Raw genomic sequence first — 54,919 nt, 5'->3', positions numbered from 1 at the left:
AGCGGCTCGTCGGCCAGGGCGTCGTGGTCCGCGATGCCCTGGTCGCCGACACGCTGCGTGGCCTGACGCCCGCGATCACCGAGCGCACGCTCGAGCGTCGCTTCCGGGCGGCGACGGGCCTCACCCAGGGCGCAGTCCGGCAGATCGAGCGTGCGCGCACCGCGGCGCTGCTGCTGAGCGCGGGCGAGACGCCGAACGATGTGATCGACAAGCTCGGCTATTACGACGAGCCCCACCTCGCCCGCGCGCTGCGCCGCTTCGTCGGGCGGACGGCGGGGCAGCTGCGCGAGGGCGGCAGCGGTGCGATCGCGCTGGACCTCACTCAGCGCACCACGTCGTAGACCATCTTGGCGACGCCGTTGGAGTAGGTCGCCGAGTCACGCAGGCGCAGTTGCTGTTTGGGTCGGTCGGCCCGGCCGAACAGGCTCTTGCCCGCGCCGAGCAGCACCGGGAACACCAGCAGGTTGTACCGATCGATCAGGTCGGCGTCCGAAAGTCGCTGTGCCAGTTCGGCACTACCGTGGATGTAGATCGGGCCGCCGTCGGTCTGCTTCAGCTTTTCGATGTCCTCGGTCGAGCGCAAGATGGTGATCTCGCCCCAGCCGTCGATCAGCGCGTCGTCGGTAAGCGACGAGGAGACAACATATTTGGGCAGCTCCTTGTAGGCGGCGTGGTCCTCGGAATCGCGCCAGATCGGGGCGAACGCCTCATAGCTGCGGCGGCCGAACATCAGCGCGGTGGTGTCGGCGAGTTCCTCGCCCTTGAGCGAATACGCCTCCGGCACGAACTCGGTCTCCATCACCCACCCGCCGCTGCGATGCCCCTCGACCTTCCCGCCGGGCGAGTCCACCACGCCGTCGAGCGACATGAATCCCGTGTAAACCAGTTCGCGTGCCATCACAATCCTCCTGAGTACGAGCGTCGGAAACTGCCTGCGGTCAGCCTAGGGAACGCTCCCCCGCACTGTCTTGGACGAAACCGACACGGGCCGTTCGGGGCGGCTGTCACATCAGTAGACCTGTCCAGTCCGGCCCTGACGGGAGTAGTCGACAGCGGCGGCGCGAGCTGAACACGATTTCGTCAACCACGGTTGAGGTAAAGCCAGGCCGGTGATTGGCTGGGCGCATGCAAGATTCATGGGGTCGTGCGCAGCAGCCCGGTCAGGTCGTTCTTCTCAACGGGGTATCGAGTTCGGGCAAGTCGAGCATCGCGCGGCAGTTGCTGATCGACCTCGAACGCCCGTTCTTTCACATGGGCGTCGACATGATCGGCGCGATGCGGTCGGAATCTCGGACCTATGAACTCGATCCCGCCGAACTCGTCGACGTTCTCCGCCGGACCCGAGCGGGGTTCCACCGAGCCGTCGCCGCGATGGCCTCGGCGGGCAACGACATCATCATGGACCATGTCCTCAGCGAGTCGTGGCGCCTGCGCGACTGCCTGACGGTGATGGACGGCATCGACGTCGTCTTCGTCGGCGTGCACTGTTCACTCGACAAACTACAACGCCGAGAACAGCGACGCGGCGACCGCCCCCTCGGCACCGCGGCCGGTCAGATCCACTCGGTCCACGCCCACAGGACCTACGACCTGGAACTCGACACCAGCACCGACACCATCGAGAACTGCTCGGCCCAGATCACCGCATTCCTCGACCGGACCCCTACACACCGAGCATTCGATCGCCTTCGCGCCGAACGGACGAGTTGATGTGCGTTGCGACCCGACGCCGGCTGCACCTAGGCCTCGACCTGCGCGCGCTGTGCGTGGATAGCGTTGCGGCGGGCAGCGCCCGGATCAGCGTTGACGCCAGCTCAGGGGGCCGGGGAGGTCGACGCTGTTCTTGCGGGTGCGGGAGTTCCAGGACCAGGGGCCGATCTTGATGCCCCAGGACGACAGGCCCGATTGGGTGAAATTGAACTTCAGCGGGCCGAAGGATTTGCGCTGACGGAACTTGATGGGCATGAGCAGCCTCCCTGATCACCACCCAGGATAGCCGATCCGATTACGCCCCACCGGTTTCCGCAGGGCCGCTAGGACGAACCAGCCTGACCCGAACGCCGGCGACGACGAGCGATGGCGAACATGGTGAGGGCGGCGGTGATCGCGAGGGCTAGGGCGAGGGTCAGCAGGAGCAGGGGGGCGGTGGGGTCGGTTCGGCCCGCGCCGCTGCGGCGGATCAGTAGGGCGGCGATCAGGGGGCCGACCATTGCCAGCGCCGCGGCTGTCGACAGCAATCCGCCGGTGATCAATTCGACGGGTCCGAGCCTGGCTTTGGATAACGAACGCACAGGCCTGGAATGTACTGACATGACCTCCCCTTTCGTTGATACCTGAAAGGTACCGCGCCGGAGGGCGTAAACCGCGACCATGCGACCCGTCCGTCACAGGACAGTAATCAGCAAATAGATAGCGACCCTCCGGCGGGAGTCGGGGCTATTCGGCCGAGCGTCGCTCGGATCGGGTGCGTGCCCGGTCGTGGGCCTCGCGCAACAACTCGCGGACCGTCGCTTCGGTGGCAGTCCCCGGATTCACCACCGCGAGCCAGTTCGCGGCAGCGTAGAGGGGGTGGGCGACGACGGTGTCCTCGATGCTCGCGTCGGTCGGGGCGGCCGCTTCGGTGAAGGTCGTCTTGCTCACGGCGATGTTGACGCGGAAGCTGCCGGGGCGGTTCAGGTCGGATGTCTCGTCGCCCGGGTAGTCCTTGGTCACGATGGTGGCGAAGGGCTGACCGGCGGGGACGACGCCGTCGGGGGCGTAGTAGAAGAAGGTGTCGCCCCAGCTGATCTCGGGAGCTTCACTCCCTTCGGTCGGCCGCAGCACCAACACTCCGCCGAGGCCGGTCACGTAGTCGGTGATTTCCTCGATCGTCATGCTTCGAGCGTCTCATCCGGGGGCTAACGGCTCCAACCCCGGTGAGCCGTCTCGTCAGCGAACGCCGACCAGTTCCCGCGCACCCAACGCGGCGACGGCGTCGCAGGCCGCCGACTCCGGGATCACCGTGTACACCACCAGCAGCTGATCCTGGTCGCCCGGCAAAGCCAATGTCTCGTAACCGAATTCGATCCGGCCGACCACCGGATGCTGGATCAGCCTGCGGCCGTGCGGATTGCCCGCGGAGGTGTGGATCGACCAGATGCGGTGGAACACCGGGTTGTCGGCGGTGAGTTCGTCGATGAGCGAGGTCAGCCTGCGATCGCGCGGGCAGCGGTCCACCTGGCGACGGAGATAGGCGGCGGTCTCCGCGGCAACCGGTTCCCAGTCGGGATAGAAGACGCCGGCCGCGGGGTTCAGCACCGTGAAGCGGGCCAGATTGCGTTCGGAGTCGGTGACCGCGTCGAAACCGAAGACCTTGTCGCCCATGTCGTTCCAGGCCAGCACTTCCATGTGGCGCCCGAGCACGAACGCGGGCGTCGTGATCGAGCCGAGGAGCAGCCGGGTGCCGGGGCGAACGGTCGGGGCGTAGTTGTAGTCGGGGTCGGCGGGACGGACCAGGATGTAGAAGTGGTCGCGCTCGGCGGCGTCGAGACGCAGGGCGCGGGCAACGGAGTCGAGCACCGAATCGGGGAAATCCTCGTCGCGCCCCCGCTCCAACCGGGTGTAGTAGTCCACGCTCATTCCGGCCAGTTGCGCCACTTCCTCGCGACGCAATCCGACCATCCTGCGGCGACCGTATTCGCTCAGTCCGACGGCGGCGGGTTGGATGCGGGCGCGCCGGGTGCGAAGGAACTCGCCGAGAGCGGGTGACGACATGGCAGCCAGCGTAGAAGGTAGCGGCCGGTACGCGTGCATCGCATCATGCGAAGGGAATTTGTTCGGTCGGTTAACGAGGTGCGTCGGGGCGGCGAAATACCAGGGACAACAAGTCGAGGGAGGACGTCCATGTTGATCCGATCCGCACTCACCGTTCTGTCCGGAGCCGCGCTGGCCGCCGGTTTCCTGGCCGCGGGGCCGGCCGCGGCGCAGTCGGGACTCGGTGATCACACACCGGTCGACCCCGTCGAGTACCAGGTTCCCGAACCCGAATACGCGGGCAGCGTCTTCTTCACCACCCCCGACGGACGGCACTGCGCCATCTACTGGAACAACGGCCCGGCCGGGTGTGACGCGGTCCCGATCGACGCGCCCGCGGGCACCGACCAGCTCCGGGCCGGGATCCTCGAACCGGCGCATTTCGTCGACGCCGACAGCCCGATCTTCACCCACCCGGCCGCGAAGGTGCTCCCCGAAGGCCACCGGATCACGCGGGAGAACACCACCTGCGGCGTCGGCTACCAGGGGACGGTGAGCTGCGAGGTCGGCGAGCACGGCTTCACCCTGTCGGCCACCTACAGCGTGCTGCGCTGACGCGCCTTCAGCAGCTCGATCACCGCGGTGATGCTGTGCGGCCGTGCCCCGCGGTGACCGCACGCTCCAACAGCTCGTGCATCGGGGCGTGCCAGGACAGGTGCGCGAAGCGCGCGAATTCCCGTGCTCGGTAGGGTGTTCCGCTGTTCAGGGTGATGAGGTCGCGACCCGCCGGCGCGTCGACGCCGAGCAGGCTCTCGCGCGTGGCGGCGAAGGTGGTGAGGCCGCGAAGTCGATCGGCCGACCCACTGAACCGAGTCTCGATTCGGGTCCGCACGCGGACAAGTACGCACTTGCGCCATCCGTTGCGCACCGGTAGGTAAGCGACCAGGTCACGGGTTACCAGGCATGACGGCGCTGTGCCAGGTGTCACCGGAGGGGAACCGGGGCCCGGATTTATGAACGTTGCCAATGCGAAGACGAGGATGCCTGTCGCTCGCGCGGCGCAGTCGTAGAGTCTGGGTATGCCGGAGGCCGAGATGACCGAATTGGTGCAGCGCAGTGTCGAGGAAGCGCTGCTCGGTGGGCAGCGCCGATATACGCGCACGCAGGTGGCCGAGCAGTCGGGAGTGCCGGAGTCGGAGTCGCGGCGGCTGTGGACGGCGCTGGGGTTTCCGGCCAATGAGGACGACCAGGTCGACTTCACGCAGATCGACATCACGGCGGTCACCAACTTCCGGAGCATGAAAGTTGTTGCTGCGTCCGATATCCGGCAGCAGGCCGCGGCTGCGCGGACGATCGGCCAGGGTATGGCGCGGCTGGCGGAGTGGCAGGCCGACCTGGTGCTGGCCGAGATCAAGGCGCGCGCCGCCGCGGCCGATCCCGCGATCCCGCTGGCGGAACGGGTGAGTGCCGCAACGGAATCCACCATGGCGAGCATCGACCAGTTGCAGTCGTATGTGTGGCGCAGGCACCTGGCGGCCGCGGTCGCCAGGTCGAGCGAGGCGCAGGGCGAAGGTTCGATGCGGACGCTGGCGGTGGGATTCGCCGACATGGTCGGCTTCACCCGGCTCACCAGGCACCTACATCCCGACGAATTGTCCACGCTCCTCGAAGCTTTCGAGTCGACCACCACCTCGGCGATCACCGACAACGGCGGCTGGGTGATCAAGAACGTCGGCGACGAGGTGATGTTCGCCGCCGAGACCGCGGCCGCCGCCGCCCGCATCGCGCTGGCCATCCAGGAGTCGACCATGCTCGTCGGCGGCACCCCGGAACTGCGCGTGGCCTTCGCTTACGGCGAGGTATTGCAACGCTTCGGCGACCTCTACGGCTCGGTGGTCAATATCGCCGCCCGCCTCACCGGCGTCGCCCGACCGGGCAACATCCTCATCGACGACGCAGCGGCCTCGGCACTCGACGACAACCCCGAGTTCGCCATCCGCCACCTGCGCAGCGTCCGCGTTCGCGGTTTCAACCGCCTGCGCCCCCACCGCCTGCGGCAGGCATGATCGCGACGTGCGGAATTCCGGCGTGGCGGCCCGCTGACCAGCCGTCGAGCGGAGCCGGCACACCGTTGCCTAGGGTGTTGTAGTGGACTTGGATTGGCGCAGCGTGCGCGAGGACTACACGGTGTTCGCCGATGACGCGGTGCTCGCGCTGAACAAGCCGTCGGGGATCTCGGTGACCGGGGAGCGACACGACACCGATCTGGTGGAGTTGGCGCAGGCGGCGGGGACGCAGCTGTATCCGGTGCATCGGATCGACAAGGTGACCTCCGGACTGGTGCTGCTGGCTACCGACCTGGCCGCGCACGGACCGTTGACCAGGCAGTTCAACAATCAGACCGCGCGCAAGGCATACCTGGCGATCGTGTCGGGCGCCGATCTGCCCGATCGCGGCGAGATCGATCTGCCGTTGAGTGTGGGGCGCAAGAACCGGGTGCGGATCGCGGCGCCACGAGAGGCGATCCAGCGCGAGGGCGACCGGTGGTTCGTCGACGAGGCGGACCTGCTGCCCGCGAAGAACTATCCGTCGCGCACCTTGTTCAGCACCGTCGCCCGGCACGGCGATCGCGCACTGCTCGCCTTACAGCCGGTGACCGGGCGTCGCCATCAGATTCGCGTGCAGCTGGCCTGGATCGGCCACCCGATCCTGGGCGACCCGCTGTTCGACCGCACGGCTGCCCTCCCCCGGACCCACCTGCACTCCTGGAAACTCGGCCTCGCCGCCGACTGGCTGACCCCACCGATCCTCGACCTCGAGGCCACTCCCGGCCCCGACTTCTGGGAGCCGGTGACGCGCGACCCCGACGAGGCCGCGCGACTTCTCGACACCGCGCGGCAGCTCACCGCCGGCTGACCTCGAACCGGCGGCCACCGGGTGCTATTCCACGAGTCGCCAGTCGCTGTCACCCGCGTTGCGGGCGGTCACCTCGATCGTGGCCGAGTCGCCCTGCGCGTCGACCGCCGTACAGGTGAAGGTGCTGCCGACCTCGACGATCTTCAGTCCCTGCCCGCAGTCCACCGTCACCGGAAAGCCCACCTGGCTCGCGACATCGGTGGCGAGTCCGTTCGCGGTCGCGGCGAGGTCGAACACGACGTCACGGGTCGTGAACTTCACCGCGCCCTCGTCGTCTTCGACCTTCACATCGACGCGCACATCGTTGCCGCCCAGGTCGGCGACACAGACGAAGGTGTCGCCTGCCTTCGGATCGTCGGCCAGTCGTGGACATTTGACCGAGGAGACCTTGCGCGACATCGACGCGTAGGCGTTGTCCAGCTCCGTGGTGATGTTCTTCTCCAGCGCCTCGTAATCCGGGCCGCCGATCGAGATCGATGCGTTGCACCCGAATAGCGCGAGCGTGAACGGAATCGACAAGGCACTCAGTACAACCCGCGTACGGGAACGACGCACAGCATCAGCGTTGGACACGTAGACAAAGTTACGCAACATCGAGCCGCGAACCTACAGGAATGCTCGCCAGGGTTTTCCGCTAGTACATCGGCACGCGACGCACGCCGGAACCGCCGGATCCATGGGCGTGAAAGGTGACACAGACCACCGAACAGGTTTTCGCCCGTGGTACGGCTCATGAAGACGAATAAACGCAGGTCATCTAGCCTGGAGAGGTGCCGATGAGTCATACCGGCGCACTCTGACGCAACGGAGCGATCCCAGAGAAGAAAGCGACTGCCGATGATCCTGGCGGCTCAGCTCAGCGATACCCACTTCGACCTCAGCGCGCGCAACACCGAACGGGTGGAAGCGGTGATGGGCTACCTGGCGGACCTGCCACGCAGGCCCGACGTCATCCTCGTGACCGGTGACATCACCGATTCCGGCACGCCGGAGCAGTACGCGCAAGCACGCCTTGCCCTGCAAGCGGACATCCCCGTGTACCTGCTGCCCGGTAACCACGACGACCGCGCGAACTTTCGCACCGCGCTGCTGGGCGAGCCCGCCTCGACCACTCCCGTCAACAGCGTCCACCGCGTCGGGGCGCTCACCGTCATCATGCTCGACTCCAGCATCCCCGGTGAATCCGCGGGGCTGCTGGGCGAGGACACCTTCGACTGGCTGCGCGCGACGCTCGCCGAGGCGCCGGACGGACCGATCCTGGTGGCCCTGCACCATCCGCCCAAGCGCGTGTTCAGTCCCGTGGTCGATGTCATCGCGCTCGCCGATCCCGGCCGACTGGCCGCCGTGGTGGCGGGCGATCCACGCATCGTCGGCATTCTCACCGGCCACGCCCACTCCCCCATCGCGACGATCTTCGCGGGCAAACCCATGATCACCTGTCCCAGTACCGCTTCCGTTCTCGGCGGTGAATGGGAAGTGACGCCACCTCACCGCGTCATGGACTACGCACCCGATCCGGCTATCGCTCTCCACGTCATCGACGAGAACTTCGGCCTGACAACACATTTCCGCACCGTCGCGATGGGCGGCTGGCTGTCGCAGCCCCCATCCGACTAGCCCGCGGCCGCCCGCAGCAACTCCATCGTCCGGGTGACGACCGGGTTGTACGACTCGGAGTCCTTGATGTGCGCGCAGATCGTGCGACGCGGAGTCGGGTTGGTCAGCTCCAGCGCGTGAGAACCGGGCGGCAGGTCCGTGGCGCCGAGGCGGGGGACGACGGTGATGCCGACACCGCGCGCCACGAATCGAAGGGCGGACGGGTAGTCGGTGGTCTCCACCACGAATCGGGGGGTGAAACCCGCTGCGGCGCAAGCGTTCAGCATTGCCTGCCGACAGGGGCCGTGGCTGGTGTCGTTGTCGATCCAGCGGTATTGCTCGAGTTCGGCGACGTCGACGGTGGTGCGTGTCGCGAGTTCGTGGTCGGCCGGGACCACGGCCACGTAGGGCTCGGTCATCAGGTCGCGGTGGGTGTAGCCGGAGATCTGGGCCGGTTTGCCCAAGCGCACCGTGAGCGCGATGTCGGGACGGTTGCCCGACACCGCGGCCAGTTCGTCGACGATGCGCAGGCGAACCCTGGTGTCGGGGAATTCGTGGGTGAGGGTGGCGACCACGTCGGGCATCCAGTTGGTGCCCGCCGAGCTGAACGAGTTGATCGTGATCCGGGTGGCCTTGCCCGCGCGCAGGTCCGACACCGTCGACCCGAGCGCGGTCAACTCGTCGAGCACCTTGGCGGCCTCCCCGGCGATCACCCGCCCCGCCGGGGTCGGCACCACGCCGCGACCGACCCGTTCCAGCAGCTGCAAGCCGGTCTCGCGCTGGAGCGCGGTCAGGTGCTGGGAGATCGCCGACGGCGAGTAACCCAGCGTCGAGGCCGCCGCGGCCACCGAGCCGGTCGCGACCACGGATCGGAAGATCATCAAGCGGTGCGTGTCGATCATGGGCAATTCCTCGATTCAGTTCTACTGAATATTAGATGGCGAATACCCGCTTGTGCTTACCTCTCCACGGGTCCACCGTAGAGGCATGAAGTCACGCCTGCCCGCTCTCGCCCTGGTCGCCGTGATGCTCGCCTGGGCATCGTCGTTCGTGATCATCCGCGGCATCGCGCCCTACGTCTCGCCCGCGGCGATGGCCTCCGGGCGGCTGCTCGTCGGCGCTGTCGTGCTGGTGCTGGTGCTGGCGTTTCGCGGCGGCCGGATGCCGCGCGGCACGGCGCTGTGGCTCACGATGGCTTACGGCGCACTGTGGTTCGGGCTCTACACGGTGCTGGTGAACGCCGCCGAACAGCATCTCGACGCGGGCACCACCGCCCTGCTGGTGAATATCGCGCCCATCGTGGTCGCCGTGCTGGCCGGGTTGTTCCTGAACGAGGGCTTCCCGCCGCTGCTGGTCGTCGGCATCGCGGTCAGCTTCACCGGCGCCGCGATCATCGCGTTCACCGGACCGGGACAGCGCGACCGGATCGGCGTGCTGCTCGCGGTGGCGGCCGCCCTGCTCTACGGCATCAGCGTGGTGGCGCAAAAGCTGGTGCTGCGGTCCACCGACCCGCTGACCGCGACCGCCCTCGGCGCGGTCGCCGGAGCCGTGGTCCTTCTGCCATGGGCACCGAAAATGGCACACGAACTGGTCGAAGCCCCGCTCTCCGCCACCATCGGCGTCGTATACCTGGGCGTGGTCTCGACCGCCCTCGCCTTCCTGCTCTGGGCCTACGCCCTCGCCCACACCCCGGCGGGAGTCACCGCGTCCTCCAGCTACGCCGTTCCCGCCCTCGCCATCGTCATGTCCTGGATCTTCCTCGCCGAGGTCCCGACTCCCACCGCGCTCCTCGGCGGCACGCTGTGTCTGACCGGCGTCGCGATCGCACGCCTGCGGCCGAGCATGTTCCGTCGACGCCCACAGTCCGCCCCCGCGCACCAGGACGCCGCCGCCCCGGTGCTGCGGTAGCCGACACGCCTGCCGGCAACCCCACACAATCTCCACATCAGCCCCACACCCGCAGACACAACCCCCTGGCAGACTGGACACGTGAGAGACAAGCCCGTGGGTCTGCCCAGCGGTCCCCTGCGCCCGATCGAACTGGCGAGCGGCGCGGTGATGGCCGGACTCACCGTCGGCCTCATCACCGTCGGCTCACTCGTTCCCATGGCTGCCGCGTTGCAGCTCGTCGCGGCAGTGCCGTTGGGCCTGCTTTCCCAGCGATATCGGTTACGAGCACTGGTCACGGCGACTATCGCGGCAACGCTGGTCACCTTCGTGGCCGCCGGCGTGATGCCCGCGCTCGGCGTGATGGGCGCGGCCACCTTGGCGGGAATCATCGGAACGGTGAAGCGCCGAGGTGGCGGATTCCCCGCGGTGTTCGCGCTCGGAGTCGTCGCCAGCGTGGGCTGGGGTCTGTTCTCCGTCGGCAGTCTGCTGCTCTTCGCACGAACACGCGACCTGTTCTTCGACGCGATCCGCAACACCGCGAAGGGCATCGAGAATCTGGCGGGCCGGTCGCCCGCGCTGGAACCGCTCGGCCGGATGGCCGCCGAGGCCGTCGACGTGGTGCTGCGCTGGTGGTGGATCTATGTCGGCGCCACGGTGGCGCTCGGCGTGCTGGTCAGCACGGTGATCTCCTGGTTCGTGCTCGGGGCGGTACTCGATCGCCTCGCGTGGCTGCCGGGCAGCGATCGCCTCGACGCGCCGCTCGACGATCGGCCGGTCGGCCCGCTGCCGGTATCCCTGCACGGGGTCGGCTATCGGTACGAGGGCACCGACGTCGACGCGCTGGCCGACATCGACCTGACCATTCGTCCGGGCGAGTTCGTCGCCGTCGTCGGCCACAACGGCTCCGGCAAGTCGACCCTGACCCGGGTCCTGGCGGGCAGGCCGCCGACAACGGGTGCGGTGGATCGTCCTGGTTCGGCGGGCTTGGGCGCGATCGGCGGGACAGCGCTGGTCCTCCAGCGACCCGAGAGCCAAACCCTCGGCGTCTCGGTCGCCGACGATGTGGTGTGGGGGCTGTCGGCGGAGTCGGCCGCCCAGGTCGATGTCGACGCGCTCCTCGCCGAGGTCGGCCTCGCCGACATGGGCGCTCGTGAGACCGCCACCCTGTCCGGCGGCCAGCAACAGCGCCTCGCCGTGGCGGCCGCGCTCGCCCGCCGCCCGGCGCTGCTCATCGCCGACGAAGCCACCTCGATGATCGATCCCGACGGCCGTCGCGAGCTCGTCGCCCTCCTGGCCGAACTCCCGCGCCGACACGGCACCGCCGTGGTCCTGGTGACCCACCACGAAGCCGACGCGACCGCCGCCGACCGGGTGATCCACCTCGCGGACGGCCGCATGGTCGACCACCTCGCGAGCTGGCCTCACCCGGCTCGAGACCAGCGCCGCAGACCGATGGGCGCCCCCGTCCTCGAACTCGCCGACGTGCGCCACACCTACAACCGCGGCACGCCGTGGGAAGCGCCCGCCCTGCACGGGGTCGACCTGTCGGTCCACAAGGGCGAGGCGCTCCTGATCGTCGGCGGCAACGGGTCGGGCAAATCGACGCTCGCCTGGATCATCGCGGGACTGATCGCGCCCACCTCGGGACGCTGCGAACTGCGCGGCACCGCCGTCGGCAAGCAGGTCGGCGGGGTGGCGCTGGCCTTCCAGCATTCCCGGTTGCAACTCCAGAAGCAGACGGTCGGCGCGGAGATCGCCGACTGGGGCGGGCGGGCGACCGGATCCGGCGCGGTCGGGCAAGCGCTGGACGCGGTGGGTCTCGACCGCCGCCTCGCCGCCCGTTCGGTGGAAGAACTCAGTGGCGGGCAGGCCAAGCGGGTGGTCCTCGCCGCCATGGTGGCGAGCCGGCCGCAGGTTGTCGTCCTCGACGAACCGTTGGCGGGCCTGGATCCACAGGGTCGCGCCGAGATCGTGGAACTGCTTGCCCGGCTACGAGATTCGGGACTGACGTTGATCATCATCTCCCACGATGTCGCCGAGATGGCGATGGTGTGCGACCGCACGGTGCACCTGGACGGCGGCGTGGTGGTCTCGGCCGACGGCCACGCGATCCCGCGAACCGAACGCGCACTCGACAAGCCTGCCTTCGTGGCCGGTCTGCCCCTCGGCCGTCGCGGCGACGAGGGCGCGACGGCACACACCAGCGCACCGAAAGGCACGACCCCATGAGCACAGTGCTGCTGCGTGAAGTCCCGGTCGACAGCGTCGTGCACCGCCTGTGGGCAGGCACGAAGATGATCGCCGCGTTCCTGATCAGCCTGCTGCTGATGTTCCTGCCGTCCTGGCCGGTGCTCGGCGTGATCACGGCTTTCCTGGTGCTGATCTGGGTACTCGCGCGGCTGCCACTCGGCGCGATCCCCCGGCTGCCGTGGTGGTTCTGGGGACTGGTCGTGCTCGGCGCACTGATCAACGCACCGATCGGGATGAAGGCGGTGCTCGGCTACGCGCAGATCTTCGTCTTCGGACTGGTCCTGGTGGCCGCCTCGTTCCTGATCGCCTTCACCACGCCGATGGGCGAGATCGCCCCCGCCCTCGCGAAACTCGGTGCACCGCTGCGTAAGTTGCGACTGCCGGTCGACGAATGGGCCGTGGTCGTGGCACTCACCCTGCGCGGACTGCCGCTGCTGTTCGACGAGATCAGGGTGCTGCGCGCCGCACGCAGACTGCGCCCCAAGGACAACCTGATGCACCGCGCCGCCGACAACCCGCTCATCGACATCCTCACCGCGTGCATGGCGGTCTCGTCGCGGCGCGCGGGCGAACTCGGCGAGGCGATCACCGCCCGAGGCGGCACCGGCATGCTCACAGCGCATCCGAGCGCACCGCACCGCCGCGACGCCATCGCCCTCGCGGTCGTGGTCGTGGTCTGCGCGGGCGCCGTGGTGCTGAGCAACATCATCGGCTGAGCGCAATACCCCGAATTCACTGCCCCGAAACCCTGGTGCAGGCTATGGTTCGTCCAGAAATCGAGCTAGGCAGCTTCACGCGCCGGTCACGAAACTTTCTCGGGGGAAGTCACCACCATGGCGCTTGTTCGAGCACTCACACCTGATGAAATCCAGATGGGAAATGTTCACATGATCATCCGCAAAATCGCCGCGGCCGCTATTCCGGTGCTCGCAGCCGCGCTGGTGGGAACCGGGATCGCCGGGGCCGACCCGGTGACGCCGAACGTCGATTACCGCACCGAGGTTGTCGGCAACACCCTCATCACCACCCTCACCCACGGCACCTTCGTCGTCACCGGCGGTACGGTCGACATCCGCGACGAAGCAGGCGCCACCCTCGTGTCGATGCCGCTCTCGGTCCGCGACGGCAAGTTCGAGTACCCGCTGCCGCACGCGGTCCGCGACGACGGCCACGTACTCGAGCTGACCGCGGTGAAGGATGTCGCCGCGGCCAAGCCCAACCTCACGCCGGTCGCCTCGCCCGCCGAAAACTATGCGGCACAGGCAAACTTCGCGTCGACCTTCGGCCTGGCCACCGCCGTCGGCAGCTTCGTCGGCATGGGTCTGGGCGCGGTGATCGGCCTGATCGTCGGCGGTGTCCTCATCCCCGGCGTCGGGGCGATCCCGGGCTTCGTCACCGGCGCCAGCGTCGGCGGCATCATCGGCACGATCATTGTCGGTGGACCCGCGCTGGTCATCGCGGGCATGGATCTGATCAACACCCTCCAGGCACCGGCAGGTACCACGCAGTGGGCGCAGCAGACCAAATAGTCTGCGCCACAGTTCGATTCCTCCCTCGCACCGACGCCTACACTGGCGTCGGTGCGACAAGGAAACGGACTCGACATTCCCGATAGCCTCGGCGATCTGTGCGCGCCCGACCGGATGGCGCTGATCGTCTACGACATGCAGGTCGGGGTTCTCGGCCAGCTGCCCGACGGCCAGGAGATCACCGAACGCGTCGTGCGGGTGGTCGAAGCCGCGCGGCGCGGCGGCTATCCGGTGATCTTCCTCCGGCACTTCTTCCCGCCGCGGCGACTGACCGGCGTGTACGGAATGCGGCTGCTGATGAGCTGGCAGAATGCCGAATCCGTCGACGACGTGGCCTTCATTCTGCAACGCGATACGCCCTCGTTCGAGCTGGTGCCCGAACTGGTGCCGCGCGAAGACGAGTTGGTCTTCGACAAGATGTCGATGTCGGCCTTCGAGGGCACACCCCTCGCGACCCTGCTGCGTGATCTGCGGATCGGCTCCTACGCCATCGCCGGTGTCGCACTCGAAATCGGGATCGCGCCCACCGTGACCCACTCCACCGATCTGGGTTTCGTACCCGTGGTGATCGGTGACGCCTGCGGCGGCCGCGACAAGGAAGCGATGGCGCGCGCCTACGACGACTTCGCCTTCCAGGGCAATGCGCTGGTCACCGATGTCGACACGATCTCCGCCCTGATGACCGGAAACTGACGACCCGGCAATCTCTCAGCACTGGATTTTCGGCCGCCGCGGATCCGAGGGACGAGACGGAACGCCGAAGGCGCAGTATCGTCCCTCGGATTCGAGGCCCACAGGGCCGAAAATCCCGCGGCGCCAGCCGCCGAAAACTCAGTCGCGGATGGCGTTCTTGGCGGCATCCTGGGCGGAGTCGACCTGGCCGCTGAACTTGCCGCCGGTCTTCTCGTCGACCACGTCACCCGCCTTGTCGATGACGCCGTCGACCTTGTCCGCATGCTGGGCAGCCAGGTCCATCGCCTTGCCCGCCAGGTTCTTGAAATCCACCGCGCACTCCTCGTTGATTCGACACCGGGTACAACGCGATTACCGTAGCAACATCGCAGCTTTCGCGGGTGGGCATCATCGTGGCGAGCTCGTCACACCGTCCCATACGGGATGCCAGAGCCGTCCCGTGTCGGTCCACGCCTGGAAGCGGACAGTGCCGGTGAGCTCGGGGGTGACCCATTGCGCGTCGTGGCGTTCGTCGGCGGTCATCTCGTTGATGAACGGGGAACTCTCGCACCGCAGTCCGTCGAGCTCGGCGGCGATCCGACGCGACTGTTCGTCCCCGAAACCGGTACCCACCCGGCCGACGTAGACGAGGCCGTCTTCGTGCGGCATGCCGAGCAGCAGCGACTTGAACGGCCGTTTGTCGCTGCGCCGCCACCCGCCGACCACCACTTCGCGCGAGCGCCAGTTGCGCTGCTTGAGCCAGGTCTGGCTGCGTTTGCCCGGCTGGTACACCGATTCCAGCCGCTTGGCCACCACCCCTTCCTGCCCCTGCTCGCGACTGGCCTTCATCGCCTCGGCGCCCGAACCGTCCAGCAGCGCATCGACATTCATCGACGGCGACAATCTGCCCAGCGCCTCGAGCACCGCACGGCGGTCGGTGTACCTCTTGCGCAGCAGCGAGGTGCCGTCGAGGTAGAGCAGGTCGAAGGCGATGAACACCGCGCGGGCTGAATCAGCTTGCAACGCCGAGATGTCCGAGAGCCCGGCATCGTCGAGAACCACCGCTTCGCCGTCCAGGACCACCCGATGCCCGGCCAGTTCCTCGCCGAGGGCGGCCAGGCGCGGATATCGGGCGGTCACCGTGTTGCCCGCGCGGCTGCGGACGGTGACGGCGCCGTCGTGGATCTCGACGATCACCCGGAAGCCGTCCCACTTGGTTTCGAAGGCCCAGTCCGCGGCGGGCAGCGATTCGACATCGCCCGCGGTGGCCAGCATGGGCGACAATCCGCGCGGGAAACCGCTGTCCACCACGGGTTCTCGGCGGGTCTGGTCGCGCATGTAGTGCATCAGCCACTGGTCACCCTTGGTCTGGATGAGGGCGTAGCGGCCGGACACCCGCTCGCCGGCGAGTTCGACGATCACCTCGTCGGAGCGCCATTTCTCGGTGACATAGGTGCCCGAATCCCAGATCGTCATCTCCCCCGCACCGTATTCGCCCTGGGGGATGGTGCCGTGGAAGTGCAGGTATTCGAGGGGATGATCCTCGGTGCGCACCGCAAGGCGATTGTGTTTCGGCTCGGTCGGCGGACCTTTGGGCACCGCCCAGGAGGCGAGGACGCCGTCGTGCTCGAGCCGCACGTCCCAGTGCAGGCGGCGGGCGTGATGTTCCTGGATGACGAAGCGGTTGCCGGGGCCGGGCTCTGGTGTCGCCTCGGGGACGGGCTCGGGCGTCCGCTGCGGGTCGCGCATGCTGCGGTACTTGGTGAGCGAATCGTGGCGGGCAGTCGGCCGACCGGCCTCGGAGTCGGCGGGAAGCGGCGGATCGAGTTCGGCCAGCAGGTCGCCGTCGGCTTTCCAGCGGGCGAGCACCTCGTCGAAACGTAACTGGCGCAGCGTGTCCGGGTCTTCGATCTCGGACCAGGCGCGCGGGGCGGCGGCATTGGGTTCGGCGCGACCGCGCAGCGAATAGGGAGCGATGGTGGTCTTGGCTGCGTTGTTCTGGCTCCAGTCCAGAAACACCTTGCCCTTGCGGGCCACCTTCGCCATGGTCGCCGTCACCAGATCCGGGTGCAGCGCTTCGAGATTGGTGGCTACCTGCTTGGCGACAGTGGACGCGCCACGCGAACTCACCGGCCGATCCAGCGGCACATAGACGTGAATTCCCTTGCTACCACTGGTCACCGGGAATGCCCGCATGCCGATATCGGCGACCATGTCGCGCACGGCGAGCGCCACTCGCGCGCAGTCCGCCAGACCCGCGCCGGGGCCGGGGTCGAGATCGAACACGATCCTGGTGGCCGGGCCGCGCTCGTCCGCGTCGAAACGCCATTGCGGCACATGGATTTCCAGCGCCGCCTGCTGCGCGAGCCAGGCCATCCCGGCCTCGGAATCGATCAGCGGGTACACCACCCGGCGGCTGGAATGCTCGATCGCGGACCGCTGGATCCACGCGGGCGCGTGCTCGGGCAGATTCTTCTCGAAGAAATCGGCATGGTCGACCCCGTTCGGCCACCGCTTCCTGGTGACCGGACGGCCGACGAGATGGGGCAACGCCGCCTCGGTGATCGCCGAATAGTAGGCGATCACCTCGCCTTTCGTCGTGCCGGTCGCCGGGTACAGCACCTTGTCGAGGTTGCTGAGCTCAACCTCGATGTCCGGTTCTCCCGGAGCGCCCCGAAATTCCCGGCGGACCATCGACGCGATCGGACGGCGGGGACCGTCTACCGGTCCCCGCGCACCGAATCAGGCCTTGGGTCCCGGATCTGTCGGAGTGGGGCCGCCGGGGGCAGTGCCGGGACCTGCCTGCGGGGGCACGACCTTCTTGGCCGCGTCCTTGCCCTTCTCGATCTTGTCGCTGTACTTGCCCTTGGTTTTGTCATCGATGAAGGTGCCGGCCTTGTCGACCGCCTCATTGATCTTGTCGGCGTTCTGTTCGACCGCTACCTTGCCCTTACCGAGCAAGCCCTTCAAGGTATCCACGAGACTCATCTGTCGATGTTCCTTTCGCGAGGAGGGTCACTCCACATCTTCCCACCACGAATCCCGTGGTGGGAGGTCATTCGGAACCACCCTCTGGCCCGGCTTGGGCACTACCACCGGAGTACCCGCATCCGCGGCGGCCGACACCAGGCGCCGGACGGGTTCGGACCAACCGTGGAAGGCCAGGTTGAACGTTGCCCAGTGAATCGGGACCAGCAGGCCGTAGCCCGCGTCGCCGAGGCACAGGTCGGCGTGGGCACGCACCGCCTCTTCGGGATTCATGTGCACATCGGTCCAGCGCTCGTCGTAGGCGCCGATGGGCAGCAGCGTGAGATCGAAGGGGCCGAGCACCGCGCCCGCCTGGGCAAACGCCTTGGTGTAGCCGGTGTCGCCGCCGAAATAGACCCGCTTGGTGGGGCCGGACAGCGCCCATGAAGCCCACAGCGTGGTGTTGCGGACGAGCCCGCGGCCGGAGAAATGTCTGGCCTCGGCGCAGGTGATGGTGAGGCCGCGGTCGTCGGCGTCGCGACCGAGCGAGACCGAGCCGCCCCAGTCGAGCTCGATGATCCGGTATTCGGGCACGCCCCACTGCCGCAGGTGCGCACCGATGCCGGTGGGCACGACGAACGGGGCGAGCTGAGTGCGGACGAGTTCGTCGACGGTGGCCTTGTCGAGGTGGTCGTAGTGATCGTGGGAGATGATCACGGCGTCGACTTGCGGCACCTGCGCCAGCTCACCGGGGACCGGGTGCAGCCGGGCCGGGCCGACCACCGGGGACGGGGAGACCCGTTCGCTCCACACCGGGTCGGCCAGCACTCGGTAGCCGTCGAGCTCCACCAGGGCGCTGGCATGCCCGTACCAGGTCACCGCGAGCTCGGCGGCCTGCTCGGGAACCGCGGGGGTGACCAGCGGGACGGGATTGGCAGGGCGGCCGATGCGTCCCTTGGTGAGCCCCGACCAGATCAGCGACGGCGCGGCACCGGCGGCGAGCATCGAACTCGGCTCGGTGTTGTGGAAACGGCCGTCGCGATAGGAGGACTTGCCGATCGCGGTCGGCGCGATCGCCGACGGGCCCGCACCGATCGAGGTGGGCAGGCCCCACACCGCGCGGGCCATCCAGGCGAGACCGAAGGTGCTCGCCACCGAACCTGCCAGCCGTGTGATCCGCATCAGCGCCCCACGAACTTCGCCGGGCGCTTCTCCTGCCGGGCCAGGCGGCCCTCTTTCGCGTCGTCGCTGCTCCACGCGGCCGCCAGCGCGGCCTGCTGCTGCGCGCTCGCCGGATCGCCGGTGCCGTCGTCGTTGAGCATCAGTTTCATGGCTTGCAGCGACAGCGGCGCCAGCGCGGCGATGGACTTGGCCCAGTCCTTGGCGTCGGCGAGGGTGCCGAGCTTGTTGGCGAAGCCGTAGGCGTACGCGTCTGCGGCGGAGACGGATTCGGCGCCGAGCAGGATCGTTCGGGCCGGGCCGCCACCGATCAGGGCCGCCAGCCGCGACACCGTCCAGCGATCGACCGAGATGCCGAGCTTGGCCGCGGGCACCGCGATGTAGGCGTCGGGCTCGATCACCCGCAGGTCCGAGGCCAGTGCCAACTGCACCCCCGCACCGAGCGCACCACCGTTGATCGCCGAGATCACCGGAACCGGAACGGATTCGATGGTGTGCAACATGTCGAGCAGACCGCTCAGGAACGACTCGGAGTACACCCCCGACAGATCGGCGCCCGCACTGAAGATCGGCCCGCGGCCGGTGAGCACGATGGCGCGCGCACCCTGTGCCACCGCGTCGAGCATCGCGGCGCGCAGTTGCCCGACCAGGTCCTCGTTGAGCGCGTTACGCCGTTCCTCGCGCTGCAGTTCGATGGTGATCACATCACCATCGCGGGTCACGCCGAGCATGCATCCTCCCCAGAATCTCCGAGATTTCGTGGATGTTCACACTCTGCCACAGCCCGCCGACAACGCCCGGCAAGGCGATAGCATCGACGGCTGTGGCGAGGACGGATTTCGACATCCTGGTGATCGGCGCGGGTCAGGCAGGGCTTTCCGCCGGTTATCACCTGCGCAAGCTCGGGCTGGTGCCCGAACGCGATTTCCGCATCGTCGACCACGCACCCGGCCCCGGCGGCGCCTGGCAGTTCCGGTGGCCGTCGCTGACCCTGACGACAGTGAATCGGGTGCACGACCTGCCCGGGATGTCCTTCGCCGAGACGCTGCCGGCGGGATCGGAGTCGGCGCGAGCCGCCAGCGCGGTGCCGCACTACTACGAGCTCTACGAAAAGCGCTTCGACCTGCGAGTTCAACGGCAGGTGACAGTGCAGGTCGTCTGCGATCGAACCGCCGACGGGCAGAGCTGCGCGGGCCGAGGCGAGGTCTTACAGGTCGAAACCGAGGGCGCGGGCACTCTTCGCACGCGCGGTCTGATCAATGGCACCGGCACCTGGGAGCACCCGTTCATCCCTCGATATCCGGGCGCCGACACCTTCGCGGGCCGCCAGTTGCACACGCGCGACTACCGCACGGCCGACGAGTTCGCGGGCAAACATGTCGTCATCGTCGGCGGGGGCATCTCGGCGGTGCAGTTACTCGACGAAATCTCGCTCGTGACCTCCACCACATGGGTCACCAGGTCGGAGCCGCGCTGGCGGGAAACGCCGTTCGCCGAGCAGGACGGGCGCGACGCGGTGGCGCTGGTGGAGGACCGCGTCCGGGCGGGCCTGCCGCCGGGGTCGGTCGTCTCGGTGACGGGACTGCCGCTCGACGACCGCTTGCGAGCCGCCCGCGCGCGCGGCGTGCTGCGACGGCTGCCGATGTTCGAGCGGATCGAGCCCACCGGCGTGCGCTGGGCCGACGGCAGTTTCCAGGCCGCCGACGTCATCCTGTGGGCAACCGGTTTCCGCAGCTCACTGGACCATTTGGCACCCTTGCGGCTGCGCGGACCCGGCGGCGGGATCACCATGACCGGACGGTTGGCGACGCAGGTGGCCGTCGACCCGCGCATCCATCTGATCGGCTACGGACCCTCGGCCAGCACGATCGGCGCCAACCGGGCGGGTCGGGCGGCAGCCCGCGAGCTGACCGGCTTCCTCGCGCTCAGTCCAGACCGGCGCTGAACGTCGACGGATCGGCGCCGACCCGCTTGCCCGAGTCGAGGCGGCTGATCGACTCCATCGCCTCGGCGTCGAGTTCGAAGGTGAACACGTCGAAGTTCTCGGCGATCCGCGACGGCGTGACCGACTTCGGAATGACGATGTTGCCCAGCTGCAGGTGCCATCGGATGATGACCTGCGCGGGGGTGCGGTCGAGTTGTTTCGCGATGTCGACGATGGTGGGGTTGTCGAGCAGCGTGCCCTGCCCCAACGGGCTCCACGCCTCGGTGGCGATCGCGTGATTGGCGTCGTATTGACGCAGGTCACGCTGGGACAGCGTGGGATGCAATTCGATCTGGTTCACCGTCGGGATCTCGCCCGCGTCGGCGATCAGGGTCTCCAGATCGATCACCCGGAAGTTGGAGACACCGATCGAGCCGATCCGGCCCTGCGACTTCAGCGCCTGGAACGCGCGGAAGGTGTCGACGTAACGGCCCGCCGACGGAACCGGCCAGTGGATCAGATACAGGTCCAGATAGTCCAGGCCGAGCCGCCGCATGCTGGTTTCGAACGCGCGCAAGGTGCTGTCGTAGCCCTGGTCGGCGTTCCACAGCTTGGTGGTGATGAAGAGTTCGTCGCGGGGGATCCCCGATTCACGGATGGCGCGGCCTACGCCTTCCTCGTTTCCGTAGACCGCGGCCGTGTCGATACTGCGGTAGCCGACCTTCAACGCCTCGGCCACCACCCCGGTGACGTCTTCCGCGGGCACCTGGAACACACCGAAGCCGAGCTGTGGGATCACGTTCCCGTCATTGAGCACGATGGTGGGGACAGGGCTGCTCTCGCTGCGGAAGGTCACCCTCTCGAAGGTAGAAGTGGTTCGGTGTGGCGTCAACGACGGCGCGTCGCGTGTTTCCCCGTACCGAGAAGCGGGGCGCTGGTCAGGGGATCGCCCGCGATTCAGGACACAGCTCCGGCCAGTCCGATTCGCCGGTATCGGCGCTGCCTCAGCGTTCGTAGTTCAGCGGGCTCGTAGGTGCGCAGCGCCGCCAGTTCGGCGGCGATCGCCAGGACCGTGCGGCGGGCGAAGGCGACCGGTTCGTCGGCGGCATCGGGGTACTCCTCGACAATTCGGTCCACCACACCGTCTTCGAGCAGATCGGCCGATCTGATGCCTTGCGCCGCAGCCATTTCCGGTGCGTGCGCGGTATCGCGGAAGACGATGGCGCTCGCCCCTTCCGGCGGCAGCGGGGCCAGCCAGCCGTGCCTGGCGGCGAGCACCCGGTCGGCGGGCAACAGCGCGAGCGCGCCGCCGCCGGTGCCCTGGCCGAGCAGCACGGAGACGGTCGGGGTGTCGAGGGTGACGAGATCGGCCAGGCAGCGGGCGATTTCGGGGGCGAGCCCGCGTTCCTCGGCCTCCTTGGACAGGGCGGCGCCGACGGTATCGATGACGAGCACCAGCGGCAGCCGCAGTTCCCGCGCCAGGACCATCGCGCGCCGCGCCTCGCGCAGGGCGGCCGGGCCCATGGTGTGCTCGCCCTCCTGACCGGATCGGTCGTGCCCGAACACGACACACGGTTGACCGGCGAACCGAGCGAGGGCGAGCAGGACGGTGCGATCGGACTCACCGCGACCGGTCCCACTGAGCGGAACCCGTTGTGTCGTATGGCGAAGCAGGTCCCGGATGCCCGGCCGGCCGGGCCGCCGCGAACTGAGCACCGAATCCCAGGCGCTGGCAGTCGGATTCGCTGCGGTCGACGGACTGAGCACCGGCGCAGCCCAACCCGGCTCGGTCGTCACCGGAACGACAGCGCCCGCGGCGACGCTCATCGCCCGGTGCGCGATACGCCGGAAGACCTCCACCGTCACCACACCGTCGATCACACCGTTGCGATAGAGGTTCTCCGCGGTCTGCACGCCGGGCGGAAACGGCTTGCCGTACAAGGCTTCGTACACGCGTGGACCCAGAAACCCGATCAGCGCGCCGGGCGCGGCGAAGGTGATGTGCCCCAGCGACCCCCACGACGCGAACACCCCACCCATCGTCGGATCACGCAGATACACCAGATACGGATGCCCCGCCGACTTGTGCACGGCCACCGCACCCGCGATCTTCACCATCTGCACGAAAGCGACTGTCCCCTCCTGCATCCGAGTACCGCCCGAGGTCGGCGAGGCGATCAGCGGCAGCCCGAGTTCGGTGGCGCGCTCGACGGCACACACGATCCGCTCGGCCGCGGCCACCCCGATCGATCCGGCCAGAAACGCGAACTCGCAGGCGATCACGGCGACTCGCCGCCCGCGTAACAACCCCTCCCCCGTCAACACCGCCTCATCGGTCCCCGCCCGATCGGCCGCCGCAATGAGGTCCTGGCGATAACGCGGCGACACGGCAGGCCCGATCGGCGCCCGGTCCCAGCTCACGAAAGAGCCCGTGTCGAGCAACTGGCCGAGCAAGTCATCCGCCGACATCCGCACGCTCCGAGCGTAGCCGGACAGGGTAGGCCACGGTCACGAGATCGCAGCGGTGCATTGGGACATCTTGACAATATGTTGTGTTTTTACAACACTTCATTAGGTGAGCCCAGTCAGACGAGGGGAAACCCTGCCGATCTTCAATCGCATCGCGGTGTTGCGCGCGGAGCATCGGATGAGCCGGGCGGCGCTTGCCGAGGCCGTCAACGTCAATGTCCAGACGATCGGCGCGCTCGAGCGCGGCGATCACTATCCGAGCCTCGATCTGGCGATGCGCATCTGCGATGTGTTCGCGCTGCCGATCGAAGTCGTGTTCTCCCGCAAGGAATTCGGGCCGTTGTCGGCCGAGCTCTACCCACGCACGAAAGGCGAAACGCCATGACCAGCACGCTCATCGACCGCTACCAGAACTATCGGGTCCGGCGCTGGCTCGTGCAGGAACAACGGACAGCGGGGATGCTGAAGAGCTGGCGATCGCTGCGTCGACGGCGAATTCTCGTGGTGATCGTGACGATCGCGCTGCTCGGGATCGCGGTCGCGGGAGTGATGCGCGCGCTCGACCTGTTCGGGGCGCCCGGGGTCGCGCTCGTCTCGGCACTGGTGTTCCTGCCGAGCTGGACGATGCTGCGGATCGCGTCGGGCGGCCAGGATCACGCACCCGACCAGATGCTCGACGAACTGGAGATCACCGAGCGCAACAAAGCACGCTCGGCGGGACTCGCGCTCACCCAGTCGCTGACCATGGCGCCGTTGGCGTACCTGATCTTCGGCAGCGCGTTCTCACCGGAGGCCGATGCCTATCGCATCGCCTACGCGGGCGGACTGATGATGCTGGCCACGATCATGGCCGGGGGCTGTGCGCCGGCGATGATCCTCGGCTGGACCCGGCCCGATCCCGAACCGGAGTCCTGAACCCTGGTCCTGAACGAAGAGCGGGGCTGCGGCCTTCATCGCGGCAGCCCCGTCCATCGGTGCAGAGACCCAGCTCAGTAGCCCTGCATGACCTTGCGCAACGCGTACTCGGTCAAGGCGACCAGGGCCTGCTTGGCCGGTTCCCGGCGACGGGCGTCGATCGACATGATCGGCACGTCGGCGGGAACCGCCAGGGCCTGGCGGATGTCCTCGAGCGGGTACTTCGGCGCGTCGTCGAACTCGTTGAGCGCCACCAGGAACGGCAGCCCGCGGGCCTCGAAGTAGTCGACAGCGGCGAAGCTGTCTTCGAGCCTGCGGGTGTCGACCAGCACCACGGCGCCGATGGCGCCGCGGATCAGGTCGTCCCACATGAACCAGAACCGGTACTGGCCCGGCGTACCGAACAGGTACAGGACCAGGTCGTCGGCGAGGCTGATACGGCCGAAGTCCATCGCCACCGTGGTGGTCGACTTCTGCGGAATACCGGTCAGGTTGTCGATTCCGGTACTGGCGTTGGTGACCAACGCCTCGGTGCGCAGCGGAACGATCTCCGACACCGCGCCGACCATCGTGGTCTTACCCACACCGAAGCCGCCGGCGACCACAATCTTCGCCGAAGTCGGCTTGGCCGTGCGGGTATCGACCTGCGCCGTCGAATCAAATACGCCGGAGTCCACTGAGAACCCTTTCGATCAGCTCGCGACGTTCATCGTCGCTGGAATCGTCTTTCAAAGTTGCCGAAACCCGGACGTGGCCGGCCTCGATCAGATCGGCTACGAGTACCCGGGCCACCCCGATCGGGATGTACAGCTGGGCAGCTATCTCGGCAACGGACGGCGATTGCCTGCACAACTCCACGATGGACGTTTCGAGGTTGTTCAGTTCGTACTGCCGCTCCATGGCGACCGGATGCGATGCGACGAGTGCCTCCAGCGCCAACTCGACCGCCGGCCTGGTGCGGCCGGCAGTCAAGGAGTACGGGCGGACGAGGCTGGGCTCGGCGCTCCCCATGCGGTGATCGTCTATGTCCATCCCACCATCAGGAACCCATCGTGACGCGCGGCGTGGCCTGGACCGTCTGGCCAACGCGCTCGACCAGAAGTGCCATTTCGTAGCCGACCTGACCGATGTCACACGAGGTGTTGGTCAGGACCGCTAGGTAGGAGCCGTCGCCGACTGCCATGAGCAGCAGGTATCCGTGCTCCATCTCGACGACGGACTGGAGTACCGTACCGCCTTCGAACAGATTCGACACGCCGACGGAAAGGCTTGCCAGTCCGGCCGTCACCGCGGAGAGCTGCTCCGCGCGGTCGACCGGGAGCTGAGCGCTCGCGGCCATCAACAGTCCGTCAGCCGAGACCAGGACGGCATGGGCTACGCCAGGAACCTCGTTGGCGAAGTTCGAAACCAGCCAATCCAGCTGACGGTTCGTACCACCTAGATCGGGGTTCATCGGTCTCCTTTATCTCCGGTTAGGTTCATTGCCTTCATTGCGCGGCCATCCCGGACACCCTGCTGATGACGACTCAGGCTGTTCCGGATCGTGGCGGGATCGCGTTGCTGCGGGGTGCGATCAGCGGTGCCGCTCACACCACCCGGCACAAGCCTTCCGCCCGGACTGCGTTGAGGCAAGCCGGCGGCGGTACGCACCTCGGACTGGGCTTCGCTGGCCGCACGTGCAGCCTGCCAACCCTCGTCACCCGGTGATTCGAAGGCGGCAGCCATCTGGTTCCGGTCAGAATTCTCGTCCGTGAGCCACGCCGACATCATCTCGGCGAAGATCGGCGTTCCGCCCATCACGGAATCACCTTCGGGTGCCGGCTGCAACCTGGTCTGGAAGAACGACGCAGCCTTGACCGGATTGGACCGGAAGCTGTGCCGACCCGGATCACGCCCTGCCGACGCAGCGTTATCCGGCCCCGCAGGGTCCCGATCCCGTTGCGGCAGAGCCACTCCTGGCCCGGCGTTCGCCTGCGGTACAACACTAGCCCCGGGATCGCGCTGCGGCAGCCCATTCGGCGCAGCCGCACGTTGGGGCAGGCCGTTGGGCGCGTCCCGCTGCGGTTGACCCGCGGCCGGAGCGCGCTGGGGCAGACCGTTGCCGGCCGAATCCTGCTGCGGTGCAGGGTTTGCGCGCTGCGGCAGGCCATTGGCCGGACGGGCGGGCTGGGCACGCTGCGGAAGTCCGTTGGCCGGATCACGTTGTGGCAGTCCACCGGTCTGCTCACGCTGTGGGAGGCCGTTGGACGGATCTCGCGGCGGGAGGCCGTTGGACGGGTCGCGCTGTGGCAGACCGCCCGTCGGCTCCCGCTGCGGTAGGCCGGTCGACGGGTCACGCTGCGGCAGGCCACCGGTCTGATCGAGCCGCGGCAAACCGCCGGACTGATCACGATGCGGCAGGCGCGGCGCGGGATCGCGCTGCGGCAGACCGCCGGAGGCATTGCCCCGCTGCGGGAGTCCGGTCGACGGATCACGCTGCACGGGCTCGGAGTCACGCTGCGGCGCGGCACCCTGGCCACGCTGCGGCAGCCCGGTCGACTGCGCCGAATCTCGCTGCGCGTTCGCGGCGTCACGCTGCGGCAGACCCGTCGCCGGATCACGCTGCGGCAGGCCACCGGTCTGCTCACGCTGCGGGAGTCCGGTAGCTGGATCACGCTGCGGCAGACCTGTCGCCGGATCACGCTGCGGCAGGCCACCGGTCTGCTCACGCTGCGGCAGCCGCGGCGACGGATCGCGCTGCGGCAGACCGACCGAGGGATCACGCTGCGGGGCGCCGTTGGCGCCCGGCGAACGCTGCGGCAGCCCACCGGGGGTGCTCCCCCGCTGCGTCTGCGCCGAATCGCGCTGAGGCGGTGCCAGATCGCGCTGGGGCGGTGCCGAGTCACGCGCCGACGGCACGGGCGGCTGCGCGGAATCCCGCGACGGTGCGCCGTTCGCACCCGGCTGACGTTGCGGCAGCCCACCACCGGCCTGCGGCGGCCCACCGAGCTGCTGCTCACCCGGGCCCTGCTGACCCGGCCCGGCGGGCGGACGCTGCGGTCCACCCGGTGCCAGGTTGCGCTTGGGCAGGCTCGCCGCGGCGAGCTTGCCGCGCTGCGGCACGTTCCCCTGACCCGGCGCGGGCGGACGCAGCGACGGCGACGACTGCTCGTTCGCGTCCTGGGCCACGCCCGAAGCCATCGAGTTGCCCGGCTGACGTTGCGGCAGCCCACCACCGGCACCTGCCGGGGGCCCGCTGGTTCCGGGATCCACGGTGACCATCACGTTGCCACCCGGAGTGCGGGTGATCGCGCGGGTCTGCATGGTGCTGCTCGGCTGCTGCTGCTGCGGGTTCGGTCGCTGCTGCTGCGGTGCGGGCGCGTTCTGCTGCTGCACCTGCTGCGGCGGCACCACCGGGCCACCGGGACCGGCGACGATCAGGCCGACCGGCACGTGCACGGTGACGGTGACGCCCGGATCGCGCGCGGTATCGAACGTCGGACGCAGCCGCACGGTGAGACCGTGGCGCTCGGCCAGTCGACCGACCACGAACAGACCCATGTGGCGGGCGGTGTCGGGACCGGGCTCCGCGGTCTGCTCGAGCCGGTGGTTGATCTCCGACATCTCGGCGGGCGGCATACCGATGCCGCGGTCGGCGACCTCGATCAGCAGACCCTGGTCGTGCGCCTGGGCGAAGGTGAACTTGACGTCGGTCTCCGGCGGGGAGGCCCGCAGCGCGTTGTCGAGCAGCTCGGCGAACAGGTGCGCCATATCGGAGGCGGCCGGTTCGACCAGCGAGCCGCGCGGCGTGGCGCCGAGCTTGACCCGCTCGTAGTCCTCGACCTCGGAGATCGCGGCACGCAGCACGTCGGCGATCTCGACCGGGGCCGACTTGGTGCGGCGCTGCTTGGTACCCGCGAGAATCAGCAGGTTGTCACCGTTACGGCGCATGCGCGCGGCGAGGTGGTCGAGCCGGAAGAGGTTCTCGAGCAGGCGCGGGTCCTTCTCGTCGTACTCCATCGCCTCGATGAGGGTGAGCTGATGGTCGACGAGCGACTTGGACCGGCGGGCCAGCGTCTCGAACATGTCGTTGACCTGCGAACGCATCTGCGCCTGGTCGCTGGCCAGGCGCAGCGCCTGACCGTGGATATCGTCGACGGCGCGGGCGAGCTGGCCGATCTCCTCGTCGGAGCGCACCGGCATCGGCTCGAGCGGCACGTCCTCGGGCGCGGCGCCGTTGCGGAGCTGGGCGACCTCGTGCGGCAGATCGGACTCGGCCACGCGCAGCGCGGCCAGGCGGAGGCGGTGCAGCGGCACGATCATCGAGCGGGCGACGAACACGGCGAGCAGCAGCGCGGCCAGGATCGTCGCGATGACGACCGCGGTATAGGTCCAGGCACCGGTCGCCGCCGCGCCTGCCAGGTCGTCCATCGAGGACTCGATCGCCTTGGTGGCCTCGTTGACGACGCCCTCGTAGCCGATGAGGCTGGTGTAGAGCGATGTGCGCAGGTCGCCGACGGGCAACTTGCCCGCCTGCACTTCGGGACTGCTGATCAGGTTCTTCCGGGCGTCGGCCTGCGTCTTCAGGTCGGCGATGACCCGGTCACCGGCCGGGAAGCGGTTGGCGAGCACTTCGAGCAGGTGGTTCTCGGTGCTGACGCCGGTGAGGAAGTTCTGCGATCCGGTCGGCAGACCACGCAGCATCTCGGAGAGACCGGCGAGCTCGTCGACGAGCAGCGAGCGGGTGTTGAGCGAGTCGACCAGGCGCAGCTTGGCCGTGTCCATGACCGGGTCGCTCACCTGCGCGACGGTCACCTCGACGATGTCGACGCTTTCCTTACGCATCTGCTCGACCGAGGCCAGCGCGGGCTCGGCCGACGTCGTGAGCGCCGTGCCCTGCCCACGCACCGTCTTGGCCTGGGTGATCATCCGTTCCAGCGCGGAGTGCGCCTTCGGCAGATCGACCAACTTGCCGTGTGAGACTTCGGCCGCGGCGATGGCGGCGTCGAGCTCGGCGATGTCCTTGTCGGTGACCAGGCTGACCCCGGGGCCCGCGGGCACCATCTGGCTGCCTGCGACCTTCGCGGTGCTCGCGCTCAGCGCGGTGACCGACGGAATCGTGTCGATCTGCTCATTGATGCTCGACAGACGGTTGGCTTCCGAGAACTCCGAGGTAATTCTCGACACGCCGAGCCCGACCGCGACCGCGAGTGGCACGGCAAGCACAGCCGTAACCTTCCAACGCAGGTCCCAGTTGCCGAGCGCCCAGCGTTTGCTGCCGGACCTAGCGGCGTCACGCATCTCCCACTCACTTTCCAAACTGGCCTCGTACCGTGCGCCTGCGGCGAACCTCCACAGGCGCGATGGTGGCTCGCCAGTGGCTGCTGGCCGAGAACTACGGCTGGCCGAGAAATTGCGTCTACGACTGCCCGAATAAGTGACATCGGATTCTAACGGATCAATAACTTCTTGGCTGACTCCCGGTAGAGGTCCGCTCCATGACCAGCCTGTTGTAGGCAAAACCAAAGGTCGCGGCACCCCCTCGGGTGTCGCGTGAAGTCTGCCACAATCATCTGGATCTATCGAGCGGGCATCGAAGCGAGGCTAGGGAGTCACGGGGTTGGACACCGAACACGAGTACCGGCCGGTCTATCAGACCAGCCTGGTCGACCCAGCCGACTTCTGGTCCGCCGCAGCTCAGGGCATCGAGTGGGATGTCGAACCGCAGCAGATCGTCGATGCCGCCGATAAGCGGTCGGCCCGGTGGTTCCCCGATGCCCGCCTCAATACCTGTGTGAACGCCCTCGACCGCCACGTCAGGGCGGGCACTGTCGACCAGGGTGGACACGCCGATCAACCCGCCCTCATATATGCCTCCGCTATGACGGACACCACCACGATTTACACCTACGCCGAATTGCTCGACGCGGTCGCCGAGTTCGCGGGCGCCATGCGCGATCTCGGTGTGGTGGCCGGTGATCGGGTGGTGATCTATCTGCCGATGATCCCCGAAGCGGTGATCGCGATGCTGGCCTGTGCCCGCATCGGCGCGGTGCACTCGGTGGTGTTCGGCGGGTTCGCCGCACCCGAGCTGGCCGCCCGCATCGACGACGCCGAGCCGGTCCTGATCGTCACCGCCTCGGGCGGGCTGGAACCCCACCGCCGCATCGACTACCCGCCGATCGTGATGGCCGCGCTCGATCTCGCCGAGACCGCGTCGGTACGCACGGTGATCGTGAAGCAGCGGCCCCAGTTCACCACGATCGAGTTCCCCGCCGCCCTGCCCGCCACCGATGTGCTGCCGTCCTCGGAGCAGACCGTCGCCGCCCGCTGGGTCGATTGGGATGCCTGCGTCGACGGTGTGGCGCCCGCCGATCCGGTCTCGGTGGCCGCCACCGATCCGCTCTACATCCTCTACACCTCCGGCACCACCGGTAAGCCGAAGGGCGTGGTGCGCGACAACGGCGGACACGCGGTGGCGCTGGCCTGGTCGATGCGCAATATCTACGACGTCGGCCCTGGTCAGGTGTTCTGGGCAGCCTCCGATGTGGGCTGGGTCGTCGGCCACTCCTACATCGTCTACGCGCCCCTGCTGGTCGGCGCGACGACGGTGCTCTACGAGGGCAAACCGGTCGGCACCCCCGACGCGGGCGCGTTCTGGCGGATCGTCGACGAGCACGACGTGCGGGTGCTGTTCACCGCGCCGACCGCGTTGCGCGCGATCCGCCGCGCCGACCCCGACGCCACCGCGGCCCGCCGCTACGACCTGTCCCGGCTGCGCGCGCTGTTCTGCGCGGGCGAGCGCCTGGATCCGGCCACCTTCGACTGGGCGACGAACACCCTGCTGGCCGACCATCCCGACACCCCGGTGGTCGATCACTGGTGGCAGACCGAGACCGGCTGGCCGATCTGCGCCGACCCACTCGGCCTGCAGGAGCTGCCCGTCAAACCCGGTTCGGCGAGTGTGCCGGTGCCCGGCTACCGGCTGCGTGTGCTCGACGCGAACGGCAACGCGGTACCCGCCGGAACCGAGGGCAACATCGTCATCGGGTTGCCGCTGCCCCCCGGCTGCCTGACCGGGTTGTGGCGCGACCGGGAACGCTTCATCCGCTCGTACCTGTCGGCCTTCCCCGGCCACTACCTCACCGGCGACTCCGGCTACTTCGACGAGGACGGCTACCTCTACGTTCTCGGCCGCAGCGACGACGTGATCAACATCGCCGGGCATCGCCTGTCGGCGGGCAGCATCGAGGCCGCCATCGCCGGGCACGAGGCCGTCGCCGAATGCGCGGTGATCGGCATGCCCGACGAGCTCAAGGGCAGCCTGCCGCTGGCGTATGTGGTGCTCAAGCAGGGCGTCGACATCGACCAGCAACAGTTGCGCGCCGAACTCGACGACCGGGTGCGTGCCCAGATCGGCGCGATCGCCACCCTGCACGACTCGATCATCGTCACCGGCCTGCCCAAGACCCGCTCCGGCAAGATCCTGCGCAAGACGATCCGCCAGCTCACCGCCGGTGAACACGTCGAACCCCCCGCCACCATCGAAGACCCCCACGTCCTCACCGCCCTGGCGGACCGCATCCTCGCCAACCCGCCACTGGGAAATATCGCCACGGCCGCCACCCCCGAACAGGACAACGACCCAGTCTCTCCTGCCCCGTAGACATCCGAGGTCTCCGCAGCCCCGCAGGGGCGTCTCGGCCGCCTCGATCTGGACTGACAGAGGGTGCGACGAAGGAGCGCCCGCCGGGAGGGAAGATCGAGGCCGCCAGGCCGAGACCACGCGGCCCCCGGGCCGCCTATATATAAGCTCACCACGTGACTTCCTCTACCGTTCTCGTCGTCGATGACGACGAGGACGTTCTCGCCTCGGTCGAACGGGGCCTGCGACTGTCCGGGTTCCGGGTGCTGGTCGCGCGCGACGGTGGTGCCGCGCTGCGGGCCGTCGCCGAGCAGGCGCCCGACGCGGTGGTCCTCGACATGAACATGCCGGTCCTCGACGGCGCCGGGGTGGTCACGGCCTTGCGGGCGATGGGCAATGACGTGCCCATCTGCGTGCTCAGCGCCCGCGCTTCGGTGGACGACCGGATCGCGGGTCTCGAGTCGGGCGCCGACGACTACCTGGTGAAGCCGTTCGAGCTGGCCGAACTGGTGGCCAGGATCAAGGCCCTGCTGCGCCGCCGCACCGACACACCCGAGCCCGTGGCGCCCGGCGCGCTGACCGTCGGGCCGCTGCTGGTCGATGTCGCGGGTTATCGCGCACTGCTGCACGGGCGCGAAATCGAGCTCACCAAAAGGGAATTCGAATTGCTGTCGACGCTCGCCCGGAATGCCGGTGTGGTGTTGACGCGCGAACGGCTGCTGGAATTGGTGTGGGGTTACGATTTCATAGCCGATACGAATGTGGTGGACGTGTTCGTCGGATACCTGCGCAGGAAACTCGAAATAGATGACACGCCAAGGATTTTGCATACGATTCGCGGGGTCGGTTTCGTACTCCGGGAATCGAAATGATCTCCGAACGACCACTGAAACGTCGTCGCAGACAATCGTTTTCGCTCCGGACAAGAGTCGCCGGAGCGGCCGCGGCGGGTGCCGTCATCATCGTCACGATCGCCGCTTTCGTGGGTTTTCAGGCAATCGAACGCAATAATGTCACCCAAACCGATCAACAACTGGAAATCGCTTCGCGCATCGTGCTGATCGAGCCGGTGCTGGCAACCGGGTTCGTCAACCTGACCGGATTGCAGAACACCATGGCGCTCACGGTGCGCGACGACGGCCAGGTGACCGCGTCGAGCTCGACCCAGCTGCCGGATCTGCCTCCCGGCTCGCAGACCGTCGAGCTCCACGACCAGCCCTACCGGGTGCTCACCACCACCGAGAACCAGCCCGCGGGCCGCACCGTCTCCCTTGCCATCCCGACCACCGAGGCCACGAAGGCCACCGACGATCAGCAACGCTGGGTCCTCGCGGGCGCGGCGATCGCGGTGGCGGCCGCGGCGGCGCTCGGCTGGCTGCTCGCCGGACGCGCGGTCGGCCCGATCGTGAAGCTGACCAAGCAGGTGTCGGCCCGCAGCGCGGGCGGCGAGCCGGACGAGCACGACCGACCGGTCGACGGTTCCGGTGTCGATGAAGCGGTGAAGCTGGCCGACGCCGTGAACACCATGCTGGCCCGCGTCGACCAGGCCCAGGCCGAGACCGCCGCCGCGCTGGAGACGGCCCGCGATTTCGCCGCCGTCTCCGCCCACGAACTGCGCACCCCGCTCACCGCGATCCGCACCGACCTCGAGGTCCTGCGCACCCTCGACCTCACCGACGACCAGCGCCGCGAGATCCTCGACGACCTCGCCCGCAACGAGACCAGGGTGGAAACCACCCTGTCCGCGCTGGAACGGCTCGCCCGCGGCGATCTCACCGCCGAGACCGACCACGTCCCCACCGATGTCGCCGACCTGTGCGACCAGGCCGCCCACGACGCCATGCGCCACAACCCCGGCCTGTCGGTGCGCATCGACACCGACGCCGAGCTGGTGACCCGGGGCCTGCCCGCCGGCCTGCGGCTGGCCGTCGACAACGCGCTCACCAATTCGGTGAAGCACGGCGGCGCCACCGCCGCTGTCGTGTCGGCGCATCGCACCGCGCACGGCCGGATCGTCATCGCCGTCGACGACAACGGCACCGGCGTCGCACCCGGCGAGCGCGAGGCGGTCTTCGCGCGGTTCGCCCGCGGCGCCAACGCCGCCAAGAGCGGTTCGGGCCTCGGCCTCGCACTGGTCGCCCAGCAGGCCCAGCTGCACGGCGGACTGACCTACTTCGAGGACAGTCCACTCGGCGGCGCCCGCCTCGTCATCGACCTGCCCGCGCGACCGGCCCGGTAGAAACGCGAAAGCCCCGCACCCACGGTGATGTGGATGCGGGGCCGAGCTCGCTACTACTTGTCGCTCTTGAAGGCGTCCTTCACTCTGCCCGCCGCGCGCTCGGCAGCTTCCTTCACGTTGGCCGCTGCCTTCTTCGCTTCCGCCTCGATCTTCTCGCCCTCGGCCTTGGCCTTGGCTTTGACATCGTCGGTGTCGGACATCGAACCTCCACTCTCGTGAGTTCCGCGCCTGATCGGCACGGGGTGAAGACACTCGCGAGAATACCGCACAGTTAACGCCCAGCGACTGAAGCGGAAATCAGGGGAGAACCTGCGGGATCGACTCCGGGATGACCAGGCCGATCACCGCGCCGAGCACCGCACCGGTGATCGCGAAGGAGACGCCCGAGGTGAACGCGCACAGGAAGTAGCCGATGATGAACGCGGCCAGGCCCGGGATGCACAGGATCGCCGCGGTCAGGAAGCCGATGGTGGCACCGGCGGCCGCACCGTTCTGGACGGGGTCGTGGTTACCGGCCTCGGGGTTGGTGGCGATGCTCTTCAGCTCGTCGGTGGTGGCGGCGGACAGCTGCGGGGCGATCTGCAGCGTGCGGCCGTCCTCGGAGACGACCGAAGCCAGCGCGATGTTGTTGCCGCCGACGGTGGTCATCGTCAGCGGCAGCTCGCTGACCTTGTCTCCGGTGGCGGAGATGACGGCGACGTTGGTGGAGTCGGGCGAGAGCACGAAGCGGCCGTTGTCGACGGTCGCGGAGACGGTGCGCAGGTCCGGCGAGACGGTGGTCTTGTAGCCGATACCGTCGGCGGCGCCTTCGCCTGCCAGCCCGGCGGCGATCTCGGCCTGACGCGCGACGGTGACGTCAGCGGCCGCGGTGCCCGTGGTGACGAGCGACGCCGCGACGACCAGCGGCAGTGCGGCGAAGACCGCACGGCGACCCGCGCGGGTGATGTTGTGGCTGAACATGTTCGGTTCTCCCTCCCGATGCTTCCGAAGAATCCCCGAACCCCCCGGACGAATCGAAAAAATCTCGATGTCGATTGACTCGAGAGTTGTACCGAACCACCACGGGGTTGCGTAATACGTTGTGACACAAGGCATAGTTTGGACGGGTAGCTATCGACCGGCGATCGTTCGGGGCGCCCGACCGGCATACCAGCAGCTAACCCGGGCCGGCCCTTCCTCAACGAACTCTCAGACATCTCCCACGTCCGGCACCGAACTCCGGGATACCGTCGCCGAGTGATCGACAAACGCGCTCGTCTGCTCTGCCTCGCCACCGCCCTCGTGCTGGCGGGCGGTGCTGTCGCCTGTTCTGCCAAGGATGCCGCACCGACCGGGATCGCGCTCGTCAACGCCGATTCCGGGCCGACCGGCGAGCGCGTGGCCAAGGCTGTGCAGGATGCGGGCGGCTATGAATGGACTGTCGCGAAGCCCGGTGAGATCGACGCGGGCGACTACGCCGCCGTGATCACCCTGCCCGCCGACCTCACCGCGTCGATGGCCACCCTCGCCACCCCGGAACCCAAGCGCGCCAAGGTCACCGTCACCACCCACGATGGCGCCGACACGAACACGGTGAACGGCGCGGTCGACGTGGTGACGCACCGGATCGGCGCGTCCGGCGTCGACGCGGCGCTGGCCGCGGTCTCCCAGGCACGCAACCAGATGACCTCGGTCCAGTTCACCGCCCAGCTACTCAGCGCGGGCGTGAACGCCGCCGCCGACGGTGCGAACCAGTTCAGTGGCGGTGCGGAGCAGATGCTCGGCTTCCTCGATTACGCGAAAGAGGGTGCGGGCCAACTCACTTCGGCGATCGAGCTGCTGAACCAAACAGTCGACGGCGCGGCGAAGCAGGCGAACCAGCTGGCCGACGCGCTCGGCGCCACCGGTGTCACCATCGCCGGCGTCCAATCCAGCGCGGCCGCCATGGGCTCCGGCCTCGACCAGATCCTGCCCCTGCTGAAAGCCCTCCCCTTCGCGGGCGACCCGCAGCTCGCCGACATCATCACCAAACTCGAAGCGCTACGCGGAGTATCGACCCAGGCAGGCACCCAACTCGACGGCCTCAGCGAATTGACCGGCGCCGCAGTAGATCCCAACACCGACCTCGGCACCCTCCTGCGCACCGTCGTGGCCCGTCTCAACAGCGCCCGCGACCAACTCACCCAGGGCGCCGAACTCGCCAAGGGCCTGCCCACCCTCGCCGAACAGGGCGGCGCCCAACTCCTCTCGGCCGTCGAACAACTCACCGGCGGCGTCGGCGCCCTGCAGAACATCGTCGGCAACCTCAACACCCAAACCGGCAAGGCCCTCGAAGCCCTCCCCCCACGAGGCCAGTCCCAACAATCCGCGCTCGCCCTGGCCCTCACCGACCCCGTCGAAGTCGTCCGGGAGTGACCCCCCACCACCGACCGCGTTCGGAGGTCGTCGACGAACAGTGTCGAGGTGGCAACACGGTCGGTAAGCTCGGCCTATGACGATCCAGGCCGTGGACTCGCTACCCCATCAGATGACGGAAGAGCAGTACCGTCAGCTCCCCGAGAACGTCTCCAGGGAGATCGAGGTGGTGCACGGGCACGTCATCCTCTGCGAATCACCGACACCTGAGCACAACCGCATCGCCCGACGACTCGCGGGCGCCATGGAAGACCTGCCGAGCACCGAACCGTGCATCCGCGCCGAGACCGATATCGACGTGGTGCTCTGGCGGGTTCCGAAGTTCACCTTCCGCCGTCCCGATGTCACGGTGTACCGATGCCTGGACCAGCCAGGAGACAAGCCGGAAGCGGGCGACGCACTGATCGTGGTCGAGGTGTCGTCGCCGTCGACAGCGGCCGAGGACTTGCTCGACAAGAAGGCGCAGTACGCGCGAGTCGGTATTCCGCTCTACCTCGTCGTCATGCTCGACACGAAATTCGCGATAGCGGAGGTGCTCGAGTTCCGGCTCGACGCACACGCCCGCGAGTATCGGCTCCACCAGATCCACCGCGACGGGCTACTGCGGCTCGAACATGTGATCGTCGGGGACATCGCCTTCGCCGAGCTCACCCGCTGAACCGACGCGGCCCGGTCGATTTCGACCGGGCCGCAGGGGTTTTCAGGGGTCAGGGCAGGACCTGGGGGATGATGTGCGGTGCGGCTACGCCGACCACCGCGCCGATCAACGCGCCGATCAACGCGTTCGGGAGACCCACCAGGCCGACGCACGGCAGGTAGAGGATCATCGTGGTGATCATCGGGATACACACGACGGCGGCGATGAGCGCGCCGACGCCGGCACCGATCGCGGCGGCGTTCTGGACCGGGTCGGGGAATTGGGCGGTGGGGGTGGTCGCGATGTTCTTCAATTCGTCGCTCGCCTCCGCGGTGGGCCGCGGCGTCACCGTCATGCTTCGCCCGTCGGCCGCGATCTCGGTCGCCAGAGCGATCACATTGCCGCTGACCGTGGTGAACGAGGTGGGGACCTCACCGATCGGATCGCCGGTCGCCGACTCGACGATGACCCGGCCGCGGTCGGGTGCGAGCAGGAACCGGCCCTCGTCCACCGAGGCGGCAACGGTGCGCAGGTCCGGCGCGACCACCGTGCGGTAACCCTCCCCCGCACTCGACAATCCCGCCGCGTACTGCGTCTGCTGATCGACCTGCGCAGACGCGACCCCGGCGACGCTCACCGCCACGGCGATGGGCAATGCCACGGCCAGCGCACGGCGAACAACCTTGTGTTGGAACATGATCGAGAATCTCCCTCCCGAAACTCCCGAAGAACCCGGCCCCGGGCGAATCGAACAAGTCACTGTCATGGACAACGCATTGGAAACGAATCACACGGGAGCCGTAGGGCTCCGTCATACGCGGGGCACATTACCCCGCGGCTCACGAGGCGGGAGCCTTACCCCTGAAACAGCAACGGCCCGTGCCTCCCTGGGGGAAGCACGGGCCGAAAGCTGTCAGATCAGTTCGCGTTGAGCAGGTCGATCACGAAGACCAGGGTCTTGCCCGAGAGGGCGTGGCCCGCACCGGCGGGACCGTAGGCGAGGTCCGGCGGGATGACCAGCTGACGACGGCCGCCGACCTTCATGCCGGGGATGCCGTCCTGCCAGCCCTGGATCAGGCCGCGCAGCGGGAAGGTCAGCGACTCGCCGCGATCCCAGGAGGAGTCGAACTGCTCACCGTTGTCGAACTCGACGCCGACGTAGTGCACCTCGACGGTGCCACCGGCCACCGCTTCCTTGCCTTCGCCCTCGATGAGGTCGGTAATGACGAGCTCGGTGGGCGCGGGGCCCTCCTGGAATTCGATCTCCGGCTTGGTCATGCGGGCTATCCCCTTCGATAGATTGCTGTACCCAACAAAGTTGCCGACAACGGCGGATCGAAACTAGCGGTTGTCGATCGCGCGGTAGTCGCGTTCACCGTAACCGGTGTAGATCTGACGCGGGCGGCCGATCTTCAGCGGCTCGGAGTGCATCTCACGCCAGTGCGCGATCCAGCCGGGCAGACGGCCCATCGCGAACAGCACGGTGAACATGCGGGTCGGGAAGCCCATGGCCCGGTAGATCACGCCGGTGTAGAAGTCGACGTTCGGGTACAGGCGACGCGACACGAAGTAGTCGTCGGTGAGGGCGGCCTCTTCGAGCTGCTTGGCGATGTCGAGCAGCTGGTCGTCGCCGCCGATCTTCGACAGGATCTTGTCGGCGGCCTGCTTGACCAGCGTCGCGCGCGGGTCGTAGTTGCGGTAGACGCGGTGCCCGAAGCCCATGAGCTTCACGCCGTCTTCCTTGTTCTTGACCTTGCGGATGAATTCCTTGACGTCGCCGCCGTTGGCCTTGATCTCGTCGAGCATCTCGAGCACGGCCTGGTTCGCGCCGCCGTGCAGCGGGCCCCAGAGCGCGTTGATGCCACCCGACACCGAGGTGAACAGGTTGGCGTCGGAGGAACCGACGAGGCGCACGGTCGAGGTGGAGCAGTTCTGCTCGTGGTCGGCGTGCAGGATCAGCAGCATGTCGAGCGCGGCGGCGACCTCGGGGTCGACCTCGTAGGGCTCGGCCGGGAACCCGAAGGTCATCCGCAGGAAGTTCTCGACCAGCGACAGCGAGTTGTCGGGGTAGAGGAACGGCTGACCGACCGACTTCTTGTACGAGTACGCCGCGATGGTCGGCAGCTTCGCCAGCAGGCGGATGGTCGACAGCTCGACCTGCTCGGGATCGCGCGGGTCGAGGGAGTCCTGGTAGTACGCCGACAGCGCGTTCACCGCGGACGACAGCACCGGCATGGGGTGCGCGTTGCGCGGGAAGCCGTCGAAGAACCGCTTCAGGTCCTCGTGCAGCAGGGTGTGGCGACGGATGCGATCGGTGAAGTCGTCGAGCTGGGCCTGGGTCGGCAGCTCGCCGTAGATGAGCAGGTAGCTGACCTCGATGAAGGTCGAGCGGCCCGCCAGCTGGTCGATCGGGTAACCGCGGTAGCGCAGGATGCCCGCTTCACCGTCGATGTAGGTGATGGCCGACTTGGTCGACGCGGTGTTCATGAAACCGGGGTCATAGGTGACGTAACCGGTGCTGGCCAGCAGCTTGCCCAAGTCGAGCCCGTCGTTACCCTCCGCGGCCTTGGTGACCGAGATCGGGAACTCGCCACCGGGGTACTGGAGTACCGCCTTGGCGTCTTCGGTGACGTTGGTGATGTTCTCAGCGGGCACGGAAGGATCCCTCTCAGGCTAGAACCGTAGGCACCGGTGCGGTCGGCACAGGTGCGCTTGCGCTAACGCTAGCTGTTGTTCGGTCAGGACGAGCAATCAGGGTTGTCCTGTCCTGTTCTCACATCGGTCGCGTGCGGCGGTGAGGTCGATGCAGGGCCGGGGACCTGCGCCGATCCCGTTTTTCGCACCGTCAGCGCGGCGGTGCCCGACGATTGCCCGGCGCACGGAGCCGATGCCCGAATCCGATTGCCGCACAAATCAATTCGCGGCCACGGTGGAGGGTGCGCGAGTGACTCGGTAGCGAACGAAGGCGGGGAATGCCAGCGCGGCGAGCACCACTCCGATCACCACCAGTACGCCGCCACCGGCAGCCGCTACAGCAGTACCCATGCTCGCCGCGGCGAAACCGTGGGCAACGTCACCGATCCGCGGCCCACCTGCGACGACCACGATGAACACGCCCTGCAACCGCCCCCGCATCTCGTCGGTGGACACGTTGAGCAACATGGCCGTGCGGAACGCCGCCGAGACCATGTCGACCGCGCCGCCGAACGCCAGGAACGCCACCGCGATCCACAGCCACACCCCCAGCCCGAACAGATGCCCGGCGAACCCCACGGCGAGCCCGAAGCCGACCATCGCCACACCCCACAGCGCGATGCACACGATCACCGCCAGCCCTTGCCTGCGCACCCGCGGTATCCACCCGGAGAACACGCCGCCGATCACCGAACCCGCCGCGATGGCCGCGAACAGCAGGCCCAGCGCCACCCCGCCTTCGGCCGGGTCGTGGAACGTCTCGTGCGCTATCTGCGGGAACAGCGCGCGCGGCATGCCGAACACCATGGCGATGATGTCGACGACGAACGACGCGAGCAGGATGCGCTGGCCCGCGAGATAGCGGAAACCGTCGAGTACGGCGCGCAGCCCGGCCCGGCGCTGCTCGCCGGTCGGCGGGAAGGCGGGCAGCCGCCACACCGCCCACAGCGTCGCGAGCAGGGCGATCGAGTCGATCAGATACAGCATCGACAGGCCGATCACGGGGATCAGTACACCGGCCAGCACCGGCCCCGCGATCATGCCGACGTTCTGCACGGTCATGCTCAGCGAACTGGCCGAGGCCATCTGCTCCGGCGGCAGCAACCGGGCGATCAGGGCGCTGCGAGTGGGCTGGTTGACCGCGAAGAACGCCTGCTGGGTGGCGAACAGCCCGAGGACGAGCCACACATTGTTCACCCCGAGCGCGGCCTGCACCCAGAACGCGACCGCGGTCAGGCCCGTGCCCGCCGTGGTGATGACGAGCAGCGTGCGCCGGTCCATCACGTCGGCAAGCGCGCCGCCCCACAGCCCGAACACCACCAGCGGAATCAGGCCGAACAGACCGGCCAGGCCGACGTAGCCGGAACTGCCGGTGATCTGGAAGATCTGCTGCGGAACCGCGACCACCGAGAGCTGCGCGCCGATGACGGTGACGATATTGGTCGTCCAGAGCCTGCGATAGTCGCGATTACGCAGGGGTTCGGTGTCGGCGAGCAGCTTCACTCAGCGCAGATTAGCCACTGCCGCCCGGTCATCCCATGTTTAGGCGCAGTGAGAAAGGCCACCGTCGTTACGGCTGCAAACGTTCGACTGTTGTGGTGGGCCCGTCGATCCGCACCACGATGCGGTTGTGCAGCCTGCCCTGCCTGCCCTGCCAGAACTCCACCTCGTCTGGCCGCAGCAGGTAACCGCCCCAGAACGGGGGCACGGGAATGTCGTCGACATCGGCGAACCGGGCCGTCGTCTCGGCCAGCACGCGATCGAGTTCGGCCCGCGAGGCCACCGGTCGTGACTGCCGCGAAGCCCACGCGCCCAGCCGCGACTCCCGCGGCCGCGCCGCCCAGTAGGCCGCGGTCACCTCGGCGGAGACCCGCTCGGTCACGCCGCGCACATGCACCTGCCTGGCGAGCGCGGGCCAGACGAAGCTCGCCGCCGCGTACGGGTCGGCGGCGAGCTGGGCGCCCTTGGCCGAGTCGTAGTTCGTATAGAAGGTGACGCCCTCGGGTGAGAGCCCTTTGCACAGGACCGTGCGCGCCACCGGTCGCGGCGCGGGGCCGGTCAGCGAGACCGTGGCCAGCACCATCGCGTTGGGTTCGGCGACTCCGGCACCTCGCGCCTGCTCGATCCAGCTGCGCAGCAACGGTTCCCAGCCACCGGCCACCCAGGTCTCGTCGAGATCGGGTTCGGTGGCAGCGACGATCAGGGGATTGCCGTAGTCGACACGCATCGCGGCGAGGTCGGGCGCGGTGGTCGCGGCGGGGTCCAGGTCACGCATAGGGGCGAGATTACTCCGCGGTACGTCCGGGTCTAGGGTTCAGAAATATCGGCATGCCCCTGCAAGGAGAGTCACCATGACTACCAGCTCGGTACCACAGGATTTCGTCAGCGGATTGGAAGGCGTGGTGGCCTTCACCACCGACATCGCCGAGCCAGACAAGGACGGCGGCGCCCTGCGATATCGCGGCGTCGACATCCAGGATCTGGTTACCGACCAGGTGACTTTCGGCGACGTGTGGGCCCTGCTGGTCGACGGCGAGTTCGGTCGCGGCCTGCCGCCCGCCGAGCCCTTCCCGCTGCCGGTCCACACCGGTGATGTGCGCGTCGACGTGCAGGCCGGCCTGGCCATGCTCGCCCCGATCTGGGGCTACGAGCCGCTGCTCGACATCGACGACGAGACCGCCCGCGAGAACCTCGCCCGCGCCTCGGTGATGGCGCTGTCGTACGTGGCGCAGTCCGCCCGCGGCATCTACCAGCCCGCCGTTCCGCAGCGCAAGATCGACGAGTGCGACACCGTCACCGAGCGGTTCATGACCCGCTGGAAGGGTGACCCGGACCCGCGCCACACCGAGGCGATCGACGCCTACTGGGTGTCCGCGGCCGAGCACGGCATGAACGCCTCCACCTTCACCGCCCGCGTCATCGCCTCCACCGGCGCCGACGTGGCGGCGTCGCTGTCCGGCGCGATCGGCGCCATGTCCGGCCCGCTGCACGGCGGCGCCCCGGCGCGCGTGCTGCCGATGATCGAGGCCGTCGAGAAGTCCGGCGACGCGCGTGCGCTGGTCAAGGGCATCCTGGACCGCAAAGAGAAGCTGATGGGCTTCGGCCACCGCGTGTACCGCGCCGAGGACCCGCGCGCCCGCGTGCTCCGCGCCACCGCCCAGCGCCTCGACGCCCCCCGATTCGAGGTGGCCGCCGCGCTGGAGCAGGCCGCGCTGGCCGAGCTGCGCGAGCGTCGCCCGGATCGCGCCATCGAGACCAATGTCGAGTTCTGGGCCGCGGTCATCCTCGACTTCGCCGAGGTTCCGGCGCACATGATGCCCGCGATGTTCACCTGTGGCCGGACCGCCGGTTGGTGTGCTCACATCCTCGAGCAGAAGCAGCTGGGCAAGCTGGTCCGCCCCGCCGCGATCTACACCGGGCCCGGCCCGCGCACCCCGGACGAGGTTCCGGGCTGGTCCACCATCTCGCAGCACTGAGTCGTCGAACCGGGCGCCGCGATCTCGGCGCCCGGTTCATTCTCAGTTACTTGCGGCATCTAACGATCCACCTGCGAGAACGTGTTCGACGAGCACCGCGACAGGTTCGGCGATAACATCCCAGCGAACATGTTCGTGAGGGGTGGATCGTGCACAGCAATGGTTTGTCGCGGCGCAGGCTGTTCGGTGCCTGCGCTGCTCTCACCGCCGGATTTGCCACAGGATGCGCTGTCGCACAAGGTGATTCGGCCGCGCTCGAGGCAACCGGTCGCACCGCCGGGCAGCCTGTCTCGCCGGTGAGCGCGCACCCGATCGCCACCCCGGAGCTGGTGCCGGCACCTTTTCCCGCCCAGGTGGCCGCCCGGCACGCGGGCGCCGTCGCGCATCAGTGGGGCGTCGACCTGCCCGGCATCACCAGCAGCTTCCCCACGGGCGGCAAACAGTTCGCGCTCACGCTCGACGCGTGCGGCGGTCCCGGCAACAGTGACATCGACCAGTCCCTGATCGACCTGCTGATCGCCGAACAGATCCCGGCCACCCTGTTCCTCAACAAACGCTGGGTCGACGCCGATCCGGCTCGGGTACAGCGACTGGCGGCGAATCCGCTGTTCGAACTGGCCAATCACGGTGGCGCGCACAAGCCGCTCTCGGTATCGGGCCGGTCCGCCTACAAGGTCGCGGGCACCGCCTCCGCCGAGGAAGCCGCGTACGAGGTCTGGGACAACCATCAGCGGATCATCGAGCTCACCGGCCGCGCGCCGCGATTCTTTCGCGCGGGCACCGCGCACTACGACGAGGTGGCGGTCGCGATCGTGAACGAATTGGGCGAGACCCCACTGGGTTTCACCGTCAATGCCGACTTCGGGGCGACCGCGTCGGCGGCACAGGTGCAGCGGGCGATGAGCGCGGCCACGCCCGGCGGCATCGCGCTCGCGCATATGCACCGTCCCCGATCGGGGACCGCGGCCGGGATGGCCGCCGCGCTACCGGCCCTGCGCGCCGCGGGCTTCACCTTCGTCCACTTGTAGCGGACGCCGCCCGCCCGCACAGCGGAACGTCGGCACGCTCAGCGCGTCAACGCCGCGAAATCGATCGCGACAGAGGCCCCACGGTCGACGGTGAAGAACGCCGCCTCCAGGCGCGTCCCGAGTTCGATCTGCCCGACCGCCGAGAGCGGCACCGGCTGAATCAACCGCACCCGCCACGGCAACGGCTCGTCCCAGGCCCGCATCTCCAGATCGAGCCGCAGCACCGGATCGTCGCGCCCGGTGTAATCCGCCGCGATCGGCGCCACCGCGAGCACGGTCGCCTCCGCTCGCCGCCCGTTGGCCAGAATCTTGGCCGCGGCCTTGCGCCCCGACTCCGCCACCTCGGGCACGAACAGCACCACCCGCTCCCGGTCGCCCGGGTCCACCCGGCAGCCGACCACGTCGCCGGTCTGCATCCACTCCAGGTCCTGGCTACGCACTCGCTGCCGGACCCGCGCGTCGTAGGCCAGTTCCCCCGGCACCGACACCCGCACGCTGAACCGATAACCACCCTCCCCCCGGCGCGTCCGCACCGACAGCACACTCGCCATCGCGGGCAGCCCCCTGATCAGCAGTTCCCGCCGCGCTCCCTCGGACAGCAACCCCGGCCGCCGCCCGAAAGCCCACACACACCGATCGAGCAGGGTCCGACCCGAGTCGGCCACAACGAGGCTCATGGCAGAAGAGTAATGCGAACGCCCTTCGCGCAAGGGCAAATTCCCCGCACTCACCGCATCGGCGCGGTCAGCCGAGGGCGGCGATTCCCGCGAGGATGAAATCGATTCCGGCGAGGAATTGTTCGCGGTCGTCGTGCTCACGCAGCTGCTCGGCGATCTGATGAGCGAACGGGAATTCCACCGGGTCGTGCTGTGTCCAGCGGGCGGCGACGGCCGCGAGGAAGCCCGAGCGGTCGCCCTCTGGCACCTCGAGTCGAGCGTTCGCCGCGTTCTGCCCGGCGACGCCGAGGATGTAGTTCACCAGCGCGGACGCGGCATAGAACATCGACCGCTCGGGGACGCCGAGTATCCGCAACTGCGAGCCGACGCGCTCGTAGATCCGCAGCATCGCCGGCTGCCACGGCACCCGGACGAGCTGGGCGCCCACCCACGGATGGGCATCGATCGCGTCGAACATCCCGAGCGCGACGGCACGGATCGCGGTGAAGGGCTCCGCGCTGTCGTCCGAGCTCGCGAGGACACGGGCGATGACGTCGTCGGACGCGGCGACGAGCAGATCGCCCTTGTTCTCGACATGCCAGTAGATCGCCCCGCTGCCGGTCTCCAGACGCGAAGCCAGGGCGCGGAACGTGAGCGCGCGCTCGCCGTCGGCGTCGAGGATCTCGATCGCGGCGTCGACGATCCGCTGCTTCGACAGCGCGTCGGTGCGCCGGGTCCGCTGGGGGTGTGTCGCCATACACACCATCTTGACACTTCTGGAACATCGTTCCAAACTGGATCCATGGAACGTCGTTCCAGAAGACGAAGGGATCACCATGACGACAGCGGTCACGATCATCGGCGCAGGTCTCGGGGGCCTCACGCTCGCCCGAGTCCTCCGTGTCCACGGCATCTCCGCGACGGTCTACGAGGCCGAGCCATCGGCAGGCGCCCGCACCCAGGGCGGCCAGCTCGACATCCACGAACACGACGGCCAGCGCGCACTGGCCGCGGCCGGCCTCACCGCCGAGTTCCGCGCGATCATCCACGAGGGCGGCGCGGCCTCCCGGATCCTCGACCACCACGGCGAACTGCTCCTCGACGAGCCCGACGACGGCAGCACCGGGCGGCCCGAAGTCCTGCGTGGCGACCTGCGACGCATCCTGCTCGACGCCCTGCCCGCGGGCACGGTCCAGTGGGGCAAGAAGCTGACCGACGTCACCGCTGTCGGCGACGGCCACCACGAGCTGACGTTCGCCGACGGTTCGATCGTGCGCACCGAGCTCCTCGTGGGCGCCGACGGCGCCTGGTCGCGGATCCGCCCGCTGCTCTCGCAGGCGCGACCCGCATACGCGGGCGCCGTCTTCGTCGAGACCTACCTCTACGACGTCGACAACCGGCACCCGGCGGCGGCAGCGGTCGTGGGCGACGGTGGCATGTTCGCGCTCGCACCGGGCAACGGCATCTCCGCGCACCGCGAGGCGGGCGATGTCATCCACACCTATGCCGAGCTCGCCCGCCCCGCCGACTGGCTCGACGGCATCGACTTCACCGACCCCACCGGCGCACTGGCCCGGGTGGCAGCCGAATTCGACGGGTGGGCGCCCGAACTCACCGCGCTGATCACCGACGGCGACAGCGCGCCGGTCCCGCGCACGATCAACACGCTGCCCACCGGCCACCGCTGGGATCGCGTCCCCGGCGTGACGCTGCTCGGTGACGCCGCGCACCTGGCGCCCCCGGCCGGCGAAGGCGCCAACCTCGCCATGCTCGACGGCGCCGAACTCGCCATGGCGATCGCCGCGCACCCCGGCGACGTCGAAGCCGCGCTCACCGCCTACGAAGCGGCGCTGTTCCCCCGCGGCGCGAGGGCGGCCGCGGACGCGCACCAGATCCTCGACCTGTGCGTCGGCGACAGCGCGCCGCTCGGATTGGTCGACTTCATGACCGGCGTTTCCTGAACAACCGTGACGAACGCGAGTGGGCCGTCTCACAGCCTCTTCCCGACCCGCCCCCCTTGCGCGTACGAGCTTCGGCCGACCACTAAACTCGCCCCCATGACCAGTGCGTTCCCGACCATTCCCGCCGACCTCAAGCCCGCCGACGGACGGTTCGGCTGCGGCCCGTCCAAGGTCCGCCCGGAGCAGCTGCAGTCCCTGGTGACTGTCGGCGCCTCGGTGTTCGGTACCTCGCACCGCCAGAAGCCGGTCAAGGACGTCGTCGCGCGCGTGCGCCACGGCCTGCGTGAGCTGTTCTCCCTGCCCGACGGCTACGAGGTCGTGCTCGGCAACGGTGGCACCACCGCGTTCTGGGATGCCGCCGCCTTCGGCCTGATCCGCGAGCGTTCGCTGCACCTGACCAACGGCGAGTTCTCCTCGAAGTTCGCCTCGGTGGCCAAGGGCAACCCCTTCATCGGCGACCCGATCGTCGTCAAGGCCGAGCCGGGCAGCGCGCCCGAGCCCGTGTCGGATCCCTCGGTCGACCTCATCGGCTGGGCCCACAACGAGACCTCCACCGGTGTGTCCATCCCCGTGTCGCGTCCGGTCGGTTCGGAGAACGCCCTCATCGCCATCGACGCCACCTCGGGCGCGGGCGGTCTGCCGGTGAACATCGCCGACTCCGATGTCTACTACTTCGCCCCGCAGAAGTGCTTCGCCGCCGACGGTGGCCTGTGGATCGCGATCATGAGCCCGGCCGCGCTGGCCCGCGTCGCCGAGATCAAGGAATCGGGTCGCTGGACCCCGGAGTTCCTGTCGCTGCCGATCGCGGTCGACAACTCGTCCAAGGACCAGACCTACAACACCCCGGCGCTGGCCACCCTGCTGCTGTTCGCCGACCAGATCGAGTGGATGAACGCCAACGGCGGCCTCGACTGGACCGTGAAGCGCACCCTGGATTCGTCCTCGCGGCTGTACTCGTGGGCCGAGTCGAGCTCCTTCGCCACCCCGTACGTGTCGAACCCGGCGCACCGCTCGCAGGTCGTCGGCACCATCGACTTCGACGACGCGGTCGACGCGGCCCAGGTCGCCAAGATCCTGCGCGCCAACGGCATCGTCGACACCGAGCCCTACCGCAAGCTGGGCCGTAACCAGCTGCGCGTCGGCATGTTCCCGGCGATCGATCCGGAAGATGTTTCGCAGCTGACCCGTTCGATCGACTGGGTCGTCGGTCAGCTCTGAGATAAGACCGCGATAGGGCCGGTGCCCGGTGAACCCATTCGGTTCGCCGCGCACCGGCCCTTCTTGTTCGGACTGCACACATTCGCAATATTCGCCGAGTTTCGACAGATCTCGGTACCGATATTTGATGTTGATCTATCACCAAAATGCCTGCACACAAGCGGAATTCGGGTGGTGAGCCGCTCAGATTAGCCCCCTGGGCACGGCTGGTGCGAGATTTAAGTCGTGCGTGTCTGCTGCCGCGGCCAAGTAATGTGCACTACTGTCTAGGAAAGTGGGCGGTGTCGTAGCCGACGCGATAGGGAGGTAACGGTGCGTGAACTTCGAGTGATCGGGGTGACGCCCGACTCCACGCACATCGTGTGCAGCGACACCGAGTCCGGTACCAAGTTCCGGTTGCCCGCCGACGACAAGCTCCGCGCGGCGGCGCGCGGCGACCTCGCACGATTCGGCCAGATCGAGATCGAAACGGAGGCGACTATGCGTCCTCGCGATATCCAGGCCCGTATTCGCGCTGGAGCGTCCGTCGAGCAGGTCACGGCAGAGTCCGGTATGCCGGAATCCAAAGTCGAACGATTCGCCTACCCCGTCTTGCTAGAGCGTGCGCGCGCCGCCGAATTGGCGCAGAAGGCACACCCGGTTCGTCCCGACGGCCCCTCGGTGGAAACGCTGCACGAGATCGTCACGGCGGCCTTCGCCGAGCGCGGTCACACCATCGAACAGGCCGAGTGGGATGCCTGGAAAGACGAAAAGGGTTTCTGGGTCGCCCAATTGCAGTGGCGCCACGGTCACTCCGAGATCGCCGCGCACTGGCGCTACCAGCCCGACGCGCACGGCGGCTCGGTGTCTCCGCTCGACGACCCGGCCAACGACCTGATCGATCCCGACTTCGGCCGCGCGCTGCGTGGGCTGGCCACGATCCTGCCCACGCCGGTTCCGGCCGCCTCGCCGGTGCTCGAACCACCGACCCCGGTGGAGCCGCGTCCGCGCGAGCAGATCGCCGCACCCGCCGCGCGTCCGCAGAGTCGTCCGGCTCCGAACGTGGACGAGTACTACGAGCAGCGTCAGGTCGCGGCAGGCGGTGGGACGGCAGCGATTCCGGCCGCGCCCATCCCCGCGGCGCCGATACCCGCCGCGCCCAAGCCCGCCGCCCCGAAGCCCGCTGTTCCCGCCGCGCCGAGTCAGCCCACGGTGCAAGCGGACAAGCCCGCCGAGGAGCCGGTAGCCGAGAAGCCCGCACCGAAGCCCGCGCGGACCAAGCGGGGCAAGGCTCCCATGCCGTCATGGGAAGACGTCCTGTTGGGCGTACGCAGCTCCGGCAACTGAAGCAAGAACATGGGTAACTCGTCGGGAACGAACTGACGTACCACGTCCGCCAACCGTCAGCCGCCGACGCCGTCGAGCCACCCACCTGAGTCTGGCTTGAATACACGGAGAGGCGGGACAGTGGCTTCTACGCTCTGGTATGTCGATACGCCTGATCCGGCGGCGGTGCTGACCGGGACTGTCGAGTCCGATCCCGTTGCGGCGGCGGCGTTGGCCGGGCAGTTGTACGGCGACCACGACGTTCGGCCGCACATGGTCGGCACGCTGGCCGGGTGCGCCGCACCGGATCGGGACGAGGTCTATATCGGGTGCTATCCCGGGTTGACCGTGGTGTGCACGGCCGAGGCCGCGCTGGTTCATCCGACGAAGCTGCCCGATCTGCTGGTGCGCCCGCTCGCTTCCGAGCACACCTATCTCGTGTCCTACGACACGACACTGCACTGGGGTGCGTTCGCGCATTGGGAGCGTGGCGAATTCCGGCGCTCGTTCAGTTCCACCCGGGTGGACATCCTCGAGAACGAAGGGCTCCCGATGGTGTGGGAGCGCACCTTCTGGGCGGGTGAGCATCCGGTGCCGTGGCGGGGTTCGGACCATCCCGAACCGCAGTCGCTGCCGTTCGATCCGCCGGATTTCGCCGATGCCGCCAATGACCAATGGCTCGGTTTCCGCTACCTGACCCCGGCCGCTTCCGGCCGACTCACCCCCGGCGACCTGGCCGTCTGCGGTTTCACACTGTATCCGAAAGGCCAGGCCCCTGAGCAGAAGCGCGCGCCGGTCGGTCGTCCCGGTGCTGCGACGCGGCGCAAGCGCGGGCTCTTCGGGTGGATGCGCGGCGCCGATCGGGTGGTGTGAGCGTCAGCCGAGCTGGTCGACGATCACGGCGATCCAGCCGAGCACCACCGCCCCGGCCGCACCGGCCAGCACCCACCGCACCACCGGCGTGAACCGCCATCGCCACGCGGTCGGCGCCACCCCGACCGCCGCCACCACGTTCACCCCGATCGCCAGCAGCGGATTGACCGCGGCCAGCGCACATCCGAAGGCGTAGACCGCGACCCCGCCGAGCAGCGCGACCAGCACGACAACGGTGCAGCCTGCCGCCCACGGCACCGAATCCGCTTGCGCCCGATACGGTCCCTCACATTCCTTGCTCATGACGTGCGCACTCGTTCGTAGAACGCCATCGCCGCCGCGGTCGCGACATTGAGCGAATCGGTTCCGGGTGACATCGGGATGCGCGCGCGAACATCGGTGGCGCGCATGGCCTCCTCGGTGAGGCCGGGCCCTTCGGCGCCGAGCAGCAGCGCCACCTTCTCCCCCGTCATCGCCGTCGCCAGATTCACCGCCGCGGGGTTCGGCGTCAACGCGATGATCTGGAAGCCCTTGTTCCGCACGAGGTCCAGGCTCTCCGGCCACTGCGGCAGTTGCGCGAAGGGCACCCGGAGCACATGCCCCATCGACACCCGTACCGCCCGCCGATAGAGCGGATCGGCGCACCGGTCGCCGAACAGCACCGCGTCCGCGCCCAGCCCGGCCGCGTTACGGAACATCGAACCCAGGTTCTCGTGGTCGTTGACGCCCTCCAGGACCGCCACCGTGCGCGCGCCGTCGAGCACCTCGTCGACGGTGAGCTCCGCCGGACGCGGCGCCACGGCGAGGACGCCGCGATTGAGATGGAAGCCGACCACCTCGGCCATCACCTCCGCGCTGGCGCGGTAGTACGGCAGATCGCGATCGGCCAGATCGTCGGCCAGGGTCTCGAAGCGCTTCCCGACGCCGAGCAGGGCGCTGGGCGCGAAACGCGAGTCGAGCATCCGCTGCACGACCACTACGCCCTCGGCGATGACCAGGCCTTTCCGGCCCGGCAGGTCCGGCCTGCGGTCGGCATTGGACAGGTCACGGAAGTCGTCGACGCGCGGGTCGGTGGGGTCGTCGATATCGATCACTTCGGCCACCGGCTAATCCTGGCATGCTGGAAGCATGAAGATTGTCCAGTTGATCTTGAACGTGCTCTGGGTGGTGCTGTGCGGGTTCTGGATGGCGCTGGGGTACCTGCTCGCGGCACTGATCTGTTTCATCCTGATCGTCACCATCCCGTTCGGGATCGCCTCGCTACGCCTGGCCGGGTACGTGCTGTGGCCGTTCGGCCGCACCGTCGTCAACAAACCCAGCGCGGGCGCGGGCTCGCTGATCGGCAATGTGATCTGGTTCGTCTTCGCGGGCTGGTGGCTGGCGCTGGGCCATGTGTTCACCAGCATCGCGCTGGCGGTGACGATCATCGGTCTGCCGTTCGCCTGGGCGAATCTCAAGCTGGTGCCGCTGTCGCTGTTCCCGCTCGGGCATGACGTGGTGTCGGCCGACGCGGCGCGGCAATCGAGCTGATCACTCCGATTCGGCGACGATCTGGTTCATGATGCCGACGGCTTCCCCGAGCACCGCGATCTGCTCGGGGCGCAGGCCGGCGAGCTGGCCTGTCATCCACACCTCGCGGGCATTGGTCTCGTCGGCGATCAGCGCGCGACCGGCGGGCGAGAGCGAGACGATGATCTGCCTGCCGTCGGTCGGATGCGGACGGCGCTGGACCAGAGCGAGGTCGGAGAGCGAGGCGATGACACGGGTCATCGACGGTGGTTGCACGCGTTCTTTGCCTGCCAGCGCGCCGGGCGTCATCGCGCCATCACGAGCCAGCGTCGCCAGAGCCGACAGCTGAGTAAGCGAGATCTGCGCATCGGAACGGCGTCCGCGCAGGTGTCTCGTGAGCCGCACGACGGCCAGTGATAGGTCACCGGCCAGGGCACGGACGTCCGATGGCGTTGTCACAGTGCAGAACTCTACGGTAAATCCGGCTGTGCTGACGGGTTTCACACGGCTACTGTTTGGGTATGGACGCCGGACCTGTCAGTCCCGAGATACCTCAACTGCCCCGAATCCTGGTCGACCCACGCCCCGTGGTGCTCGGCGGCTTCGCCCTGTGGGTCATCGCGACCGTGGTCGTGTGGATGAACACGAGCTGGGCCGATGCCCGCCCGGTGTGCCTGATGGGGCTCGTGGTGGGCGTGCTGGGGTCGTCGATCTTCCTCCTGCAGCGGCGTTCCGCACGACGCGGTGACAAGGGCGCCCAGGTGGGCCTCGACACCGACTAGCTCACCGCGAATTCGTCGCTGGTCCCGACAACGGGGCGAAGCGTGCCGTCGGCACCCAGTGCGTCGGCGTAGTGCACGAATCGGTGCACTCCGGGTTCGGCCGTCGCGGGGACATCCCAGGTGAAGCGGGCGATCGAGACCGCGGCGCCCGCCGTGCGCCAGTGGAAACGGACGTCCCATTCCCCCTCGTTGGCCACCCGATCCCAGCCCGCCGCGGTCTTTCGCTGCACGTGCAGGAAGGTGTCACCACGGCGCGGATTGTGTTTCGGATGGGCCGAGACGAATTCGACAGCCGCCTGTTCACCGCGTCGACAGGCTGACGGCTGGATCAGGACGTCACCGAAACCACGGCCGGGCGGGGTGGCGTCGGGTCCCGGCGCGGCGGCGAAGTTCGGTTGCAGCGCGGAGACATCGCGCGGTGCCGGACCGCGCCCCACCGACTGACCCGCGGCGAACGCCTCTGCCAGTCTGGTGAATTCCTGCACATACCCGCACAGCGTGTAGCGGCCGAACAGCGTCGAAGCGCCCTCGTACTGCTGGGAGTCGTATTCCTCGGGGGTGGTGACGTATTCGTGGTAACTGTTCGAATAGCCCTGTAGCAGAACCTGTTCCAGCTCGACGCCGAGCGCGGCCGCCACCGCGCGTCGCACGCGCAGCCCGGCGACGATCGTGAATTCCGCGCCCGCGGCCGCCAGATACAGGCCACCGATGCGAATCAGCTGGATCGGCACCACATTCGGCACCCACGGAACGGGCGGCATCAGCCCGAGCGGAGCGAAGATCGCCTTGGGGGCTTGGGCGTCGGCGAGCCAGGCGGGGTGCGGGTGGTCGATGCCGCCGAGGAAGTCGACCATCGGGTTGCGCACACCTTCGGGGATCGGGCCGCCGGGCAGACCGGGACCGTCCTCGACGCTGCCCGCCGCCAGGGAGACGCCCGCCGCGGCCGGGGAGGTGCGTCGCGGGGCGCCGTCGGGGGTGAAGCGGCCGTCGATCGTGAGCGCGGCGAGGTCGATGTAGCACAGCATCGAGGCGACCTCGGCCCGCTGTGCGGCTGCCTGCGCCGCCGCCTCTTTCGCCGCGTGATGCTGGCGTTCACCCAGGATTCTGGTGTTGTCGAACTCGTCGGTGGTCGGTCCGTTGCCGGGCGTGAGGCCGAGATTGGGCGACATGTCACCGGCGTTGGTCTGCGCGAACGCGGCGAGGAAGCCGGCGCCGTCGAGGTGGCGGACGCCGTGCTCGAGGTGTTCGGCGGCGTAGCTCGCGTAGCCCTTGTTGTCGGAGCTGATCAGGCGGTTCGCGTTGGTCATCGAGGTGTTGTGGGTGGCGAACCAGGTGAGCGCACCGACCTGACGACCTTGCCTGGCGAACACCAACGTGGTCACCGCGGGGTCGATCGCGTCGGGGAAGACCGCGCGATCGGCGGCCGGATTGCGGTCGAAGGCCACGCGCGAGCGGTTGACGCTGGCGTCGTGGAGTTCCGCGCGGCCCAGGCTGATGGCGCCCGGCGCGAAGTCGGCGTCGGCCGCGACGATCGCCTCGACGATTCCGTCGACCTCGGCGTCGAAGACCTGCTGCTGAAATCCCAGCGTCGCCAGCGTGTAGGCGTAGTCGTGTGCGGAACCGCCACAGCTGGCGTGGGTGTGCGTGGAGGTGAGAACGACATTTCGCTCGGAATACCGGTCACCGAAACGGCGGGCGAGCGCGAGCAGCACCGCGCCGTGTACCGAGGCGAACACCGCGCCGTTCTCCACCGCGACGAACGCGATCCGAAATCCGCGCGCACCGATCACGAACGCACGAGCGCGCGGGCGCAGATGGATTCCCGCCGTTGTCTGTTCGAATTGCGAGTAACCCATCATGCCGCATTCCGCGGCCGGGCCCGTGAGATCGGCGCTACCGAGCCCGAATTCGAATCCGTCGGGATTCGCGTGTGCGACCGGCATTCCCATACCGGAGATGACGGGCAGGGCGGTGGCACCCAGTGCCGAGGCAGCGAGCACGGTACGGCGGGACAGGGACATCGGACGGCTCCTTCGCAACTTTCAGTTCGGAGACAACCACATCAACTGGTCAAATGTCCAGGATTTTCTGGCGGACCGGCGAATTGACTGTTCGTGACGCGAGCGCTTAACTCGCACAGTGTCCTCCCGATTGAGCGTCGAAGAACGACGAGCCCACCTGATCGAGGCTGCGATCGGTCTCGCCGAGAAAAAGGGCGTGGCGGGCGTGACCACGCGTGATGTCGCCCAAGCGGCGGGCGTCTCGTTAGGTGTGGTGCATTACTGTTTCGAAAACAAGGACGCGCTGATGACCGAGCTGGTCAAAGCGCTCTCGATGGAATTGCGCGATTCCGTCGATGCCGATGAAACGGTATGGGAAGACGCCGGAACAGGAAAAGAAGCATTTCAGAAATTGGTGCGCCGCGGTTTGGAACTGATGTGGCGCAACATCGAAGCCACTCCCGAACGGCAGTTGCTCACCTAC

Annotated in this window: 60 protein-coding genes (2 of these 60 running past the window's edge); 28 read left to right on the top strand and 32 right to left on the bottom strand. The window is 68.2% G+C overall.

Going from position 1 to position 54,919, the window contains the following annotated elements:
- Positions 1-341 carry the final stretch of a helix-turn-helix domain-containing protein gene (locus ACFVJ5_RS13505; protein ID WP_379220239.1) on the top strand. 370 nt of this gene lie to the left of the window's left edge, so only the last 341 of its 711 coding nucleotides appear in the window; its start codon lies beyond the left edge, outside the window; the stop codon is at positions 339-341.
- Here ACFVJ5_RS13505 and ACFVJ5_RS13500 read toward each other — a convergent pair.
- Positions 323-898 (bottom strand): dihydrofolate reductase family protein, encoded by a 576-nt coding sequence (locus ACFVJ5_RS13500; RefSeq protein ID WP_379220238.1) that lies wholly within the window; start codon positions 896-898, stop codon positions 323-325. The genes ACFVJ5_RS13505 and ACFVJ5_RS13500 overlap by 19 nt on opposite strands.
- Before the next feature lie 227 nt (positions 899-1,125).
- Between ACFVJ5_RS13500 and ACFVJ5_RS13495 the strand changes: the two genes are divergently transcribed.
- Positions 1,126-1,710 carry a chloramphenicol phosphotransferase CPT family protein gene (locus ACFVJ5_RS13495; protein ID WP_379220237.1) on the top strand — a complete coding sequence of 195 codons (585 nt, stop codon included), beginning with the start codon at positions 1,126-1,128 and terminating at the stop codon, positions 1,708-1,710.
- An 87-nt stretch (positions 1,711-1,797) separates the two neighbouring features.
- On the opposite strand, the gene ACFVJ5_RS13490 is transcribed toward ACFVJ5_RS13495, so the two are convergent.
- The 4 genes from ACFVJ5_RS13490 to ACFVJ5_RS13475 form a co-directional block, all read right to left on the bottom strand.
- Positions 1,798-1,965, bottom strand: coding sequence for a DUF4236 domain-containing protein (locus ACFVJ5_RS13490; protein WP_084472559.1), 168 nt, complete (start codon positions 1,963-1,965; stop codon positions 1,798-1,800).
- 68 nt (positions 1,966-2,033) lie between these two features.
- Positions 2,034-2,291, bottom strand: a complete 258-nt coding sequence (locus ACFVJ5_RS13485; RefSeq protein WP_379220236.1) for a hypothetical protein — start codon at positions 2,289-2,291, stop codon at positions 2,034-2,036.
- A gap of 145 nt (positions 2,292-2,436) precedes the next feature.
- Entirely contained in the window at positions 2,437-2,874 is a 438-nt protein-coding gene (locus tag ACFVJ5_RS13480) for a DUF6194 family protein (RefSeq protein WP_379220235.1), read from the bottom strand.
- A gap of 54 nt (positions 2,875-2,928) precedes the next feature.
- Positions 2,929-3,753 carry a helix-turn-helix transcriptional regulator gene (locus ACFVJ5_RS13475; RefSeq protein ID WP_379220234.1) on the bottom strand — a complete coding sequence of 275 codons (825 nt, stop codon included), beginning with the start codon at positions 3,751-3,753 and terminating at the stop codon, positions 2,929-2,931.
- A gap of 129 nt (positions 3,754-3,882) precedes the next feature.
- Between ACFVJ5_RS13475 and ACFVJ5_RS13470 the strand changes: the two genes are divergently transcribed.
- Positions 3,883-4,347, top strand: a complete 465-nt coding sequence (locus tag ACFVJ5_RS13470) for a hypothetical protein (RefSeq protein WP_379220233.1) — start codon at positions 3,883-3,885, stop codon at positions 4,345-4,347.
- A 19-nt stretch (positions 4,348-4,366) separates the two neighbouring features.
- Here ACFVJ5_RS13470 and ACFVJ5_RS13465 read toward each other — a convergent pair whose 3' ends face one another.
- A complete protein-coding gene (locus ACFVJ5_RS13465) occupies positions 4,367-4,624 on the bottom strand; it encodes a hypothetical protein (RefSeq protein WP_379220232.1) in 258 nt (85 codons plus the stop codon).
- 187 nt (positions 4,625-4,811) lie between these two features.
- Between ACFVJ5_RS13465 and ACFVJ5_RS13460 the strand changes: the two genes are divergently transcribed.
- Entirely contained in the window at positions 4,812-5,798 is a 987-nt protein-coding gene (locus tag ACFVJ5_RS13460) for an adenylate/guanylate cyclase domain-containing protein (RefSeq protein WP_379220231.1), read from the top strand.
- An 82-nt stretch (positions 5,799-5,880) separates the two neighbouring features.
- Positions 5,881-6,648: an RluA family pseudouridine synthase gene (locus tag ACFVJ5_RS13455; protein WP_379220230.1), complete on the top strand. Its 768-nt coding sequence runs from the start codon at positions 5,881-5,883 to the stop codon at positions 6,646-6,648.
- Positions 6,649-6,672: 24 nt separating this feature from the next.
- Here ACFVJ5_RS13455 and ACFVJ5_RS13450 read toward each other — a convergent pair whose 3' ends face one another.
- A complete protein-coding gene (locus tag ACFVJ5_RS13450; RefSeq protein ID WP_379220229.1) occupies positions 6,673-7,167 on the bottom strand; it encodes a DUF4333 domain-containing protein in 495 nt (164 codons plus the stop codon).
- Positions 7,168-7,485: 318 nt separating this feature from the next.
- On the opposite strand from ACFVJ5_RS13450, the gene ACFVJ5_RS13445 reads away from it, so the two are divergent.
- Positions 7,486-8,265: a phosphodiesterase gene (locus ACFVJ5_RS13445; RefSeq protein WP_379220228.1), complete on the top strand. Its 780-nt coding sequence runs from the start codon at positions 7,486-7,488 to the stop codon at positions 8,263-8,265.
- Here the strand turns inward: ACFVJ5_RS13445 and ACFVJ5_RS13440 are convergent.
- Positions 8,262-9,146: a LysR family transcriptional regulator gene (locus ACFVJ5_RS13440; RefSeq protein ID WP_379220227.1), complete on the bottom strand. Its 885-nt coding sequence runs from the start codon at positions 9,144-9,146 to the stop codon at positions 8,262-8,264. The two genes, ACFVJ5_RS13445 and ACFVJ5_RS13440, sit on opposite strands and share 4 nt — an antisense overlap.
- A gap of 85 nt (positions 9,147-9,231) precedes the next feature.
- On the opposite strand from ACFVJ5_RS13440, the gene ACFVJ5_RS13435 reads away from it, so the two are divergent.
- The 5 genes from ACFVJ5_RS13435 (at position 9,232) to ACFVJ5_RS13415 (ending at position 14,606) form a co-directional block, all read left to right on the top strand.
- On the top strand, positions 9,232-10,152 hold the full coding sequence (locus tag ACFVJ5_RS13435) for a DMT family transporter (RefSeq protein WP_379220226.1): 921 nt from the start codon (positions 9,232-9,234) through the stop codon (positions 10,150-10,152).
- A gap of 150 nt (positions 10,153-10,302) precedes the next feature.
- On the top strand, positions 10,303-12,363 hold the full coding sequence (locus ACFVJ5_RS13430; RefSeq protein WP_379220636.1) for an ABC transporter ATP-binding protein: 2,061 nt from the start codon (positions 10,303-10,305) through the stop codon (positions 12,361-12,363).
- Positions 12,360-13,100, top strand: coding sequence for an energy-coupling factor transporter transmembrane component T family protein (locus ACFVJ5_RS13425; RefSeq protein ID WP_379220225.1), 741 nt, complete (start codon positions 12,360-12,362; stop codon positions 13,098-13,100). Before ACFVJ5_RS13430 ends, ACFVJ5_RS13425 begins: the two co-directional genes overlap by 4 nt.
- A gap of 171 nt (positions 13,101-13,271) precedes the next feature.
- Entirely contained in the window at positions 13,272-13,913 is a 642-nt protein-coding gene (locus ACFVJ5_RS13420) for an ammonium transporter (protein ID WP_379220224.1), read from the top strand.
- A 51-nt stretch (positions 13,914-13,964) separates the two neighbouring features.
- A complete protein-coding gene (locus ACFVJ5_RS13415; RefSeq protein ID WP_379220223.1) occupies positions 13,965-14,606 on the top strand; it encodes a cysteine hydrolase family protein in 642 nt (213 codons plus the stop codon).
- 138 nt (positions 14,607-14,744) lie between these two features.
- Here ACFVJ5_RS13415 and ACFVJ5_RS13410 read toward each other — a convergent pair whose 3' ends face one another.
- The 5 genes from ACFVJ5_RS13410 to ACFVJ5_RS13390 all read right to left on the bottom strand — a co-directional run bounded on the left by ACFVJ5_RS13410 (position 14,745) and on the right by ACFVJ5_RS13390 (position 19,462).
- Complete coding sequence (locus tag ACFVJ5_RS13410; RefSeq protein ID WP_101464487.1) at positions 14,745-14,918, bottom strand: antitoxin; 174 nt, start codon at positions 14,916-14,918, stop codon at positions 14,745-14,747.
- Positions 14,919-14,993: 75 nt separating this feature from the next.
- Positions 14,994-17,279 (bottom strand): ATP-dependent DNA ligase, encoded by a 2,286-nt coding sequence (locus ACFVJ5_RS13405; RefSeq protein WP_379220222.1) that lies wholly within the window; start codon positions 17,277-17,279, stop codon positions 14,994-14,996.
- A 48-nt stretch (positions 17,280-17,327) separates the two neighbouring features.
- Positions 17,328-17,573: an antitoxin gene (locus ACFVJ5_RS13400; protein WP_379220221.1), complete on the bottom strand. Its 246-nt coding sequence runs from the start codon at positions 17,571-17,573 to the stop codon at positions 17,328-17,330.
- 27 nt (positions 17,574-17,600) lie between these two features.
- Positions 17,601-18,734, bottom strand: a complete 1,134-nt coding sequence (locus ACFVJ5_RS13395) for an MBL fold metallo-hydrolase (protein ID WP_379220220.1) — start codon at positions 18,732-18,734, stop codon at positions 17,601-17,603.
- The gene (locus ACFVJ5_RS13390; RefSeq protein WP_378656479.1) at positions 18,734-19,462 is read right to left on the bottom strand and encodes an enoyl-CoA hydratase; all 729 of its coding nucleotides are present in this window, start codon (positions 19,460-19,462) and stop codon (positions 18,734-18,736) included. Before ACFVJ5_RS13390 ends, ACFVJ5_RS13395 begins: the two co-directional genes overlap by 1 nt.
- A gap of 92 nt (positions 19,463-19,554) precedes the next feature.
- On the opposite strand from ACFVJ5_RS13390, the gene ACFVJ5_RS13385 reads away from it, so the two are divergent.
- On the top strand, positions 19,555-20,676 hold the full coding sequence (locus ACFVJ5_RS13385) for an NAD(P)-binding domain-containing protein (protein ID WP_379220219.1): 1,122 nt from the start codon (positions 19,555-19,557) through the stop codon (positions 20,674-20,676).
- On the opposite strand, the gene ACFVJ5_RS13380 is transcribed toward ACFVJ5_RS13385, so the two are convergent.
- A complete protein-coding gene (locus tag ACFVJ5_RS13380; RefSeq protein WP_379220218.1) occupies positions 20,657-21,511 on the bottom strand; it encodes an aldo/keto reductase in 855 nt (284 codons plus the stop codon). The two genes, ACFVJ5_RS13385 and ACFVJ5_RS13380, sit on opposite strands and share 20 nt — an antisense overlap.
- A gap of 101 nt (positions 21,512-21,612) precedes the next feature.
- A complete protein-coding gene (locus ACFVJ5_RS13375; protein WP_379220217.1) occupies positions 21,613-23,124 on the bottom strand; it encodes a carboxyl transferase domain-containing protein in 1,512 nt (503 codons plus the stop codon).
- Positions 23,125-23,230: 106 nt separating this feature from the next.
- On the opposite strand from ACFVJ5_RS13375, the gene ACFVJ5_RS13370 reads away from it, so the two are divergent.
- On the top strand, positions 23,231-23,509 hold the full coding sequence (locus ACFVJ5_RS13370; protein ID WP_364578900.1) for a helix-turn-helix transcriptional regulator: 279 nt from the start codon (positions 23,231-23,233) through the stop codon (positions 23,507-23,509).
- The gene (locus ACFVJ5_RS13365) at positions 23,506-24,039 is read left to right on the top strand and encodes a hypothetical protein (protein WP_379220216.1); all 534 of its coding nucleotides are present in this window, start codon (positions 23,506-23,508) and stop codon (positions 24,037-24,039) included. Before ACFVJ5_RS13370 ends, ACFVJ5_RS13365 begins: the two co-directional genes overlap by 4 nt.
- 74 nt (positions 24,040-24,113) lie before the next feature.
- On the opposite strand, the gene ACFVJ5_RS13360 is transcribed toward ACFVJ5_RS13365, so the two are convergent.
- From ACFVJ5_RS13360 to ACFVJ5_RS13345, 4 genes are read right to left on the bottom strand one after another with little or no spacing between them, the layout of a single operon-like run.
- A complete protein-coding gene (locus ACFVJ5_RS13360; RefSeq protein ID WP_174551063.1) occupies positions 24,114-24,716 on the bottom strand; it encodes an ATP/GTP-binding protein in 603 nt (200 codons plus the stop codon).
- Positions 24,697-25,071: a DUF742 domain-containing protein gene (locus ACFVJ5_RS13355; RefSeq protein ID WP_056818578.1), complete on the bottom strand. Its 375-nt coding sequence runs from the start codon at positions 25,069-25,071 to the stop codon at positions 24,697-24,699. Before ACFVJ5_RS13355 ends, ACFVJ5_RS13360 begins: the two co-directional genes overlap by 20 nt.
- 7 nt (positions 25,072-25,078) lie before the next feature.
- Complete coding sequence (locus ACFVJ5_RS13350) at positions 25,079-25,492, bottom strand: roadblock/LC7 domain-containing protein (protein WP_011207200.1); 414 nt, start codon at positions 25,490-25,492, stop codon at positions 25,079-25,081.
- Complete coding sequence (locus ACFVJ5_RS13345; RefSeq protein WP_379220215.1) at positions 25,489-29,319, bottom strand: ATP-binding protein; 3,831 nt, start codon at positions 29,317-29,319, stop codon at positions 25,489-25,491. Before ACFVJ5_RS13345 ends, ACFVJ5_RS13350 begins: the two co-directional genes overlap by 4 nt.
- 319 nt (positions 29,320-29,638) lie before the next feature.
- On the opposite strand from ACFVJ5_RS13345, the gene ACFVJ5_RS13340 reads away from it, so the two are divergent.
- From ACFVJ5_RS13340 to ACFVJ5_RS13330, 3 genes are all read left to right on the top strand, one after another.
- A complete protein-coding gene (locus ACFVJ5_RS13340) occupies positions 29,639-31,684 on the top strand; it encodes an AMP-binding protein (RefSeq protein WP_379220214.1) in 2,046 nt (681 codons plus the stop codon).
- A gap of 155 nt (positions 31,685-31,839) precedes the next feature.
- The gene (locus tag ACFVJ5_RS13335; protein ID WP_101464499.1) at positions 31,840-32,535 is read left to right on the top strand and encodes a response regulator transcription factor; all 696 of its coding nucleotides are present in this window, start codon (positions 31,840-31,842) and stop codon (positions 32,533-32,535) included.
- Positions 32,536-32,645: 110 nt separating this feature from the next.
- Entirely contained in the window at positions 32,646-33,902 is a 1,257-nt protein-coding gene (locus ACFVJ5_RS13330) for a sensor histidine kinase (RefSeq protein WP_379220213.1), read from the top strand.
- A 53-nt stretch (positions 33,903-33,955) separates the two neighbouring features.
- Here the strand turns inward: ACFVJ5_RS13330 and ACFVJ5_RS13325 are convergent, their stop codons facing one another.
- Both ACFVJ5_RS13325 and ACFVJ5_RS13320 read right to left on the bottom strand, forming a co-directional pair.
- Positions 33,956-34,102 (bottom strand): hypothetical protein, encoded by a 147-nt coding sequence (locus ACFVJ5_RS13325; protein WP_378990486.1) that lies wholly within the window; start codon positions 34,100-34,102, stop codon positions 33,956-33,958.
- Between the two features lie 97 nt (positions 34,103-34,199).
- Positions 34,200-34,862 (bottom strand): hypothetical protein, encoded by a 663-nt coding sequence (locus ACFVJ5_RS13320; RefSeq protein WP_379220212.1) that lies wholly within the window; start codon positions 34,860-34,862, stop codon positions 34,200-34,202.
- A gap of 276 nt (positions 34,863-35,138) precedes the next feature.
- On the opposite strand from ACFVJ5_RS13320, the gene ACFVJ5_RS13315 reads away from it, so the two are divergent.
- Positions 35,139-36,296 carry a YhgE/Pip domain-containing protein gene (locus ACFVJ5_RS13315; RefSeq protein WP_379220211.1) on the top strand — a complete coding sequence of 386 codons (1,158 nt, stop codon included), beginning with the start codon at positions 35,139-35,141 and terminating at the stop codon, positions 36,294-36,296.
- Positions 36,297-36,372: 76 nt separating this feature from the next.
- A complete protein-coding gene (locus tag ACFVJ5_RS13310; protein WP_379220210.1) occupies positions 36,373-36,954 on the top strand; it encodes a Uma2 family endonuclease in 582 nt (193 codons plus the stop codon).
- A gap of 49 nt (positions 36,955-37,003) precedes the next feature.
- On the opposite strand, the gene ACFVJ5_RS13305 is transcribed toward ACFVJ5_RS13310, so the two are convergent.
- The 5 genes from ACFVJ5_RS13305 to pdxH all read right to left on the bottom strand — a co-directional run bounded on the left by ACFVJ5_RS13305 (position 37,004) and on the right by pdxH (position 41,902).
- Positions 37,004-37,630: a hypothetical protein gene (locus tag ACFVJ5_RS13305; protein ID WP_379220209.1), complete on the bottom strand. Its 627-nt coding sequence runs from the start codon at positions 37,628-37,630 to the stop codon at positions 37,004-37,006.
- Positions 37,631-37,851: 221 nt separating this feature from the next.
- Complete coding sequence (locus tag ACFVJ5_RS13300) at positions 37,852-38,211, bottom strand: FKBP-type peptidyl-prolyl cis-trans isomerase (RefSeq protein ID WP_379220208.1); 360 nt, start codon at positions 38,209-38,211, stop codon at positions 37,852-37,854.
- A 63-nt stretch (positions 38,212-38,274) separates the two neighbouring features.
- A complete protein-coding gene (locus ACFVJ5_RS13295) occupies positions 38,275-39,588 on the bottom strand; it encodes a citrate synthase (protein ID WP_101464504.1) in 1,314 nt (437 codons plus the stop codon).
- Between the two features lie 258 nt (positions 39,589-39,846).
- Positions 39,847-41,130 carry an MFS transporter gene (locus ACFVJ5_RS13290; RefSeq protein WP_379220207.1) on the bottom strand — a complete coding sequence of 428 codons (1,284 nt, stop codon included), beginning with the start codon at positions 41,128-41,130 and terminating at the stop codon, positions 39,847-39,849.
- Between the two features lie 67 nt (positions 41,131-41,197).
- The gene (pdxH, locus tag ACFVJ5_RS13285) at positions 41,198-41,902 is read right to left on the bottom strand and encodes a pyridoxamine 5'-phosphate oxidase (RefSeq protein WP_379220206.1); all 705 of its coding nucleotides are present in this window, start codon (positions 41,900-41,902) and stop codon (positions 41,198-41,200) included.
- Between the two features lie 76 nt (positions 41,903-41,978).
- Here pdxH and ACFVJ5_RS13280 point away from each other — a divergent pair, with 76 nt between their 5' ends.
- Positions 41,979-43,103, top strand: a complete 1,125-nt coding sequence (locus tag ACFVJ5_RS13280) for a citrate synthase 2 (protein ID WP_101464507.1) — start codon at positions 41,979-41,981, stop codon at positions 43,101-43,103.
- A 149-nt stretch (positions 43,104-43,252) separates the two neighbouring features.
- Complete coding sequence (locus ACFVJ5_RS13275; RefSeq protein ID WP_379220205.1) at positions 43,253-44,131, top strand: polysaccharide deacetylase family protein; 879 nt, start codon at positions 43,253-43,255, stop codon at positions 44,129-44,131.
- A gap of 38 nt (positions 44,132-44,169) precedes the next feature.
- Here ACFVJ5_RS13275 and ACFVJ5_RS13270 read toward each other — a convergent pair whose 3' ends face one another.
- Together ACFVJ5_RS13270 and ACFVJ5_RS13265 are read right to left on the bottom strand one after the other, a co-directional pair.
- A complete protein-coding gene (locus ACFVJ5_RS13270; protein WP_378656451.1) occupies positions 44,170-44,808 on the bottom strand; it encodes a hypothetical protein in 639 nt (212 codons plus the stop codon).
- Between the two features lie 67 nt (positions 44,809-44,875).
- Positions 44,876-45,544: a TetR/AcrR family transcriptional regulator gene (locus ACFVJ5_RS13265; RefSeq protein ID WP_379220204.1), complete on the bottom strand. Its 669-nt coding sequence runs from the start codon at positions 45,542-45,544 to the stop codon at positions 44,876-44,878.
- Positions 45,545-45,623: 79 nt separating this feature from the next.
- Here ACFVJ5_RS13265 and ACFVJ5_RS13260 point away from each other — a divergent pair, with 79 nt between their 5' ends.
- The 4 genes from ACFVJ5_RS13260 (at position 45,624) to ACFVJ5_RS13245 (ending at position 50,144) form a co-directional block, all read left to right on the top strand.
- Positions 45,624-46,748, top strand: coding sequence for an FAD-dependent oxidoreductase (locus ACFVJ5_RS13260; protein ID WP_379220203.1), 1,125 nt, complete (start codon positions 45,624-45,626; stop codon positions 46,746-46,748).
- A gap of 96 nt (positions 46,749-46,844) precedes the next feature.
- Complete coding sequence (gene serC, locus ACFVJ5_RS13255) at positions 46,845-47,966, top strand: phosphoserine transaminase (protein WP_379220202.1); 1,122 nt, start codon at positions 46,845-46,847, stop codon at positions 47,964-47,966.
- A gap of 312 nt (positions 47,967-48,278) precedes the next feature.
- Positions 48,279-49,292 carry a septation protein SepH gene (gene sepH / locus ACFVJ5_RS13250; protein WP_379220201.1) on the top strand — a complete coding sequence of 338 codons (1,014 nt, stop codon included), beginning with the start codon at positions 48,279-48,281 and terminating at the stop codon, positions 49,290-49,292.
- Between the two features lie 120 nt (positions 49,293-49,412).
- Positions 49,413-50,144, top strand: a complete 732-nt coding sequence (locus ACFVJ5_RS13245) for a DUF6928 family protein (RefSeq protein WP_379220200.1) — start codon at positions 49,413-49,415, stop codon at positions 50,142-50,144.
- Positions 50,145-50,147: 3 nt separating this feature from the next.
- On the opposite strand, the gene ACFVJ5_RS13240 is transcribed toward ACFVJ5_RS13245, so the two are convergent.
- Positions 50,148-50,447 carry a DUF2537 domain-containing protein gene (locus ACFVJ5_RS13240; RefSeq protein WP_379220199.1) on the bottom strand — a complete coding sequence of 100 codons (300 nt, stop codon included), beginning with the start codon at positions 50,445-50,447 and terminating at the stop codon, positions 50,148-50,150.
- Positions 50,444-51,247 (bottom strand): TrmH family RNA methyltransferase, encoded by an 804-nt coding sequence (locus tag ACFVJ5_RS13235; RefSeq protein WP_379220198.1) that lies wholly within the window; start codon positions 51,245-51,247, stop codon positions 50,444-50,446. The genes ACFVJ5_RS13240 and ACFVJ5_RS13235 overlap by 4 nt, the downstream gene beginning before the upstream one ends.
- A gap of 25 nt (positions 51,248-51,272) precedes the next feature.
- Here ACFVJ5_RS13235 and ACFVJ5_RS13230 point away from each other — a divergent pair, with 25 nt between their 5' ends.
- Positions 51,273-51,674 (top strand): YccF domain-containing protein, encoded by a 402-nt coding sequence (locus ACFVJ5_RS13230; RefSeq protein ID WP_379220197.1) that lies wholly within the window; start codon positions 51,273-51,275, stop codon positions 51,672-51,674.
- Here the strand turns inward: ACFVJ5_RS13230 and ACFVJ5_RS13225 are convergent, their stop codons facing one another.
- A complete protein-coding gene (locus ACFVJ5_RS13225) occupies positions 51,675-52,112 on the bottom strand; it encodes a MarR family winged helix-turn-helix transcriptional regulator (RefSeq protein ID WP_101464515.1) in 438 nt (145 codons plus the stop codon).
- 62 nt (positions 52,113-52,174) lie between these two features.
- On the opposite strand from ACFVJ5_RS13225, the gene ACFVJ5_RS13220 reads away from it, so the two are divergent.
- A complete protein-coding gene (locus ACFVJ5_RS13220) occupies positions 52,175-52,435 on the top strand; it encodes a DUF2530 domain-containing protein (RefSeq protein WP_379220196.1) in 261 nt (86 codons plus the stop codon).
- Here the strand turns inward: ACFVJ5_RS13220 and ACFVJ5_RS13215 are convergent.
- A complete protein-coding gene (locus ACFVJ5_RS13215) occupies positions 52,432-54,456 on the bottom strand; it encodes a neutral/alkaline non-lysosomal ceramidase N-terminal domain-containing protein (RefSeq protein ID WP_379220195.1) in 2,025 nt (674 codons plus the stop codon). The genes ACFVJ5_RS13220 and ACFVJ5_RS13215 overlap by 4 nt on opposite strands.
- 118 nt (positions 54,457-54,574) lie before the next feature.
- Between ACFVJ5_RS13215 and ACFVJ5_RS13210 the strand changes: the two genes are divergently transcribed.
- A protein-coding gene (locus ACFVJ5_RS13210; protein WP_379220194.1) for a TetR/AcrR family transcriptional regulator crosses the window boundary here: on the top strand, positions 54,575-54,919 show its 5' portion. It continues 282 nt past the right edge of the window; only the first 345 of its 627 coding nucleotides appear in the window; the start codon lies at positions 54,575-54,577; its stop codon lies beyond the right edge, outside the window.

This window comes from Nocardia sp. NPDC127606 (assembly GCF_042671725.1).
In the GTDB taxonomy this organism is placed as follows: Bacteria; Actinomycetota; Actinomycetes; order Mycobacteriales; family Mycobacteriaceae; genus Nocardia.
This window is presented reverse-complemented; position numbering and strand designations above follow the sequence as displayed.

What these genes read in the sequence shown, in the direction of transcription:
- ACFVJ5_RS13500 (WP_379220238.1), bottom strand. Translation starts at nt 898, where the DNA reads ATGGCACGCGAACTGGTTTACACGGGATTCATGTCGCTCGACGGCGTG.
- ACFVJ5_RS13495 (WP_379220237.1), top strand. Translation starts at nt 1,126, where the DNA reads ATGCAAGATTCATGGGGTCGTGCGCAGCAGCCCGGTCAGGTCGTTCTT.
- ACFVJ5_RS13490 (WP_084472559.1), bottom strand. Translation starts at nt 1,965, where the DNA reads ATGCCCATCAAGTTCCGTCAGCGCAAATCCTTCGGCCCGCTGAAGTTC.
- ACFVJ5_RS13480 (WP_379220235.1), bottom strand. Translation starts at nt 2,874, where the DNA reads ATGACGATCGAGGAAATCACCGACTACGTGACCGGCCTCGGCGGAGTG.
- ACFVJ5_RS13475 (WP_379220234.1), bottom strand. Translation starts at nt 3,753, where the DNA reads ATGTCGTCACCCGCTCTCGGCGAGTTCCTTCGCACCCGGCGCGCCCGC.
- ACFVJ5_RS13470 (WP_379220233.1), top strand. Translation starts at nt 3,883, where the DNA reads ATGTTGATCCGATCCGCACTCACCGTTCTGTCCGGAGCCGCGCTGGCC.
- ACFVJ5_RS13460 (WP_379220231.1), top strand. Translation starts at nt 4,812, where the DNA reads ATGCCGGAGGCCGAGATGACCGAATTGGTGCAGCGCAGTGTCGAGGAA.
- ACFVJ5_RS13445 (WP_379220228.1), top strand. Translation starts at nt 7,486, where the DNA reads ATGATCCTGGCGGCTCAGCTCAGCGATACCCACTTCGACCTCAGCGCG.
- ACFVJ5_RS13440 (WP_379220227.1), bottom strand. Translation starts at nt 9,146, where the DNA reads ATGATCGACACGCACCGCTTGATGATCTTCCGATCCGTGGTCGCGACC.
- ACFVJ5_RS13435 (WP_379220226.1), top strand. Translation starts at nt 9,232, where the DNA reads ATGAAGTCACGCCTGCCCGCTCTCGCCCTGGTCGCCGTGATGCTCGCC.
- ACFVJ5_RS13430 (WP_379220636.1), top strand. Translation starts at nt 10,303, where the DNA reads ATGGCCGGACTCACCGTCGGCCTCATCACCGTCGGCTCACTCGTTCCC.
- ACFVJ5_RS13425 (WP_379220225.1), top strand. Translation starts at nt 12,360, where the DNA reads ATGAGCACAGTGCTGCTGCGTGAAGTCCCGGTCGACAGCGTCGTGCAC.
- ACFVJ5_RS13420 (WP_379220224.1), top strand. Translation starts at nt 13,272, where the DNA reads ATGATCATCCGCAAAATCGCCGCGGCCGCTATTCCGGTGCTCGCAGCC.
- ACFVJ5_RS13405 (WP_379220222.1), bottom strand. Translation starts at nt 17,279, where the DNA reads ATGGTCCGCCGGGAATTTCGGGGCGCTCCGGGAGAACCGGACATCGAG.
- ACFVJ5_RS13400 (WP_379220221.1), bottom strand. Translation starts at nt 17,573, where the DNA reads ATGAGTCTCGTGGATACCTTGAAGGGCTTGCTCGGTAAGGGCAAGGTA.
- ACFVJ5_RS13395 (WP_379220220.1), bottom strand. Translation starts at nt 18,734, where the DNA reads ATGCGGATCACACGGCTGGCAGGTTCGGTGGCGAGCACCTTCGGTCTC.
- ACFVJ5_RS13390 (WP_378656479.1), bottom strand. Translation starts at nt 19,462, where the DNA reads ATGCTCGGCGTGACCCGCGATGGTGATGTGATCACCATCGAACTGCAG.
- ACFVJ5_RS13375 (WP_379220217.1), bottom strand. Translation starts at nt 23,124, where the DNA reads ATGTCGGCGGATGACTTGCTCGGCCAGTTGCTCGACACGGGCTCTTTC.
- ACFVJ5_RS13365 (WP_379220216.1), top strand. Translation starts at nt 23,506, where the DNA reads ATGACCAGCACGCTCATCGACCGCTACCAGAACTATCGGGTCCGGCGC.
- ACFVJ5_RS13355 (WP_056818578.1), bottom strand. Translation starts at nt 25,071, where the DNA reads ATGGACATAGACGATCACCGCATGGGGAGCGCCGAGCCCAGCCTCGTC.
- ACFVJ5_RS13350 (WP_011207200.1), bottom strand. Translation starts at nt 25,492, where the DNA reads ATGAACCCCGATCTAGGTGGTACGAACCGTCAGCTGGATTGGCTGGTT.
- ACFVJ5_RS13345 (WP_379220215.1), bottom strand. Translation starts at nt 29,319, where the DNA reads ATGCGTGACGCCGCTAGGTCCGGCAGCAAACGCTGGGCGCTCGGCAAC.
- ACFVJ5_RS13325 (WP_378990486.1), bottom strand. Translation starts at nt 34,102, where the DNA reads ATGTCCGACACCGACGATGTCAAAGCCAAGGCCAAGGCCGAGGGCGAG.
- ACFVJ5_RS13320 (WP_379220212.1), bottom strand. Translation starts at nt 34,862, where the DNA reads ATGTTCAGCCACAACATCACCCGCGCGGGTCGCCGTGCGGTCTTCGCC.
- ACFVJ5_RS13310 (WP_379220210.1), top strand. Translation starts at nt 36,373, where the DNA reads ATGACGATCCAGGCCGTGGACTCGCTACCCCATCAGATGACGGAAGAG.
- ACFVJ5_RS13305 (WP_379220209.1), bottom strand. Translation starts at nt 37,630, where the DNA reads ATGTTCCAACACAAGGTTGTTCGCCGTGCGCTGGCCGTGGCATTGCCC.
- ACFVJ5_RS13300 (WP_379220208.1), bottom strand. Translation starts at nt 38,211, where the DNA reads ATGACCAAGCCGGAGATCGAATTCCAGGAGGGCCCCGCGCCCACCGAG.
- pdxH (WP_379220206.1), bottom strand. Translation starts at nt 41,902, where the DNA reads ATGCGTGACCTGGACCCCGCCGCGACCACCGCGCCCGACCTCGCCGCG.
- ACFVJ5_RS13280 (WP_101464507.1), top strand. Translation starts at nt 41,979, where the DNA reads ATGACTACCAGCTCGGTACCACAGGATTTCGTCAGCGGATTGGAAGGC.
- ACFVJ5_RS13270 (WP_378656451.1), bottom strand. Translation starts at nt 44,808, where the DNA reads ATGAGCCTCGTTGTGGCCGACTCGGGTCGGACCCTGCTCGATCGGTGT.
- ACFVJ5_RS13265 (WP_379220204.1), bottom strand. Translation starts at nt 45,544, where the DNA reads ATGGCGACACACCCCCAGCGGACCCGGCGCACCGACGCGCTGTCGAAG.
- ACFVJ5_RS13260 (WP_379220203.1), top strand. Translation starts at nt 45,624, where the DNA reads ATGACGACAGCGGTCACGATCATCGGCGCAGGTCTCGGGGGCCTCACG.
- serC (WP_379220202.1), top strand. Translation starts at nt 46,845, where the DNA reads ATGACCAGTGCGTTCCCGACCATTCCCGCCGACCTCAAGCCCGCCGAC.
- ACFVJ5_RS13240 (WP_379220199.1), bottom strand. Translation starts at nt 50,447, where the DNA reads ATGAGCAAGGAATGTGAGGGACCGTATCGGGCGCAAGCGGATTCGGTG.
- ACFVJ5_RS13230 (WP_379220197.1), top strand. Translation starts at nt 51,273, where the DNA reads ATGAAGATTGTCCAGTTGATCTTGAACGTGCTCTGGGTGGTGCTGTGC.
- ACFVJ5_RS13220 (WP_379220196.1), top strand. Translation starts at nt 52,175, where the DNA reads ATGGACGCCGGACCTGTCAGTCCCGAGATACCTCAACTGCCCCGAATC.
- ACFVJ5_RS13215 (WP_379220195.1), bottom strand. Translation starts at nt 54,456, where the DNA reads ATGTCCCTGTCCCGCCGTACCGTGCTCGCTGCCTCGGCACTGGGTGCC.